Origin of the sequence: Enterobacter sp. HMSC16D10 (assembly GCF_001807145.1) — a bacterium.
GTDB lineage: Bacteria > Pseudomonadota > Gammaproteobacteria > Enterobacterales > Enterobacteriaceae > Enterobacter > Enterobacter roggenkampii.
In genome coordinates this window covers 1-56,151 of sequence record NZ_KV787894.1, presented here as the reverse complement: position 1 = coordinate 56,151, position 56,151 = coordinate 1, and the positions used below count along the sequence as shown (strand labels likewise).

Annotated in this window: 61 protein-coding genes and 3 pseudogenes (1 of these 64 only partly in view); 47 read left to right on the top strand and 17 right to left on the bottom strand. The window is 52.9% G+C overall.

Features of this window, described 5'->3' with window-relative positions:
- From lpxK to HMPREF3143_RS16600, 5 genes are all read left to right on the top strand, one after another.
- Positions 1-471 carry the 3' portion of a tetraacyldisaccharide 4'-kinase gene (gene lpxK, locus HMPREF3143_RS16620; protein WP_008499962.1) on the top strand. The gene continues 507 nt to the left of window position 1, outside the view, so 471 of the gene's 978 nt are visible here — the last part of the coding sequence; the start codon falls outside the window, past its left edge; it ends in the stop codon at positions 469-471.
- Between the two features lie 44 nt (positions 472-515).
- Entirely contained in the window at positions 516-1,745 is a 1,230-nt protein-coding gene (locus HMPREF3143_RS16615; RefSeq protein WP_070533745.1) for a winged helix-turn-helix domain-containing protein, read from the top strand.
- Positions 1,746-1,790: 45 nt separating this feature from the next.
- Positions 1,791-1,973, top strand: a complete 183-nt coding sequence (ycaR, locus tag HMPREF3143_RS16610) for a protein YcaR (RefSeq protein WP_006174474.1) — start codon at positions 1,791-1,793, stop codon at positions 1,971-1,973.
- Positions 1,970-2,716 (top strand): 3-deoxy-manno-octulosonate cytidylyltransferase, encoded by a 747-nt coding sequence (gene kdsB, locus HMPREF3143_RS16605; RefSeq protein ID WP_023327027.1) that lies wholly within the window; start codon positions 1,970-1,972, stop codon positions 2,714-2,716. Before ycaR ends, kdsB begins: the two co-directional genes overlap by 4 nt.
- A 142-nt stretch (positions 2,717-2,858) precedes the next feature.
- A complete protein-coding gene (locus HMPREF3143_RS16600; RefSeq protein WP_070533743.1) occupies positions 2,859-3,752 on the top strand; it encodes a YcbJ family phosphotransferase in 894 nt (297 codons plus the stop codon).
- Here the strand turns inward: HMPREF3143_RS16600 and elyC are convergent.
- Positions 3,729-4,508: an envelope biogenesis factor ElyC gene (gene elyC, locus HMPREF3143_RS16595; RefSeq protein WP_023327028.1), complete on the bottom strand. Its 780-nt coding sequence runs from the start codon at positions 4,506-4,508 to the stop codon at positions 3,729-3,731. The two genes, HMPREF3143_RS16600 and elyC, sit on opposite strands and share 24 nt — an antisense overlap.
- 124 nt (positions 4,509-4,632) lie before the next feature.
- Between elyC and cmoM the strand changes: the two are divergent.
- The 7 genes and pseudogenes from cmoM (at position 4,633) to HMPREF3143_RS16560 (ending at position 15,270) form a co-directional block, all read left to right on the top strand.
- A pseudogene (cmoM, locus tag HMPREF3143_RS16590) lies at positions 4,633-5,423 on the top strand (tRNA uridine 5-oxyacetic acid(34) methyltransferase CmoM).
- Entirely contained in the window at positions 5,416-6,738 is a 1,323-nt protein-coding gene (gene mukF / locus HMPREF3143_RS16585; protein ID WP_008499955.1) for a chromosome partition protein MukF, read from the top strand. The pseudogene cmoM and the gene mukF overlap by 8 nt, the downstream one beginning before the upstream one ends.
- On the top strand, positions 6,719-7,423 hold the full coding sequence (gene mukE / locus HMPREF3143_RS16580; protein ID WP_070533742.1) for a chromosome partition protein MukE: 705 nt from the start codon (positions 6,719-6,721) through the stop codon (positions 7,421-7,423). The genes mukF and mukE overlap by 20 nt, the downstream gene beginning before the upstream one ends.
- Positions 7,423-11,874 carry a chromosome partition protein MukB gene (gene mukB / locus HMPREF3143_RS16575; RefSeq protein WP_023292876.1) on the top strand — a complete coding sequence of 1,484 codons (4,452 nt, stop codon included), beginning with the start codon at positions 7,423-7,425 and terminating at the stop codon, positions 11,872-11,874. The genes mukE and mukB overlap by 1 nt, the downstream gene beginning before the upstream one ends.
- A 178-nt stretch (positions 11,875-12,052) precedes the next feature.
- Positions 12,053-13,876 (top strand): L,D-transpeptidase, encoded by a 1,824-nt coding sequence (ldtD, locus tag HMPREF3143_RS16570; RefSeq protein WP_023292875.1) that lies wholly within the window; start codon positions 12,053-12,055, stop codon positions 13,874-13,876.
- Positions 13,877-14,050: 174 nt separating this feature from the next.
- Entirely contained in the window at positions 14,051-14,602 is a 552-nt protein-coding gene (locus HMPREF3143_RS16565) for a peptidoglycan L,D-endopeptidase MepK (RefSeq protein ID WP_008499951.1), read from the top strand.
- 20 nt (positions 14,603-14,622) lie between these two features.
- On the top strand, positions 14,623-15,270 hold the full coding sequence (locus HMPREF3143_RS16560; protein WP_008499950.1) for an MBL fold metallo-hydrolase: 648 nt from the start codon (positions 14,623-14,625) through the stop codon (positions 15,268-15,270).
- A 48-nt stretch (positions 15,271-15,318) separates the two neighbouring features.
- Here the strand turns inward: HMPREF3143_RS16560 and aspC are convergent, their stop codons facing one another.
- The 15 genes and pseudogenes from aspC to HMPREF3143_RS16485 form a co-directional block, all read right to left on the bottom strand.
- Positions 15,319-16,509 (bottom strand): aspartate transaminase, encoded by a 1,191-nt coding sequence (aspC, locus tag HMPREF3143_RS16555; RefSeq protein WP_008499949.1) that lies wholly within the window; start codon positions 16,507-16,509, stop codon positions 15,319-15,321.
- Positions 16,510-16,693: 184 nt separating this feature from the next.
- Positions 16,694-17,811: pseudogene (locus tag HMPREF3143_RS16550) on the bottom strand (porin).
- Between the two features lie 606 nt (positions 17,812-18,417).
- Positions 18,418-19,818 (bottom strand): asparagine--tRNA ligase, encoded by a 1,401-nt coding sequence (gene asnS, locus HMPREF3143_RS16545; protein ID WP_021240867.1) that lies wholly within the window; start codon positions 19,816-19,818, stop codon positions 18,418-18,420.
- A 166-nt stretch (positions 19,819-19,984) separates the two neighbouring features.
- On the bottom strand, positions 19,985-21,187 hold the full coding sequence (pncB, locus tag HMPREF3143_RS16540) for a nicotinate phosphoribosyltransferase (RefSeq protein WP_070533737.1): 1,203 nt from the start codon (positions 21,185-21,187) through the stop codon (positions 19,985-19,987).
- 184 nt (positions 21,188-21,371) lie between these two features.
- Positions 21,372-22,664 carry a tyrosine-type recombinase/integrase gene (locus HMPREF3143_RS16535; RefSeq protein WP_070533735.1) on the bottom strand — a complete coding sequence of 431 codons (1,293 nt, stop codon included), beginning with the start codon at positions 22,662-22,664 and terminating at the stop codon, positions 21,372-21,374.
- 44 nt (positions 22,665-22,708) lie between these two features.
- Positions 22,709-22,966: an excisionase family protein gene (locus HMPREF3143_RS16530; protein ID WP_013097283.1), complete on the bottom strand. Its 258-nt coding sequence runs from the start codon at positions 22,964-22,966 to the stop codon at positions 22,709-22,711.
- Positions 22,950-23,321, bottom strand: a complete 372-nt coding sequence (locus HMPREF3143_RS16525) for a hypothetical protein (protein WP_062939324.1) — start codon at positions 23,319-23,321, stop codon at positions 22,950-22,952. Before HMPREF3143_RS16525 ends, HMPREF3143_RS16530 begins: the two co-directional genes overlap by 17 nt.
- 2 nt (positions 23,322-23,323) lie before the next feature.
- Positions 23,324-24,067 (bottom strand): ORF6N domain-containing protein, encoded by a 744-nt coding sequence (locus tag HMPREF3143_RS16520; RefSeq protein ID WP_070533732.1) that lies wholly within the window; start codon positions 24,065-24,067, stop codon positions 23,324-23,326.
- A gap of 11 nt (positions 24,068-24,078) precedes the next feature.
- Positions 24,079-24,657 (bottom strand): hypothetical protein, encoded by a 579-nt coding sequence (locus tag HMPREF3143_RS16515; protein ID WP_070533730.1) that lies wholly within the window; start codon positions 24,655-24,657, stop codon positions 24,079-24,081.
- Complete coding sequence (locus HMPREF3143_RS16510; RefSeq protein ID WP_070533728.1) at positions 24,657-25,079, bottom strand: hypothetical protein; 423 nt, start codon at positions 25,077-25,079, stop codon at positions 24,657-24,659. Before HMPREF3143_RS16510 ends, HMPREF3143_RS16515 begins: the two co-directional genes overlap by 1 nt.
- A gap of 189 nt (positions 25,080-25,268) precedes the next feature.
- On the bottom strand, positions 25,269-25,676 hold the full coding sequence (locus tag HMPREF3143_RS16505) for a hypothetical protein (protein WP_070533725.1): 408 nt from the start codon (positions 25,674-25,676) through the stop codon (positions 25,269-25,271).
- The gene (locus HMPREF3143_RS16500) at positions 25,669-25,890 is read right to left on the bottom strand and encodes a hypothetical protein (RefSeq protein ID WP_070533723.1); all 222 of its coding nucleotides are present in this window, start codon (positions 25,888-25,890) and stop codon (positions 25,669-25,671) included. The genes HMPREF3143_RS16505 and HMPREF3143_RS16500 overlap by 8 nt, the downstream gene beginning before the upstream one ends.
- A gap of 106 nt (positions 25,891-25,996) precedes the next feature.
- Positions 25,997-26,383, bottom strand: coding sequence for a S24 family peptidase (locus HMPREF3143_RS16495; protein WP_070533718.1), 387 nt, complete (start codon positions 26,381-26,383; stop codon positions 25,997-25,999).
- A gap of 77 nt (positions 26,384-26,460) precedes the next feature.
- Positions 26,461-26,754 (bottom strand): hypothetical protein, encoded by a 294-nt coding sequence (locus HMPREF3143_RS16490; protein ID WP_070533716.1) that lies wholly within the window; start codon positions 26,752-26,754, stop codon positions 26,461-26,463.
- Positions 26,755-26,925: 171 nt separating this feature from the next.
- Positions 26,926-27,618: an XRE family transcriptional regulator gene (locus tag HMPREF3143_RS16485; protein ID WP_023296237.1), complete on the bottom strand. Its 693-nt coding sequence runs from the start codon at positions 27,616-27,618 to the stop codon at positions 26,926-26,928.
- A gap of 126 nt (positions 27,619-27,744) precedes the next feature.
- On the opposite strand from HMPREF3143_RS16485, the gene HMPREF3143_RS16480 reads away from it, so the two are divergent.
- The 5 genes from HMPREF3143_RS16480 (at position 27,745) to HMPREF3143_RS16465 (ending at position 32,012) form a co-directional block, all read left to right on the top strand.
- The gene (locus HMPREF3143_RS16480; protein ID WP_023296238.1) at positions 27,745-27,987 is read left to right on the top strand and encodes a transcriptional regulator; all 243 of its coding nucleotides are present in this window, start codon (positions 27,745-27,747) and stop codon (positions 27,985-27,987) included.
- 78 nt (positions 27,988-28,065) lie between these two features.
- Entirely contained in the window at positions 28,066-28,875 is an 810-nt protein-coding gene (locus HMPREF3143_RS25055; protein ID WP_084832192.1) for a helix-turn-helix domain-containing protein, read from the top strand.
- 15 nt (positions 28,876-28,890) lie between these two features.
- The gene (locus HMPREF3143_RS16475; protein WP_070533712.1) at positions 28,891-29,772 is read left to right on the top strand and encodes an ATP-binding protein; all 882 of its coding nucleotides are present in this window, start codon (positions 28,891-28,893) and stop codon (positions 29,770-29,772) included.
- A complete protein-coding gene (locus tag HMPREF3143_RS16470) occupies positions 29,769-31,148 on the top strand; it encodes a replicative DNA helicase (protein WP_070533710.1) in 1,380 nt (459 codons plus the stop codon). Before HMPREF3143_RS16475 ends, HMPREF3143_RS16470 begins: the two co-directional genes overlap by 4 nt.
- A gap of 27 nt (positions 31,149-31,175) precedes the next feature.
- A complete protein-coding gene (locus tag HMPREF3143_RS16465; protein ID WP_070533708.1) occupies positions 31,176-32,012 on the top strand; it encodes an antitermination protein in 837 nt (278 codons plus the stop codon).
- 111 nt (positions 32,013-32,123) lie between these two features.
- Here HMPREF3143_RS16465 and HMPREF3143_RS16460 read toward each other — a convergent pair whose 3' ends face one another.
- A complete protein-coding gene (locus tag HMPREF3143_RS16460; RefSeq protein ID WP_070533706.1) occupies positions 32,124-33,044 on the bottom strand; it encodes a hypothetical protein in 921 nt (306 codons plus the stop codon).
- Positions 33,045-33,188: 144 nt separating this feature from the next.
- On the opposite strand from HMPREF3143_RS16460, the gene HMPREF3143_RS16455 reads away from it, so the two are divergent.
- From HMPREF3143_RS16455 to HMPREF3143_RS16315, 30 genes and pseudogenes are all read left to right on the top strand, one after another.
- Positions 33,189-33,575, top strand: coding sequence for a phage holin family protein (locus HMPREF3143_RS16455; RefSeq protein WP_001283165.1), 387 nt, complete (start codon positions 33,189-33,191; stop codon positions 33,573-33,575).
- Positions 33,562-33,843 carry a phage holin family protein gene (locus HMPREF3143_RS16450; protein ID WP_065187067.1) on the top strand — a complete coding sequence of 94 codons (282 nt, stop codon included), beginning with the start codon at positions 33,562-33,564 and terminating at the stop codon, positions 33,841-33,843. Before HMPREF3143_RS16455 ends, HMPREF3143_RS16450 begins: the two co-directional genes overlap by 14 nt.
- Entirely contained in the window at positions 33,843-34,385 is a 543-nt protein-coding gene (locus tag HMPREF3143_RS16445) for a glycoside hydrolase family 108 protein (protein WP_070533702.1), read from the top strand. Before HMPREF3143_RS16450 ends, HMPREF3143_RS16445 begins: the two co-directional genes overlap by 1 nt.
- Complete coding sequence (locus HMPREF3143_RS16440; protein WP_070533700.1) at positions 34,382-34,657, top strand: DUF2681 domain-containing protein; 276 nt, start codon at positions 34,382-34,384, stop codon at positions 34,655-34,657. Before HMPREF3143_RS16445 ends, HMPREF3143_RS16440 begins: the two co-directional genes overlap by 4 nt.
- The gene (locus HMPREF3143_RS26010; RefSeq protein ID WP_070533698.1) at positions 34,647-34,802 is read left to right on the top strand and encodes a hypothetical protein; all 156 of its coding nucleotides are present in this window, start codon (positions 34,647-34,649) and stop codon (positions 34,800-34,802) included. The genes HMPREF3143_RS16440 and HMPREF3143_RS26010 overlap by 11 nt, the downstream gene beginning before the upstream one ends.
- A 227-nt stretch (positions 34,803-35,029) precedes the next feature.
- Positions 35,030-35,296 (top strand): hypothetical protein, encoded by a 267-nt coding sequence (locus tag HMPREF3143_RS16430; RefSeq protein WP_058671258.1) that lies wholly within the window; start codon positions 35,030-35,032, stop codon positions 35,294-35,296.
- A 161-nt stretch (positions 35,297-35,457) separates the two neighbouring features.
- On the top strand, positions 35,458-36,915 hold the full coding sequence (locus tag HMPREF3143_RS16425; protein ID WP_070533696.1) for a glycosyltransferase family 2 protein: 1,458 nt from the start codon (positions 35,458-35,460) through the stop codon (positions 36,913-36,915).
- A complete protein-coding gene (locus HMPREF3143_RS16420) occupies positions 36,897-37,094 on the top strand; it encodes a hypothetical protein (protein ID WP_047363387.1) in 198 nt (65 codons plus the stop codon). Before HMPREF3143_RS16425 ends, HMPREF3143_RS16420 begins: the two co-directional genes overlap by 19 nt.
- 630 nt (positions 37,095-37,724) lie before the next feature.
- Complete coding sequence (locus HMPREF3143_RS16415; protein WP_045337495.1) at positions 37,725-38,315, top strand: hypothetical protein; 591 nt, start codon at positions 37,725-37,727, stop codon at positions 38,313-38,315.
- The gene (locus HMPREF3143_RS25050) at positions 38,315-38,665 is read left to right on the top strand and encodes an HNH endonuclease (RefSeq protein WP_080327452.1); all 351 of its coding nucleotides are present in this window, start codon (positions 38,315-38,317) and stop codon (positions 38,663-38,665) included. Before HMPREF3143_RS16415 ends, HMPREF3143_RS25050 begins: the two co-directional genes overlap by 1 nt.
- Positions 38,666-38,822: 157 nt before the next feature.
- Positions 38,823-39,296 (top strand): phage terminase small subunit P27 family, encoded by a 474-nt coding sequence (locus HMPREF3143_RS16405; protein ID WP_070533694.1) that lies wholly within the window; start codon positions 38,823-38,825, stop codon positions 39,294-39,296.
- Positions 39,296-41,032, top strand: coding sequence for a terminase large subunit (locus tag HMPREF3143_RS16400; protein ID WP_016063095.1), 1,737 nt, complete (start codon positions 39,296-39,298; stop codon positions 41,030-41,032). Before HMPREF3143_RS16405 ends, HMPREF3143_RS16400 begins: the two co-directional genes overlap by 1 nt.
- On the top strand, positions 41,032-42,336 hold the full coding sequence (locus HMPREF3143_RS16395) for a phage portal protein (RefSeq protein WP_070533692.1): 1,305 nt from the start codon (positions 41,032-41,034) through the stop codon (positions 42,334-42,336). Before HMPREF3143_RS16400 ends, HMPREF3143_RS16395 begins: the two co-directional genes overlap by 1 nt.
- Before the next feature lie 13 nt (positions 42,337-42,349).
- Complete coding sequence (locus HMPREF3143_RS16390; protein WP_070533690.1) at positions 42,350-43,198, top strand: head maturation protease, ClpP-related; 849 nt, start codon at positions 42,350-42,352, stop codon at positions 43,196-43,198.
- Between the two features lie 9 nt (positions 43,199-43,207).
- The gene (locus HMPREF3143_RS16385) at positions 43,208-44,419 is read left to right on the top strand and encodes a phage major capsid protein (protein ID WP_045326826.1); all 1,212 of its coding nucleotides are present in this window, start codon (positions 43,208-43,210) and stop codon (positions 44,417-44,419) included.
- A 42-nt stretch (positions 44,420-44,461) separates the two neighbouring features.
- A complete protein-coding gene (locus HMPREF3143_RS16380) occupies positions 44,462-44,788 on the top strand; it encodes a head-tail connector protein (protein ID WP_070533688.1) in 327 nt (108 codons plus the stop codon).
- Between the two features lie 9 nt (positions 44,789-44,797).
- Entirely contained in the window at positions 44,798-45,136 is a 339-nt protein-coding gene (locus HMPREF3143_RS16375; protein ID WP_070533687.1) for a phage head closure protein, read from the top strand.
- On the top strand, positions 45,133-45,582 hold the full coding sequence (locus HMPREF3143_RS16370) for an HK97-gp10 family putative phage morphogenesis protein (RefSeq protein ID WP_070533686.1): 450 nt from the start codon (positions 45,133-45,135) through the stop codon (positions 45,580-45,582). The genes HMPREF3143_RS16375 and HMPREF3143_RS16370 overlap by 4 nt, the downstream gene beginning before the upstream one ends.
- A complete protein-coding gene (locus tag HMPREF3143_RS16365; RefSeq protein ID WP_070533684.1) occupies positions 45,579-45,926 on the top strand; it encodes a tail completion protein gp17 in 348 nt (115 codons plus the stop codon). Before HMPREF3143_RS16370 ends, HMPREF3143_RS16365 begins: the two co-directional genes overlap by 4 nt.
- 59 nt (positions 45,927-45,985) lie before the next feature.
- Positions 45,986-46,405 (top strand): annotated as a pseudogene (locus tag HMPREF3143_RS16360) (phage tail tube protein); the annotation flags it as partial.
- Between the two features lie 32 nt (positions 46,406-46,437).
- Positions 46,438-46,821, top strand: a complete 384-nt coding sequence (locus HMPREF3143_RS16355) for a phage tail assembly chaperone (protein ID WP_016240212.1) — start codon at positions 46,438-46,440, stop codon at positions 46,819-46,821.
- Positions 46,822-46,829: 8 nt separating this feature from the next.
- Positions 46,830-47,108: a phage tail assembly protein T gene (locus tag HMPREF3143_RS16350; RefSeq protein WP_006809154.1), complete on the top strand. Its 279-nt coding sequence runs from the start codon at positions 46,830-46,832 to the stop codon at positions 47,106-47,108.
- Positions 47,109-47,161: 53 nt separating this feature from the next.
- On the top strand, positions 47,162-47,455 hold the full coding sequence (locus HMPREF3143_RS25045) for a hypothetical protein (RefSeq protein WP_084832195.1): 294 nt from the start codon (positions 47,162-47,164) through the stop codon (positions 47,453-47,455).
- Between the two features lie 59 nt (positions 47,456-47,514).
- The gene (locus HMPREF3143_RS16345; protein WP_070533682.1) at positions 47,515-51,021 is read left to right on the top strand and encodes a phage tail tape measure protein; all 3,507 of its coding nucleotides are present in this window, start codon (positions 47,515-47,517) and stop codon (positions 51,019-51,021) included.
- A 2-nt stretch (positions 51,022-51,023) separates the two neighbouring features.
- The gene (locus HMPREF3143_RS16340) at positions 51,024-51,362 is read left to right on the top strand and encodes a phage tail protein (protein WP_000963855.1); all 339 of its coding nucleotides are present in this window, start codon (positions 51,024-51,026) and stop codon (positions 51,360-51,362) included.
- Complete coding sequence (locus tag HMPREF3143_RS16335; protein ID WP_045407314.1) at positions 51,359-52,117, top strand: phage minor tail protein L; 759 nt, start codon at positions 51,359-51,361, stop codon at positions 52,115-52,117. Before HMPREF3143_RS16340 ends, HMPREF3143_RS16335 begins: the two co-directional genes overlap by 4 nt.
- A 1-nt stretch (position 52,118) precedes the next feature.
- Positions 52,119-52,829 (top strand): C40 family peptidase, encoded by a 711-nt coding sequence (locus HMPREF3143_RS16330; RefSeq protein ID WP_070533680.1) that lies wholly within the window; start codon positions 52,119-52,121, stop codon positions 52,827-52,829.
- A 29-nt stretch (positions 52,830-52,858) separates the two neighbouring features.
- On the top strand, positions 52,859-53,191 hold the full coding sequence (locus HMPREF3143_RS16325) for a hypothetical protein (protein ID WP_223861874.1): 333 nt from the start codon (positions 52,859-52,861) through the stop codon (positions 53,189-53,191).
- A 54-nt stretch (positions 53,192-53,245) separates the two neighbouring features.
- Positions 53,246-53,845 (top strand): tail assembly protein, encoded by a 600-nt coding sequence (locus HMPREF3143_RS16320; protein WP_000005717.1) that lies wholly within the window; start codon positions 53,246-53,248, stop codon positions 53,843-53,845.
- A 52-nt stretch (positions 53,846-53,897) separates the two neighbouring features.
- On the top strand, positions 53,898-56,151 hold a 2,254-nt coding region (locus tag HMPREF3143_RS16315; RefSeq protein ID WP_070533679.1), incomplete at its 3' end, for a TipJ family phage tail tip protein.

The window sequence follows — 56,151 nt, the reverse complement described above, 5'->3', positions numbered from 1 at the left end:
GGGAACGGCTGGTGGTTACCTGCCGGACCCATGCGCGAACGCGCTTCGCGTCTGACGTCCGTTGATGCGGTGATCGTGAACGGTGGTGAGGCGAAAACGGGTGAAATCCCGATGCACCTGCAGCCGGGTCTGGCAATCAACCTGGTGACGGGTGAACGCCGGTCGGTTTCAGAGTTGCCTTCACTGGTAGCGATGGCGGGCATTGGTCATCCGCCGCGCTTCTTCGCGACGCTGGAACAGTGTGGTGCCCGGCTTGAAAAACGCGTTCCGCTGGCCGACCACCAGGCGCTGGTGGAAGGGCAGGTCGCTGCCCTGACCGTACCCGGGCAGTCGCTGATCATGACCGAAAAAGATGCGGTGAAATGCCGCGCCTTTGCGAAAGATAACTGGTGGTATCTGCCGGTTGACGCCGAACTCAGCGGTGAGCAGCCGGAACATTTGCTCAAGGAACTGATTGCGTTGGTGCACTAAAGGCTTACGCGGTTCTGGTGGCGCTTTGACTGACAGGAAAACGCATGTCTTTACCGCAACTCTCGCTCTCAGCCGCACGTAATCTCCACCTTGCCGCGCAGGGGCTGCTCAAAAAGCCCCGCCGTCGCGCGCAGCCTGCCGATATTCTCTCTACCGTACAGCGCATGTCGCTACTCCAGATCGACACCATTAATATTGTGGCACGTAGCCCTTACCTGGTGCTGTTCAGCCGCCTGGGGAGCTATCCTTCTCAGTGGCTGGATGAGGCGCTCAGCAAGGGGGAGTTGATGGAGTACTGGGCGCACGAAGCCTGCTTCCTTCCCCGCAGCGATTTTGCCCTTGTGCGTCACCGTATGCTTGCGCCGGAAAAGATGGGCTGGAAATACCGGCAGGCGTGGATGCAGGAACATGCGGCTGAAATAGAGCAGCTCATCGCGCATATTCAGGAAAACGGTCCTGTACGCTCCGCCGATTTTGAACACCCGCGCAAAGGTACAAGCGGCTGGTGGGAGTGGAAGCCGCACAAGCGTCATCTCGAAGGCCTGTTTACCTCAGGCAAAGTCATGGTGATTGAGCGGCGTAATTTTCAGCGCGTCTACGACCTCACGCATCGCGTGATGCCCCACTGGGACGACGAGCGCGACCTGCTTACCCAGGAGGCGGCCGAGGCCATTATGTTAGAAAACAGCGCCCGTAGTCTGGGGATTTTTCGCACGCAATGGCTGGCAGATTACTATCGCCTGCGCCAGCCCGCGCTGAAACCGCTGCTGGACATGTTGCAACGCGAACAGCGCGTCATTCCCGTTACCGTGGAAACGCTGGGCGAAATGTGGCTACATGCGGATCTCCTCCCGCTATTGCCTCAGGCCCTGGAGGGGAAACTGCAGGCGACCCACAGCGCGGTATTGTCGCCTTTCGACCCGGTCGTCTGGGACAGAAAACGCGCCGAGCAGCTCTTTGATTTCAGCTACCGGCTGGAATGTTATACCCCGGCCCCAAAGCGCCAGTATGGCTACTTTGTTTTACCGCTCCTGCATAAGGGGCAGCTGGTCGGGCGCATGGATGCCAAAATGCACCGCAAGACCGGCACGCTTGAAATCATTGCGCTTTATTTGCAAGAGGGCGTCAGGGTGACGGCGAGCCTGGAAAAAGGGTTAACGTCCGCCATTAGCGAATTCGCGCGCTGGCAGGGGGCCGACGACGTGACGCTGGGCCGGGTACCTGATGGATTGTTTACATCCTGTCGAAGTGGCTGGGAAACAGGCACGCCCTGAAAAAGGAATGTGTTAAGCTTTAGCGATTACCCATACGGAGGAACTATGGATCACCGTTTACTTGAAATTATTGCCTGCCCGGTATGCAACGGCAAACTCTACTACAGCCAGGACAAACAAGAGCTCATTTGCAAGCTGGACAGCCTGGCTTTCCCGCTGCGCGACGGTATTCCTGTATTGCTGGAAAACGAAGCCCGTTCCCTGGTGGCAGAAGAGAGCAAACCATGAGTTTTGTTGTCATTATTCCTGCGCGTTATGCCTCAACGCGTCTGCCGGGTAAGCCGCTCGTGGATATCACCGGCAAGCCGATGATTGTGCATGTCCTTGAGCGTGCGCGTGAATCCGGTGCTGACCGCGTGATTGTTGCCACCGATCATCCGGATGTCGCTCGTGCGGTTGAGGCGGCAGGCGGTGAGGTATGCATGACCCGCGCAGATCACCAGTCCGGCACCGAGCGTCTGGCGGAAGTGGTTGAGAAATGCGGTTTCAGTGATGATACGGTTATCGTAAACGTGCAGGGTGACGAGCCGATGATCCCCGCTGTCATTATCCGTCAGGTGGCCGAAAACCTGGCGCAGCGTCAGGTCGGAATGGCCACGCTGGCGGTACCCATTCATCATGCAGAAGAAGCTTTCAACCCGAATGCGGTGAAGGTCGTCATGGATGCGGAAGGCTATGCGCTCTATTTCTCCCGTGCCACGATCCCGTGGGATCGCGATCGCTTTGCGCTTTCTAAAGAGACCATCGGTGATACCTTCCTGCGTCATATTGGGATCTACGGCTATCGCGCCGGCTTTATTCGCCGTTATGTGGCCTGGGCCCCGAGTCCGCTGGAGCATATCGAAATGCTGGAGCAGCTCCGCGTGCTCTGGTACGGCGAGAAAATTCACGTTGCCGTTGCTGAGGAAGTCCCCGGCACGGGCGTAGACACCCCTGAAGATCTTGAGCGCGTTCGCGCCGAATTGCGTTAATCTTACCGGCATCTCTCCGTTGGGAGAGATGCACTCTCCGGTTTATTTTTCACTTTCTTTTTCCTGATTGATCTCTTCCGGGTGACATCTTCATTAAGGACGCTCATTATAAAAGCAGTAGTCTTAATGGGGGTAATCTCATATGGAACAGCTGCGTGCCGAACTTAGCCATCTGCTGGGTGAAAAGTTAAGCCGGGTCGAATGCGTGAGTGAAAAAGCCGATACCGCGCTCTGGTCGTTGTACGACAGTGAGGGTAACCCAATGCCGCTGATGGCACGGAGTTTCACGTCACCCGGCGTTGCCAGGCAGCTTGCATGGAAAATGTCGATGCTGGCGCGGGAGGGAACCGTGCGTATGCCGACGGTGTACGGCGTGATGACCCATGAGGAACACCCCGGCCCGGACGTACTGCTGATTGAACGTTTACGTGGTGTACCCGTTGAAGCGCCCGCGCGAACGCCGGAACGCTGGGAACAGCTAAAAGACCAGATTGTCGAGGCGCTGCTGGCGTGGCACCGTCAGGATAGCCGCGGACTTGTCGGGCCGGTCGACAGCACGCAGGAAAATCTCTGGCCGCTGTGGTATCGCCAGCGGGTTGAAGTGCTGTGGGGAACGCTTAACCAGTTCAACAATACCGGTTTAACCATGCAGGACAAACGTATTCTCTTTCGCACCCGGGAGTGTTTACCGGCGCTGTTCGAAGGTTTTAACGATAACTGCGTGCTGATCCACTGTAACTTCACCCTGCGGAGTATGCTAAAAGACCCCCGCAGCGATCAGCTTCTGGCGATGGTGGGGCCGGGGATCATGCTCTGGGCTCCGCGCGAATATGAGCTGTTCAGGCTCAGCGACAGCGGGGCGGCGGAAGGTTTACTGTGGCATTACCTTCAACGCGCCCCCGTTGCGGAAGCGTTTCTCTGGCGGCGCTGGCTCTACCTGCTCTGGGACGAAGTTGCGCAGCTGGTTAACACCGGACGCTTTAATCGCGCAAACTTCGATCTGGCGACCAAATCACTCTTGCCCTGGCTCGCCTGAGGAACCTTTCAGCCACTGCCAGAGGCGTCCAAGCGTCTCATAACCGACGCGATCGCTATGCATCAGCCACATAGGGGACGGGATTACCCGCTCCCACGGATTAAGCGGCGCGTCGATGGCCATCTGGTTCGCCGGTGCGGGAAGCGGGTGCAGGCCCTGTTTTTCAAAGAAAATCATCGCGCGTGGCAGGTGCGAGGCGGAGGTCACCAGTAAGAACGGGGCTTCACCAATCGCCTGCTTCACTGCGGCGGCCTCTTCCTCAGTATCTTTCGGGCTGTCCAGAGTGACAATGGAGGAGCGCGGTACGCCGAGTGATTCCGCGACCCGGGCACCCGCTTCCGCCGTACTCACCGGGTTCGTTTTGGCCGCCGCGCCGGTGAAGATCATTTTTGATCCCGGATTCGCCAGCCAGAGGCGAATGCCTTCGTTTAGCCGCGGCAGGCTGTTGTTGATCAGGTTTGAGCTGGGGGCCCAGTCAGGATCCCAGGTATATCCGCCGCCCAGCACAACAATGTACGCCACTTTCTGATTTCCCTGCCATGTCGGGTACCTGTTTTCGATGGGGCGTAACAGACCATCCGCGACCGGCTGCAGGCTCAGCAGCAGCAGGACCAACCAGCCGAACGTGATCAGCGTTTTGCCACTCTTCTGAAAGCGACTGAACCACACCAGCGCCAGCCCCAGCGCGATGATGATGAGCAGCAGCGGAAGGGGAAGCATCATCCCTCCAATGTATTTCTTAAGGGTAAAAAGCATCCTTTTTGGTTCCTTTTTTGACCATATAGCAGGTGATTGACGGTGATATTACACCAGAGAGGTTCATTCTCCGCGCGGGTGTGACAAAATAGCGGTTTTGCAGTTAGCGAGTGGAACTCTCCCAATGCGGGATCGCAATTTTGATGACATCGCGGAAAAGTTTTCGCGCAACATTTATGGCACCACGAAAGGGCAGCTCCGTCAGACGATCCTCTGGCAGGATCTGGACACCATTCTGGCTACCTTTGGTGGTCAAACGTTGCGCGTGCTGGATGCCGGAGGCGGTGAAGGACAGACGGCCATAAGAATGGCGGAACGCGGTCATCACGTCACGCTTTGCGATCTTTCTGCTGAAATGGTCGCCCGCGCGACGCGTGCGGCAGAAGAGAAAGGTGTGAGCGACAACATGCATTTTATACAATGCGCCGCTCAGGACATCGCACAGCATTTGGAAACCCAGGTTGATCTGATATTGTTTCATGCGGTGCTGGAGTGGGTTGCCGATCCGCTAAGCGTGTTACAAACCCTGTGGTCGATGTTGCGCCCGGGCGGCACGCTGTCGTTGATGTTCTACAATGCTAACGGCTTCCTGATGCACAACATGGTTGCGGGAAACTTCGACTATGTTCAGGTCGGGATGCCCAAAAAGAAAAAACGCACGCTTTCCCCGGACTATCCGCGCGATCCACAGCAGGTCTATGGCTGGCTGGAAGCGATTGGCTGGCAGATTGTCGGGAAGACGGGCGTCAGGGTGTTTCATGATTATCTGCGTGAAAAACACAAACAGCGTGACTGTTTTGACACCTTAACAGAATTGGAAACGCGGTATTGCCGCCAGGAGCCTTTTGTCAGCCTTGGCCGCTATATTCACGTCACCGCGCACAAGCCGCAGATGCAAGGATAACCTATGAGTGAATTTTCCCAGACAGTCCCCGAACTGGTTGCCTGGGCCAGGAAAAACGATTTCTCCATCTCGCTGCCGGTAGACAGACTCTCTTTCCTGCTGGCGGTCGCCACGCTGAACGGCGAGCGGCTGGATGGGGAAATGAGCGAGGGTGAACTGGTGGACGCGTTCCGCCATGTCAGTGATGCGTTTGAGCAAACCAGCGAAACCATTAGCGTGCGTGCCAACAACGCAATCAACGATATGGTGCGTCAACGTCTGCTGAACCGCTTTACCAGCGAGCAGGCGGAAGGAAACGCCATCTATCGCCTGACGCCACTGGGCATCGGCATCACCGATTACTACATACGCCAGCGCGAATTTTCCACGCTGCGTCTGTCCATGCAGCTGTCGATCGTGGCCGGTGAGCTTAAGCGCGCCGCCGATGCGGCAGATGAAGACGGTGACGAATTCCACTGGCACCGAAACGTCTATGCACCGCTGAAATACTCGGTGGCGGAAATCTTCGACAGTATCGATCTGACCCAGCGCCTGATGGACGAACAGCAGCAGCAGGTCAAAGACGATATCGCACAGCTGCTGAATAAAGACTGGCGTGCAGCCATCTCCAGCTGTGAACTTCTGCTGTCAGAAACCTCCGGTACGCTGCGTGAGCTGCAGGATACGCTGGAAGCCGCAGGGGATAAGCTGCAGGCGAACCTGCTGCGCATCCAGGACGCGACGCTGGCACACGACGATCTGCACTTTATCGACCGTCTGGTGTTCGACCTGCAGAGTAAACTGGACCGCATCATCAGCTGGGGCCAGCAGTCGATCGACCTGTGGATCGGCTACGACCGACACGTGCATAAATTTATCCGTACCGCGATCGATATGGATAAAAACCGCGTCTTTGCCCAGCGTCTGCGCCAGTCGGTGCAGACCTATTTCGATGCGCCGTGGGCGCTGACCTACGCCAATGCCGATCGTCTGCTGGATATGCGCGACGAAGAGATGGCATTGCGTGATGAAGAGGTAACCGGTGAACTGCCGCCGGATCTGGAATACGAAGAATTTAACGAAATTCGCGAGCAGCTTGCGGCGATGATCGAAGAACAGCTTGCGGTCTACAAAACCAGACAAGCTCCGCTGGATCTGGGGCTCGTGGTGCGCGACTATCTGGCGCAATATCCTCGCGCGCGCCACTTCGACGTTGCCCGCATTGTGGTAGACCAGGCTGTTCGCCTGGGTATCGCGCAAGCCGATTTCACCGGACTGCCGCCGAAGTGGCAGCCAATTAACGATTACGGAGCCAAGGTACAGGCGCATGTCATTGACAAATATTGAACAAGTGATGCCGGTTAAGCTGGCACAGGCGCTGGCGAATCCGTTATTTCCGGCGCTGGACAGCCAGCTGCGTGCCGGTCGTCACATTGGCTTAGACGAGCTGGATAATCACGCCTTTTTGATGGACTTCCAGGAGTACCTGGAAGAGTTTTACGCCCGCTACAACGTGGAGCTTATCCGCGCGCCGGAAGGGTTTTTCTACCTGCGCCCGCGCTCCACGACGCTGATTCCGCGTTCCGTGCTCTCCGAGCTGGATATGATGGTCGGCAAAATTCTCTGCTACCTCTACCTCAGCCCGGAACGTCTGGCGAATGAAGGGATCTTCACCCAGCAGGAACTTTACGACGAGCTGTTGACGCTGGCAGATGAGGGTAAGCTGCTCAAGCTGGTGAACAACCGCTCCACGGGGTCGGATCTCGATCGTCAGAAACTACAGGAAAAGGTTCGCTCTTCCCTGAACCGTCTGCGTCGTCTGGGGATAGTCTGGTTTATGGGTCACGACAGCAGCAAATTCCGCATTACGGAATCTGTCTTCCGCTTCGGCGCCGACGTGCGTGCGGGCGATGACGCGCGTGAAGCGCAGCTTCGCATGATCCGCGACGGTGAAGCGATGCCGGTGGAAAACCATTTGCAGCTCAATGATGAGCATGAAGAGAATCTGCCGGATAGCGGGGAGGAAGAGTAATGATTGAACGCGGTAAATTTCGCTCACTGACGCTGATTAACTGGAACGGCTTCTTTGCCCGAACGTTCGATCTGGATGAGCTGGTCACGACGCTCTCCGGCGGTAACGGGGCGGGTAAATCCACCACCATGGCGGCCTTTGTCACGGCGCTGATCCCTGACCTGACGCTGCTTCACTTCCGTAACACCACCGAAGCGGGGGCCACAAGCGGTTCCCGTGATAAAGGTCTGCACGGTAAGTTGAAAGCGGGCGTCTGTTATTCGGTTCTGGACGTCATTAACTCCCGCCATCAGCGCGTGGTGGTGGGCGTGCGCCTGCAGCAGGTTGCCGGTCGCGACCGTAAAGTCGACATTAAACCGTTCGCCATCCAGGGGCTGCCAACGTCTGTGCAGCCGACGGCGCTGCTGACGGAAACCCTGAACGAGCGCCAGGCGCGCGTGCTGACGCTGCAGGAGCTGAAAGATAAGCTCGAAGCGATCGAAGGCGTGCAGTTCAAACAGTTCAACTCGATTACAGACTACCACTCGCTGATGTTCGATCTCGGCGTGGTGGCGCGTCGTCTGCGTACCGCATCAGACCGTAGCAAATACTACCGCCTGATCGAAGCGTCCCTGTACGGCGGTATCTCCAGCGCCATTACCCGCTCCCTGCGCGACTACCTGCTGCCGGAAAACAGTGGGGTGCGTAAGGCCTTCCAGGACATGGAGGCGGCGCTGCGTGAAAACCGCATGACGCTGGAAGCGATTCGCGTGACCCAGTCTGACCGCGATCTGTTTAAACACCTGATCAGCGAAGCCACTAACTACGTGGCGGCGGACTACATGCGCCACGCCAACGAGCGCCGCGTCCACCTCGATCAGGCATTAGAATACCGCCGCGAGCTGTTTACCTCCCGCAAACAGCTGGTGGCCGAGCAGTACAAGCACGTCGAAATGGCACGCGAGCTCGGTGAGCACAACGGTGCTGAAGGTGACCTGGAAGCCGATTACCAGGCCGCCAGCGATCACCTGAACCTGGTGCAGACCGCGCTCCGTCAGCAGGAAAAAATCGAGCGCTATGAAGCGGACCTCGACGAGCTGCAAATTCGTCTTGAAGAGCAAAATGAAGTGGTGGCCGAAGCCGCCGAGATGCAGGAAGAGAACGAAGCCCGCGCCGAAGCGGCCGAGCTGGAAGTGGATGAGCTGAAAAGCCAGCTTGCCGATTATCAGCAGGCGCTGGACGTGCAGCAGACGCGTGCAATCCAGTACACCCAGGCACTGCAGGCCTTACAGCGCGCGAAAGAGCTGTGCCATCTGCCAGACCTGACGCCGGAAAGCGCCGACGAGTGGCTGGATACCTTCCAGGCCAAAGAGCAGGAAGCCACTGAGAAACTGCTGTCCCTCGAACAGAAAATGAGCGTCGCCCAAACGGCGCACAGCCAGTTTGAGCAGGCCTATCAGCTGGTTGTGGCGATTAACGGCCCGCTGGCGCGTAACGAAGCCTGGGACGTTGCCCGCGAGCTGCTGCGCGACGGCGTAAACCAGCGCCATCTGGCCGAGCAGGTTCAGCCGCTGCGTATGCGTCTGAACGAGCTGGAACAGCGCCTGCGCGAGCAGCAGGAGGCCGAGCGTCTGTTGGCCGAATTCTGCAAGCGTCAGGGCAAACATTACGATTTTGACGAGCTTGAGGCCCTGCATCAGGAGCTCGAGGCGCGTATCGCTGCGCTTTCAGACACGGTCTCCAGCGCCAGCGAACAGCGTATGACCCTGCGTCAGGAGCTGGAACAGCTTCAGTCCCGTTCGCAAGCACTTCTGCAGCGTGCCCCGGTCTGGCTGGCGGCCCAGAGCAGCCTTAACCAGCTCAGTGAGCAGTGCGGCGAGCAGTTCGAATCCAGCCAGGAAGTGACCGAATACCTGCAGCAGCTGCTGGAGCGCGAGCGCGAGGCGATTGTTGAGCGTGATGAAGTGGGCGCGCGCAAGCGTGACGTCGACGAAGAAATTGAGCGCTTAAGCCAGCCGGGCGGTGCGGAAGACCCGCGCCTCAATGCCCTGGCAGAGCGTTTTGGCGGCGTACTGCTGTCTGAGATTTACGACGACGTCGGCTTGGACGATGCGCCATACTTCTCGGCACTGTATGGCCCGTCGCGTAACGCGATCGTGGTGCCGGATCTGTCGCTGATTTCTGAGCAGCTTGCCGGTCTGGAAGATTGTCCGGAAGATCTCTACCTGATCGAAGGGGATCCGCAGTCGTTCGATGACAGCGTATTCAGCGTCGACGAGCTGGAAAAAGCGGTGGTGGTCAAAATCGCCGACCGTCAGTGGCGCTATTCCCGCTTCCCGGAACTGCCGCTGTTTGGCCGTGCCGCGCGCGAAAGCCGCATCGAAAGCCTGCACGCCGAGCGTGAAACGCTGTCTGAACGTTTTGCGACGCTGTCGTTTGACGTGCAGAAAACCCAGCGTCTGCATCAGGCGTTTAGCCGCTTTATCGGCAGCCATCTGGCCGTGGCCTTCGAAGCCGACCCGGAAGCGGAAATTCGCAAACTCAATACCCGCCGTGGCGAACTGGAACGGGCGATTGCCAGTCATGAAAGCGACAACCAGCAGAGTCGCGTCCAGTTCGAGCAGGCGAAAGAGGGCGTCGCGGCCCTTAACCGTATTCTGCCGCGCCTGAATCTGCTGGCAGACGACACGCTGGCCGACCGCGTGGATGAGATCCAGGAGCGTCTGGATGAAGCGCAGGAAGCCGCGCGCTTCGTGCAGCAGCACGGCAATCAGCTGGCGAAGCTGGAGCCGGTTGTCTCTGTCCTGCAGAGCGACCCGGAACAGTTCGAGCAGTTAAAAGAAGATTATGCCTGGTCACAGCAGGTGCAGCGCGAAGCGCGTCAGCAGGCGTTTGCCCTGACGGAAGTGGTGCAGCGTCGCGCCCATTTCGGCTACTCCGATTCGGCGGAAATGCTGAGCGGTAACAGCGATCTGAATGAAAAGCTGCGTCAGCGCCTTGAGCAGGCGGAAGCGGAGCGTACCCGCGCCCGCGAAGCGATGCGCAGCCACTCCGCTCAGTTGAACCAGTACAACCAGGTGCTGGCCTCGCTGAAAAGCTCCTTCGATACCAAGAAAGAGCTGTTAAACGACCTGCAGAAAGAGCTTCAGGATATCGGCGTCCGTGCCGACAGCGGGGCGGAAGAGCGCGCGCGCATTCGTCGTGACGAGCTGCATGCTCAGCTCAGCAACAACCGCGCGCGTCGCAATCAGCTGGAAAAAGCGCTCACCTTCTGCGAAGCAGAAATGGATAACCTGACCCGTCGCCTGCGCAAGCTGGAGCGCGACTACTTTGAGATGCGCGAGCAGGTCGTGACCGCGAAGGCGGGCTGGTGCGCGGTAATGCGCATGGTGAAAGACAATAACGTTGAGCGTCGTCTGCACCGTCGCGAGCTGGCGTATCTCTCTGCCGATGAGCTGCGTTCCATGTCGGATAAGGCGCTGGGTGCGCTGCGTCTGGCGGTGGCGGATAACGAACACCTGCGCGATGTCCTGCGTATGTCAGAAGATCCGAAACGCCCTGAACGTAAAATCCAGTTCTTCGTGGCGGTTTACCAGCACCTGCGCGAGCGTATTCGTCAGGACATTATCCGTACCGACGATCCGGTCGAAGCCATTGAGCAGATGGAAATCGAGCTGGGGCGCCTGACGGAAGAGCTGACTTCTCGCGAGCAGAAGCTGGCGATCAGCTCCCGCAGCGTGGCGAATATCATCCGCAAAACCATTCAGCGCGAGCAGAACCGTATCCGCCAGCTGAACCAGGGTCTGCAGAACGTGTCGTTTGGCCAGGTGAACAGCGTGCGCCTCAACGTCAACGTGCGTGAAGCCCACGCGACGCTGCTGGAAGTGCTGTCTGAGCAGCACGAGCAGCACCAGGATCTGTTCAACAGCAACCGTCTGACTTTCTCCGAAGCGCTGGCGAAACTGTATCAGCGCCTGAACCCGCAGATTGATATGGGACAGCGTACGCCGCAAACCATCGGGGAAGAGCTGCTGGATTACCGTAACTACCTGGAAATGGAGGTAGAGGTAAACCGTGGTTCAGACGGCTGGCTGCGTGCGGAATCCGGGGCGCTCTCTACCGGTGAAGCGATCGGTACCGGGATGTCAATTCTGGTGATGGTGGTACAGAGCTGGGAAGACGAAGCGCGCCGCCTGCGCGGCAAAGATATCTCCCCATGCCGACTGCTGTTCCTGGATGAGGCGGCGCGTCTTGATGCGCGCTCCATTGCCACGCTGTTTGAGCTTTGCGAACGTCTCGATATGCAGCTCATCATTGCGGCACCGGAGAACATCAGCCCTGAAAAAGGGACAACCTACAAGCTGGTGCGTAAAGTGTTCCAGAACAGCGAGCACGTTCACGTTGTCGGGCTGCGCGGCTTTGCGCCGCAGCCGCCGGAGTCACTGCCGGAAACCACGGCGGACGCTTCCTGAAGTGTCTTCTGACCCGAAGCGGCGCTCTGGCGCCGCTTTTTTTTTAAACTTAACTTGTGCTTAGGGCTGCGTTATCTTTAAACTTCTTTACATAAGGTAAGGCAACAGCTTAGCCGTCTACCTATAATGAAAGAAAGCCCCAACGTGATGGGCATGTCGTGAAAACAGGGGGCAAGGGATGTTGCTTAAGAAAAAATGTGGTCGTCAGCTGTCGGCGCTAAGTTTATGTCTGGCAGTGATGTTTGCTCCACTGTTAACCGCCCAGGCCGACGAGCCTGAAATTGTGCCGACTGACAGCTCGGCAACGACAGGCACGCAGCCTACGTCGTTGTCCCAGCCGCTGGAGCAATCTCCGGCGACAGCGATCATGGCCGGTATTAAGCCGCTGCCGGAAGGCATCGACGCCGAATCGCTCAGCCAGCAGCTGCAGTCGGGGCTGCCGTCAGGCTACACGCCTGTCTATCTCAATCAGCTCACGCTGCTTTATGCCGCCCGCGATATGAAACCGATGTGGGAAAACCGCGATGCCGTGCGTGCCTTTCAGCAACAGCTGGCGGAGGTCGCAATTGCAGGGTTTCAGCCGCAGTTTACAAAGTGGGTTGAGCTGTTAACCGATCCTGCCGTAACAGGGCAGGCGCGAGATGTGGTGCTTTCCGATGCCATGATGGGTTACCTGCAGTTCGTGGCGGGTATTCCGGTCAATGGCAACCGCTGGCTGTACAGCGATAAGCCGTACAAGCTCGTGACGCCAGCGCTGTCGGTGATTAACCAGTGGCAGTTAGCCCTCGATAATGGCGAACTGCCGCGCTTTATTGCCAGCCTCGCACCGGCGCATCCACAATACGCCACGCTTCACCAGTCTCTCCTCGCGCTGGTGGGCGACTCGCGCCCATGGCCGCAGATGCGCGGCACCGCGACGCTGCGTCCGGGGCAGTGGAGCAGCGATGTGCCTGCTCTGCGCGAGATCCTGACGCGCTCGGGTCTTCTTGAAGGCGGGCCACATATCGCCCTGCCAGGCGACGATCCGCAAAATGCGGCGGTCAGCCCGTCAGCGCCCGTGAAAGAGAAAAAAGCGATTGCCGTCAGCAATAAACCCGCAGCATACGATCGCGAGCTGGTTGCGGCAGTGAAGCAATTCCAGGCCGCTCAGGGGCTGGGAGCCGATGGCGTCATTGGCCAGACGACGCGAGACTGGCTGAACGTATCGCCTGCGCAGCGGGCAGGGGTGCTGGCGCTCAATATCCAGCGTTTGCGCCTGCTGCCGGGAACCCTCTCTACCGGCATTATGGTTAACATTCCGGCGTATTCCCTGGTCTATTACCAGGACGGTAGCGAAAAACTGGCGTCGCGCGTGATTGTCGGGCGTCCGGACCGCAAAACACCGATGATGAGCAGCGCGCTCAATAACGTAGTCGTTAACCCGCCGTGGAACGTGCCACCGACGCTGGCGCGTAAAGACATTCTGCCGAAGGTCTGGAACGATCCGGGTTATCTGGAACGTCATGGCTATACGGTGATGCGTGGATGGAACAGTAAAGAGGCTATCGATCCTTATATGGTCGACTGGTCGACAATCACGGCGTCAAACCTGCCGTTCCGTTTCCAGCAGGCACCGGGGGCGCATAACTCTTTAGGGCGTTACAAATTCAATATGCCGAGTTCTGACGCTATCTATCTGCACGATACGCCGAACCACAACCTGTTCCAGAAAGATACGCGCGCGCTGAGTTCTGGCTGCGTGCGTGTGAACAAAGCCTCGGAGCTGGCCAATATGCTGCTGCAGGATGCGGGCTGGAACGATACGCGCATTTCGGATGCCCTGAAACAAGGGGATACGCGTTACGTTAATATTCGGCACAATATTCCGGTCAATCTTTACTATCTGACGGCGTTTGTGGGCGAAGACGGGCGGACTCAGTACCGTACAGATATTTACAATTATGATCTCACCGCGCGATCCGGCGCACAAATTTTGCCAAAAGCGGAACAATTAATCAGGTAAATGAAGCAGTTCGGGAAAAATGATTGTCGTAAGTTAGGGTGAATAAGGGGCTATATCGCTGCAAGCCGCGTATTCACTGGGGTTGGGCGCCTTGACGTACCCGGTTTTGCCAGTTAAGGTGCCCTTCGTGCGCTATGCATATTACGATTTCTTTTACCTGTAGACCTGATTATCATGGACAAATTTGACGCTAATCGCCGCAAACTGCTGGCGTTAGGTGGTGTTGCGCTTGGCGCAGCGGCCATCTTGCCGACGCCAGCATTTGCCACCCTCTCGACACCTCGTCCGCGAGTTTTAACGCTCAACAATCTTCATACCGGTGAGTCGCTAAAAGCGGAGTTCTTCGATGGCAGAGGCTATATTCAGGATGAATTAGCAAGACTTAACCATTTTTTCCGTGATTTCCGCGCGAATAAAATAAAAGCCATCGATCCAGGACTGTTTGATCAGCTTTACCGCCTTCAGGGCCTGCTGGGCACCAGCAAGCCGGTGCAGCTTATTTCTGGTTATCGCTCTGTTGATACCAATAATGAACTGCGCGCCCACAGTCGCGGGGTAGCGAAAAAAAGCTATCACACGAAGGGACAGGCAATGGATTTCCATATTGAGGGCGTTTCGTTAGCCAATATTCGCAAAGCTGCGTTATCTATGCGCGCAGGTGGTGTAGGATATTACCCCAGCAGCAACTTTGTGCATATTGATACCGGTCCGGTTCGGCACTGGTAATAACGAAACACAGGAGCAGTATGAACTATCGTATTATTCCGGTTACCGCGTTCTCCCAGAATTGCTCACTCATCTGGTGCGAACAGACTAAACTGGCCGCGCTTGTCGATCCCGGCGGTGACGCTGAGAAGATCAAGCAGGAAGTCGCCGACAGCGGCGTGACGCTTATGCAGATTTTACTGACGCATGGTCACCTCGACCATGTGGGCGCAGCGGCTGAACTGGCTGAACACTACGGCGTGCCGATTGTCGGTCCGGAAAAAGAAGATGAGTTCTGGCTACAGGGGTTACCCGCCCAAAGCCGCATGTTTGGCCTGGATGAGTGTCAGCCCCTGACGCCCGATCGCTGGCTGAACGAAGGAGAGCGCGTTAGCATAGGGAATGTGACTTTACAGGTGTTGCATTGTCCTGGGCATACGCCAGGCCATATCGTCTTCTTTGATGACCAGTCTCGTCTGCTGATTTCCGGCGATGTGATTTTCAAAGGTGGCGTAGGACGCAGCGATTTTCCGCGCGGCGATCACGGGCAGCTGATTCAGTCGATTAAACAGAAGTTATTGCCGCTGGGTGATGATGTGACGTTTATCCCTGGGCACGGTCCGATGTCGACGCTGGGCTATGAACGGCTCCATAATCCGTTCCTTCAGGATGAAATGCCTGTCTGGTAACCCGCATAAAAAAAGCCTGCATCATGCAGGCTTTTTTATGGGCGCAAATTACAGTACGGCGACAATCGCTTCGCACAGCGGCGCCATGTTGTCAGGCGTCATGCCTGCAACGTTCACGCGGCCAGACGCTACGGCGTACACGCCGAACTCTTCACGCAGACGCAGAACCTGCTCTTTGGTCAGGCCGCTGAACGAGAACATGCCGTTCTGTTTGATGATAAAGCTGAAGTCGCGGTCCGCGCCTTTCTCCGCCAGGGTGTTCACAAACAGCAGGCGCATGCGCTGAATACGCTGGCGCATATCGTTCAGCTCTTGTTCCCAGATGGCGCGCAGCGCATCGTTGCTCAGGATAGTCGCAACGACAGATGCACCGTGTGCCGGCGGGTTAGAGTAGTTAGCGCGGATAACGGATTTCATCTGGCTGAACGCGCGATCGACGGTCTCATCGTTAGCCGCAACCAGCGTACAGGCACCCACGCGCTCATTGTACAGACCAAAGTTCTTGGAGTACGAGCTAGCGACAATCAGCTCCTGATGCACGGCGGCGAACGCGCGCAGGCCTTCGGCATCTTCTTCCAGGCCACGGGCGAAGCCCTGGTAGGCAAAGTCAAACAGCGGCAGCCAGCCTTTTTCTACGGACAGCTTCGCCAGGTGTTCCCACTGCTCAAGCGTTGGATCGATACCGGTTGGGTTGTGGCAGCAGCCGTGGAACAGCACCACGTCACCCGCCTGCGCTTCGCTCAGGCTTGCCAGCAGGCCGTCAAAGTCCAGAGAGTGGTTTGCTGCGTCGTAGTAGGCGTATTCACGCACTTCCAGACCCGCAGAATTAAATACGCTCTTGTGGTTCGGCCAGCTTGGATTGCTTACCCAGACACGCTTCACAGAGGTGTTTTTCGCAAGGAAATCCGCCGCCACGCGCAGCGCGCCGGTACCGCCCGGGGTCTGTGCCGTACGGGCACGTTTGTCACTCACAATTGCACTGCCTTTACCGAACAGCAGCTCCTGGGTGCAGCGACCAAATTCAGGGATACCATCAATACCGAGGTAGTTTTTGGTGGTTTCGTTTTCCAGCAGATACTGCTCAGCTTTCTTAACGCTGGTCAGTACCGGAGTTTTGCCGGTTTCATCTTTATATACACCAATACCCAGGTTGATTTTGCCAGGGCGGTCGTCGGCACGAAACAGATCGGCCAGGCCCAGAATCGGGTCGGCAGGAGCGGCGGTAATGTTCTCAAACATGACGAAGTTCCATTGTGATTACAGAAGTGAAATCCGCTATCAGGTTAACGGTAGATTTACAAAATGCCAACCGTTTGCGACGAAAAGCGTGCGGCTTTTCAAAAGTCGCCATTATTTTCTGTCAGGCATAAAAAAACAGGGCCGAAGCCCTGTTCATTAAGCATATAACAAAGTGGTGTTCTGATTAGAACTGGTAAGTCCCACCCACAGCTGCCATATCGTCGTTGCCGTTCAGGCCGCCAACGGTTTGCGCGTAGTCTGTGTCTTTGTCCAGCAGGTTGATGTAGTAGTCAGCCCACACGTTGAAGTTTTTGTTGAAGTAGTAAGTTGCGCCAACCTGGATGAATTTAGCCAGATCTGCATCGCCACCTTTGAAGGTGCCTTTAGAGTTGGTCACGCCAGCCAGGTCTTTACCTTTGGTCTGCACGTAGGAGATTGCTGGACGCAGGCCAAAATCGAACTGGTACTGAGCAACAACTTCGAAGTTCTGCGTTTTGTTAGCAAAACCAGCATCGCCATCAGACCCGGTACGGGTGGTGTTACGGGTTTCAGCATAGGTGGTTGCCAGGTAGATGTTGTTGGCATCGTATTTCAGACCCAGACCCCATGCTTCAGCTTTGTCGCCTTCGCCGTCAGCTTTCTGATCCAGAGTACGGTTAGCGTTGCTATAAGATGCGATTGCACCGAAGCCTTCGCCGAAATCGTAACCCAGAGAGTAGCCTACGCCGTCACCGTTAGAGGTTTTAACGTCAGCACGGTCGTTTTTGCCCTGGTACTGAACGCCCAGGCTCAGGCCGTCAACCAGACCGAAGAAGTTGCTGTTACGGTAGGTCAGCAGACCGGTGCTGCGGCTGGTCATAAAGTTATCAACATAGTTACCGCCCCAGGTCATACCAGAGAAGGACGGCGCCATATCGGTGTAAGATTCTACGTCGTAAACGATACCGTAGTTACGACCGTAGTCGATGCTGCCAGCGTCGCCCGCTTTCAGACCAGCGAAAGCCAGACGGTTTTTGTTTTTCTGTGCAGAGTTTTCTGCATCGCTAGCCACGAAACGGTATTCCCACTGGCCATAACCTGTCAGTTGGTCGTTGATCTGAGTTTCGCCTTTGAAACCGATCTGCGCGTAAGTAGCGTCGCTATTGTTTGTGCTATCACCGGAAGTCACGAAGTCGTGCTCGGCGTTAACTTTACCGTAGAAGTCCAGCTTGTTGCCGTTCTTGTTATAGATTTCTGCAGCGTTGGCTGCACCGGCTACCAGCAGGGTGGGATTACCACTGCCAGAATATTGCGCTTCATCATTATTTATTACCCTCATTGGTTTTTTTATGACACTCGCCACTGCCGTCAATAAATTCTGTCAATAAATATTTCCGGAACTATTGATGAGAGTTTGGTGTCTTTATGTATCTGACAGGCATCTTTCCATTCGCCGAAGCGTTTCGCTAGCCTGAAAGTGCTACAATTCTCAAGATTGAGTAACCAAAAGAAAATATATGTAACTAAATGTGTATTTTTGGGAACTTTGTGAACCACCTCAAACTTCAGAACCCCTTGGTGAATGAAGCGACAGTATCTATCCTATATATATGAATTCCTTATGATTAATTTGGATAAAGGCAATTCATATAAACAGACGATAAACGACTCGTTTTTTCTTATGACGCCGAAAAGCCTTCTGGATGGCTGTAAAATTGGTTGAAATTTGTGCTATTGCTTGAGGATGTAATAAGCGCAATAAGAATGGGGTTTATTTTTTGTGGCTGGATATTTCGCGGAAACAAAACGTAACAGGTAGTGGTTGTGACGGGGTGAAGGTTTGAAGATGCTGACTTTACGCTGACGAAAACTGACAATACAGGATAAAATAATGGCCAGCACAGGCTGGCCATTTTAGTCTTTTACCGATTAGAAGCTGGCGTTACGTGGCGTACGTGGGAACGGAATCACGTCACGAACGTTCTGCACACCGGTCACGTAGGCAATCAGACGCTCAAAGCCCAGACCAAAACCGGCGTGCGGTACGGTACCGTAACGACGCAGGTCGCGGTACCAGCTGTAGTCCGCAGGGTTAAGACCCATCTCTTCCATACGCGCGTCCAGCACGTCCAGACGCTCTTCACGCTGAGAGCCACCGATGATTTCACCGATGCCCGGCGCCAGGACGTCCATCGCTGCCACGGTTTTACCGTCTTCGTTAAGGCGCATATAGAAGGCCTTAATGTCTTTCGGGTAGTTTTTAACGACAACCGGCGCTTTGAAATGCTTCTCGGCCAGATAGCGCTCGTGCTCAGACGCCAGGTCTACGCCCCAGTAAACCGGGTTCTCGAACTTCTCACCGCATTTCTCGAGGATCGCCACCGCGTCGGTGTAGTCCACCTGCGCAAAATCGGCAGAGACGAAGCGCTCCAGACGGGCTACCGCGTCGCTGTCTACGCGCTCGGCGAAGAATTTCATGTCGTCCGGACGCTCTTCCAGCACCGCTTTGAAGACATATTTCAGCATCGCTTCCGCCAGACCCGCGACATCGTCCAGGTTGGCGAACGCCACTTCAGGCTCCAGCATCCAGAATTCCGCCAGGTGACGGCTGGTGTTGGAGTTTTCGGCACGGAAGGTAGGGCCAAAGGTGTAGATTTTAGACAGCGCGCAGGCGTACGTTTCGCCGTTGAGCTGACCGGATACGGTCAGGAAGGCCTCTTTACCAAAGAAGTCTTTGTCATAGTCCACTTTACCTTCCGGGGTGCGCGGCAGGTTTTCGAGATCCAGCGTTGAGACGCGGAACATCTCACCGGCGCCTTCCGTATCGGACGCGGTGATCAGCGGGGTAGACACCCAGAAATAACCCTGCTCATCGAAGAAACGATGCAGCGCCTGCGCCAGCGTATGACGTACGCGAGCAACCGCACCAATCAGGTTGGTACGTGGACGAAGGTGCGCCACTTCACGCAGATACTCAATGCTGTGACGTTTAGCCGCCATCGGATAGGTATCCGGATCTTCAACCCAGCCGGTGACTTCAATGGCAGAAGCCTGAATTTCGAAACTCTGACCCTGGCCCGGGGATGCCACGACCACGCCGGTGACAATAACGGAACAGCCCGTCGTCAGGTGCAGAACGTCATCATTGTAATTGGGCAGAGAATTATTAATGACGGCCTGTACAGGATCAAAGCAGGAACCGTCATAGACGGCAAGGAAGGAGATGCCAGCTTTAGAATCTCGGCGGGTACGCACCCATCCGCGCACGGTGACTTCTGAGTCAACGGCGACACGGCCCTGGAGTACGTCGGCTACAGGCACAACGCTCATAATATTCTCTCTGTTAATAGTCGGAAAAAATAAACACTTGTCCACCCTTATGGGGGGATATCTATGTTACCTGCCATCCGCTATCAGACAAGTAAATTTCGCGGTCAAAAGGGAAGAATTGAGAAATAAATAAGAAGAGGGGAGCCATGAAGGCTCCCTTAAGCGCTTAACTGGCTTTTTTGATCTGGGGAAGATCGAAGGCTTTGCGCAACGCGCGGACAAACGCCTTGTCATGGCAGATGGTTTTGCCCGGGCTGTCGGAGAGTTTCGCCACCGGTTTGCCGTTACATTCCACCAGCTTTATCACAATATTCAGAGGCTTTACCTGAGGAATGTCGCAGGTTAACCGGGTACCGATCCCGAAGCTCAGGTTCACTCTGGCGTTGAAATGGCGATAGAGTTCGACGGCTTTCACCAGATCGAGATTATCGGAGAAGACCAGCACCTTGCTCATCGGGTCAATGCCCAGTTTCTCGTAATGGGCAATCGCCTTCTCACCCCACTCAACCGGATCTCCGGAATCGTGGCGCAACCCCTGATAACGCTCCGCAAATTCAGGTCCAAAGTCGCGCAGGAAGGCATCCATCGTAATACAGTCCGTGAGGGCAATTCCGAGTTGATTCGGATACTCCGCAAGCCATGCGGCCAGCGCTGCGCGCTGGCTGTTGGCGAGGTCAGGGCTGATCTGCTGATGCGCCTGGAACCACTCGTGCGCCTGGGTACCCATTGGCGTCAGATTGAGGCGACGGGCGAGATCGTAGTTACTGGTGCCCACGAACCACGGCTCCTGCTGCAGACGTTTAACGATGGCCTCCTGTACGTCGCGCGAAAAACGGCGGCGGGTGCCAAAGTCCATCAGGCGGAAGCGGGACATGTCCAGCCCTGCGGTCAGCGTGGAGAAGTCAGAGAGTTTCTTTTCCAGCGAGGCCACCGCCTGCGCTACGCCCGTTTCCGGGGAACGGTAGCGGTGAGCCAGTTCACTGATTACCGCCAGAAGCGGCACTTCCCACATGATCACTTCCCGCCACGGACCTGCAAGGCGAATATCCAGCTTGCCGTTATCGTTAACCACGGTGACCTGCTCCGGCTTATAGCGGAAGTCGCGCAGCCAGTTCAGGTAGTCGGCTTTGAAGAAAGGCAGGCCAGAAAGCCACTGATATTCCTCGTCCTGCAGCGTCAGATGCTGCATAGCATTGACCTGTTCACGAATGGCGTCTGCGTAGATACCGAGCAAGTCGTCGCCACGGCAGCGGAATTCCGCCGCGACATGAACGTCATAGTAATGGTGGAAAACGGCTTGCTGCATGTGCAGTTTATACGCGTCGGTATCCAGCAACGTATGCAGAACTGGAGAAGCGAATTGAGTCATAGGTGCGCAGTAGCATCCTCTCACAGGAGCGTTTAGTACAATAAACAACTCCGGAGTATACCTTGTTTAGTGATTTATTGAACCCCGATCACAACATAAGCGCGTTTTATGGTCGAGGGCATTTTGTGCCCCGTGTTATACAAATGTAGCAGTAACGATGCTAACCACTTGAATTTAAGGTTTTCTACTGCGCTACTACCATGCTTTGGGGCAGTGATGGGGCAGTGTGTGAAAGCGCCTGGTTGAGCAGAGCAACCTGCTCTCCACTCTTTTCTGACATCCACTTTCCATACACCTTGTAAACCATCTGTGCATCGGTATGCCCCATCTGAGTTGCTATAAAGTTCGGGTTAGCACCAGCTGATAATGACCAGCACGCATAGGTATGCCGTGACTGATAAGCGTTGCGGTAACGAATACCGGCGCGCTTGATTATCGGAGCCCAAATTTTATTAATCGAATTAACCGCGTAGTGATATCCTGTGCGAGACCCACGTTTGACGCATTGAGGGCTGAAAACGAAAGTGCATGGATGTATGACTGACTGGCCATATTCACGCAAATTCACTTCAACCTCATGCTGCCGGCCAAGGCGCGTCAGTTGGGCCTGATTCCTGAGGGCATCAATAGCTGGTTGTATGAGATAAATCACCCTGTCAGTGCCTGCCTCGGTTTTTGGCAGGGTGAACTCATACGTTTGGGTAAGGTTGCGCTTAACCGTAATGGTTCCCGCGGTGAGATCGATGTCTTCCCATGCAAGACCACATAATTCCCCATGCCTCATTCCGGTATAAACGGCGACGGTCCAGAGATTTCGCATCTGCTGGTGGCCGCACGCCTGAATGAACCTGATGAACTCGTCGGTCGTGAGTGGATCTGGTTCGTCTTTTGCCTTCCTGAGCCGGTTAATTCCGCTAAACGGGTTTTCCTTTGCGTAGCCGTTATCAGCTCCAAACTGGAAGATCTCGGCCATCAGCATCATGTAATTATTCACCGTGGAAGACTTCCGGCCTTTTACCTGTGTCCGGTGATCCTTCTTCATTACATGGAAGCCCGTCAGCAACTCCTTCCTGACATACAGCAAATCTTCAGTGGTAACCGCAGAAACCATTTTATTTTCGCCGATGCGCGGAAGCATGTTTTTTATGATGGATTCGTACCTACTCATGGTATTAGAGCTGATCTCCATTCTCTTCAGCTCTGACCATCTTTCGGTAAGCTCCAGCACAGTAATTTCCTTTCTATCCTGACCGAACCGGGCAAGGTTCAGTGAGTTTGGGAATTTTTCTGCATAGTTAAAATTCCCCATCCTTATCGCAAAACAAACCGAAGAACGCAGCTCACCAGCTATCTTGCGATTTTTTGCAGTGTCAGGGACACCGAGGTTTTCCCTGACACGTTTACCTTTATACAGAAACCAGATGCGGAGCGAACCGCCGTGGTTTTCGACGCCTGTCGGGTATGATGCATTAGCCATTGATCCCTCCTGACGTCCAGGAGCGTTGACGAGTGTACTGCTTTTCATGCTGTCTTCGCACCTGGTTGATTTTTTTTCTGCGCCTCGATCCACTGATCAACGGCTTTCCTGTTATACATGCATTCGCTCGAAGGCTTGGGATTACCATCTGGTGAAATGTGCAGGTACTCGCGGCCCAGCATCCAGGATTCTTTTCTGGCGCGGGTGATGGTTCCGGGCTTGAGCCCGGTAACCGCAATCAGAACCTTTTCGCTAACCCAGTCATTCGGCACCAGAAGAACGATTTCAGCACTGGTTTGCATGGATCTCCTCCATTTTCTCTTTAGCCAGACGCACGCAACGCGCAAAAGAGGAGGGCGTTACGATTTCGCGCAGAGCCTGAACCAGGAAGTCGTTGTGCTGCTGGTGCAGATCTATGTTGCGTTCTTTTTCCTCATGACGCAGGACTGCCAGACGGGCTGTGATGATGCGACGCTTCCCTTTGATCAGCCGCAGAGCGTTCTCTGCCTTTTTGCGCCATGTACTCCATTCACTGCTGCTGTTCGATTTCGCCAGTTGCTCTTCAATACTGAGCTGCGCTTCTTCTGCGTTAACAAGCTGCTGCAGGCAATCGCTGATAGTGTTCAGGTTGTCTGTCTCCACGAAGAATTTGTGCATTCTTAACCCTCCCATCCAATCGCCTGGAACAGGCCCATTTTAGGGTGATACCAGCGGGTGCCGCGCGGTTCAGCTTCTGACATCATCTGGAGAAACGCGGCCATAAACGGCTCCAGTTCGACGATAGCCCTACGTGACAACAGCCCGTCTGGAGTCATAAATTCGTGCGTGTCTGTCGGGATGCGGTAGGCATTGACCAAATTCCGGCACTTGGCGTCACTCATTCCGCTTTTGGCTACAACCTGGCGGTAACCGACATAACCGGCGCGCATGGTCCCGCGTTTGATGTTCTCCACAGCTTCTGTGACCGTTTCGATCTGCTCTTCAACATGATTCAGGCGCTTCTGCTGGCGAACGGCATCGGCGGCCATTGCGGCGATCATCTCGATTTCCGTCAGCGGCGCGCGAATGCGGAAATAGCTGTTAACCAGTTCTCGCTGAACCTGCCAGGCAAGATCATCGTTAAATGGCTTTGTCAACATCAGGTAGCCTGATTCGAAAAGCACAATCCCTGACGGTGCAAATTTAGAGAATGTCCCTTCCGGGAGGTCCGTACGTATTACGTCCGCACCTAATTCGGCATAATCCACACCGTTGATGAAATGCTCACGGTTTCGGTTGAATGCTGCACGAGCGGTTCCCTCCGGTCGCTGGTGGACTTCATCAATCATCGCCAGCGTCACAACGCGCTGACCGCGATACTCGACTGCCGGCAGCTGTTTGTTGTTGATCGTTACAGTGTTCACTTTCGTCCTCCTCAGTGCATAACCGGCATGTCAGGCATACCTTCTTTCTGAATCTGTTCAATGAAGCTGTCATGCAGGAGATTAAAACCTTCCCGCCCCATTTTTGAGAGTCGAAGCCCGTTCTCAGCGTCCGTATCTAGCATGTCCCGGTACATGCGCAGCGCCATCTGCTGGCCGAGTTCCTCACCGTATTTCTCAATAGCTAACCCTTCCACATGGCTTGCGAGTGCGAACCGCTCTGGCGCAGGATAAACACTGATTGAACCGTGCTGTCCGGAGTAGATAACTGCGGTGTCAAAACCTCCAGAATCGTTGGCAACCTCAACTGTGCCGTTCTTTGCCTGCTCCTCGGTAATGAAGACCGCAACAAGCATCCACCGCCAAATGATGATTTCTTTCTCGATGCCCGGGGTAAACCAGCCGCTTTCAATCGCTTCCATCACGCAAGCCAGCAGATCTAATCCATCCGGAATTCGTTTGTCATAGATGCCATTGTCGAGCTGGCGAACCGCGACGGAATAACCAATGACGCGGTTACCAAAACGGATGCCTGTTGATGTCGGCTCCGGAGTAAAGGCTGAAGCAATCATCAATACACTCCTTTAGGCTTGATGGCTTGAAGTGCATCGACCTCTTTAATGAACCGGTCATGCATCGCGTCCCATTTCTCACACCATTTCTCCATTTCTCGCTTGCGCGCCAGGATACGACGCAGACGGCGAACACAACGCTGGTGGGCCATGAAATACTCGTGGGTTACGCCGCCCCGCTGCCAACAGTTAAGTTCTGGCTTAAGAGGATGAACTGCCTGCACATCTGGGTGACGCTGCTCGAATCCTGAGCGCTCAAATGCTTCTGAAGTCATGAAGAACGCCAGATACCGGATCGCTGTGTCGCGGGTGAAGCATTTTTTAATGCGTCCGTGGCGTACTGCCACGAACAGCGGGCCAACTGGCGTATCGTGTTTCTGCAATGCCAGATCAATTGTGCTTACGGTGCGTTTATCGTTCATTTCCGGTCCTTAACTTTGCTGTATCGCTCGTGACTCATTACTTCCCAGTTCTTGCCGCCATCTCGGGATAGCAGCCGCCAGCGGTGATTAACCTTGAGGCTCAGGTTTCCGGAGCCATGCATACGGCAGGGATGTATGCGCCTTGCCCTGAACTGGCTTAAAACGTGTGCTGCTTTGAGGTGAACCCACTCAGGAATTCGTATCGCTGTAAGTGCCATCAGATCCCCCCATTTCATGACCGTCCGTTTTCGGAGCCTCAACTTTTTGGTTTTTGACGAACTCAACCAGCTCAGAAATGAGCTCGTCGATTAACTCCTTCCCGCTATCCGTAAGGAATTCTCCGCTGCCATTAACATCAACAGCGCTGCTGTAAATTCCCCTGATGGCTTTTACACCATCGACATTTCCGTACTCACTGAACGCAAGCCTTTCGAATTTTCGTAATAATCCATCGAGAAGAATCTCTGTTAACTCGACCGTGTTAATACCGCCTTTATTGAGCTTAATAACAAGGCAGTTACTGCCCGTTTTACGCTGGTGGCGTAATAACGCTGCCTTTAAAATTCGGCGGCGATATGTCTCGATTAATTTATCCATTTCGCTGTTCCTTCTCCAAACTCATAACTATTTCCTCTTCTTTTTCGGTCCATCCATGAATCTCAGCGTCGAGGTCATAAACCAGAGCGCATATTGTTTTGAGTTGAAATCTGTCTAGCTTTTCGTGATATTCAAATAATGTTTGCGACAAGCCGGACAACTTCTCCGCTTTGATATTCACTTCCTGAATATCCTGTCTTTTTAAAACACCCATAATTAACGACCATATTCTTTTTTAAGATAAAGACGAGCGATTACCTCGTAACCGCAGGCCGCATAAAGGCATGCTGTTCTATATGCCGATTTATCAATGATGAAAGTCATACGAAGCGCCTTACAGCCAAAGAAGCGACTACCCGACCGTGAATTTTGATTTCTTTCTGTTCATCGGTATTAAGGGTGAAAGTTTCGTAATGATGATTATCAGAGATGATTTTTAATGAGCCATCAGCTAATGGCTCAATTCTCTTAATGAAAAGGCATGTGCGACCAAAAGCATCCATTGTGTAAACATAAATGCCAGAGGTAAGCGCACGTCCACCGCAATCAACGAAAGCCACAACCTCGCATGGTTCGATGGTCGGTTGCATTGAATCACCTTCCATCCGGCAGCTTTGAACACGGTTGCCAAAGTCATTAATGTTGTCAGATCCGAACAGCATTTGAGGCGTTTTAACTGGCTGATTAATTGCGACGGAATTTTGCATTTTCATTTCCTCAGGGTGAGTTTTTCCCCACCCTAAAAGGTGTTAATTGTGATTAATTGAGTTAATTAATTGGTTAGTTAGCTAACAGAGAACATTTTTTTTATGTCGGGATGATCATCAATGATTTTTTTAGCATCAGCACATGCTTCATCGTATGACTTAAAGAAATCGACCAGGACGAAATAATTATCGATACGTTCGTAAACGGCGAACTCCATCTCACCAACAAATGTCGTATTAAATTGGTAATTAAATCCTTTCTCGCAAGGCTGCACAGCATAGCGATAAGACCAATGCGAATTCGCTGCTTTAAGCTTGGCGTGGATATCAAATGCCTGGCTCGGTGGTTTTGGTTGGGAGGTTGTTTTCATCTCATTGGCTCCGTTGTTTGCCGATGAAATGAGAATACTTAAGTATTAATTGAAGGTCAATGGTATTAATACAAAAAGAATAATAGCTTTCTTATGTATTTGTTATTGAAGATTATTTTAGTAATAAAAAAGCCGACACTATGGTCGGCTTGGTGCTTTTTTGGTAGCGGATCAGAAGATTGTTGATACCCAAAACAGCCTTCCTAAAACCTCAAGACTATCCATGTCTACTTCTTCGTCAGGGTATTCATCAGAGTTATAGCTTCTGATTGTCACCTTATCTGGCCCAGATCTGTAGAGGATTTTTAACCTTTTCCATCCACCTTGGTTGATGCCGTAAATTTTACCATCAACGATACGCTTGTCATGGCAGTTTATGGCAACAGTAGAGCCATCAGCGATCACTGGCTCCATGCTATTCCCGTGTGCAGCAAAGCATAGAACGCCATCACCATCACTATTAGCTCCCACCTTTCGCAATGTTGCTTTGGAAAACCTAAGTTTTTTGCCATTGTAATCATCATTAAGAGCGCTGCCATCTCCACATGCGAACTCGATATCCTTCAAGTAAGGCACCTCAACCTCATCATCCTCAAGCGGCGTTTGCTTATCCCATGGATCTATACCAAACATCCTTTGTTCTGGAGTTTTTGCGGGCCCCATGGTGCCTTCACCAGTGCTTAACCATATTGGATCTACATCCAACGCTTTGGCTATATCCACGATTTTTCCGCTGGACTGAGCTTTTCCTGAGGTTAGTTTTTGTATGGCCCCCTGGCTTACCCCAACCCTATGCGCTAATTGACTTTGAGTAGCCCCGGCATGAGCCATCGCCAGCCTTAGTCTTTCTGCAAGTGTGTTCATCTAAGTATCTCCGATTTCTGTGCATATTTAATACCACAGGATTAACCATGGCAAGCGGATAATACTTGATTAATTATTCCTTTGGTATTATTTTATATCTTTAATATTAATACTAAGGACTTTGTTATGACTGATGAGGTTTTTGAATCCCCAATGGCGAAAGCCGTGTACGTTGCTGGTGGGCAAAGTTCGCTTGCTAAAAAGGTTGGCGTTACGCAAGGAGCGGTCTGGAAGTGGGTCAGGGGGATCAAGAAAGTTTCTCCTGTCCATGCAGTGGCAGTCTCAAACGCAGTTAATGGAGTTGTTAAGCCTCATGAACTGCGTCCTGATTTGCCGACTCTTTTCCCGCACCCGGGCAATGAGGTGTGACATGTCACGGCATTATTTCGTCAGCGAACCTTTACTGGTGGCTGAATTCAGTAACGAAAATGAGTTGGCGGGTGTCGCATGAGCATGGAACTGATGGTTAAAGCAATGAAGGTCAAGGTGGGAAATCCACTGCGTAAGCTCGTGCTACTGAAGCTTGCAGATAACGCTAGTGACCATGGCGAGTGCTGGCCAAGCTATCAACATATCGCTGATCAGTGCGAAATCAGTAAGCGATCTGTGATGATTCACATTGATGCTTTATGTGAATGCGGCTTGGTAAAAAAAGAACTTCGCCCAGGTCCAAAAGGTAACTCAAGTAATGTATATCGCCTTGATTTCAGTAGTGCAGGAGATTCACTAGGGGGTAGTGCAAATCGTTCACTACCTGGTGCAGAAGATTCACCCCGTAGTGCAGGAGATTCACTAGGGGGTAGTGCAGGAGCTGCACCCAGAATCAGTCACTCTTTTGAACCAGTCAATGAATCAGTCATAGAACCTAAATATAACGGTTCATCTGATAACCATTCTGAAAATCGCTCTTCCAAAGAGAACTATTCCAAAGAGTTCGAGCAGGCATGGCAGGCATACCCTAAACGTGCTGGCGGTAATTCTAAAGCTGCCGCCTGGAAAGCCTGGAAAGCTCGAATCAAAGACGGTGTTAACACTGAGGCAATGCTGGCTGGTGTAAACCGTTATGCAGGTTATGTCCGTGCTACAGGTAGCGCCGGAACGCAGTACGTGAAACAGGCGGCGACGTTCTTTGGTCCCGATCGGCATTTCGAAGAGTCATGGCAGGCGCCATCTGGTTCGGTAAGCGATAGACCTGGTGGACTGCCGGTTTCGGGGTTTAGTGAACAAGACTATGGCCAATCAGACTGCAACTGGTAAGCAGGAGAAATCAAAATGCTGAGTATCAAACAACGCGAAGAAAGGGAAGCTCTTGTGGCAAAGCGCGAAGGGCTTCGTGAAGAGCTGGCGTTTGCTGTGGAACACAAAAAACCGTGGCAGTGGGGAAGCTGGGAGTCAGGGAACGTCCACGCCGCCGCCTGTGAAAAACATGGTGATTATCAGCGTATTTCCCTCACTGGAAAAGCCTATCGAGGCGTTGAAAATGTTAAGCACTCCCAATGCCCGGAGTGTGTGAAAGCGGAACTCGCTGGCATTGAATCCAGTCTGCGTACATTGCGAGTAGCCGACCTGATAGACAATGCCGGGATTGCACGACGGTTCGAAGCATGTGAATTCGATAACTACCAGGCCATCAATCAGGATGCCGCCAAAAATCTCGCGGCTTGTCAGCGTTATGCCAGCAGCTGGCCTGAGCGACTTAATGCCGGTACCGGGCTTGTTATGACCGGCAATTGCGGCACCGGCAAAAACCACCTGGCAGTGGCTATGGTAAAGAGCATCATCCGCGATCACCTTGCGAATGTGGAAATCACCGATGTCATGCGCCTCACCCGAGCGGTAAAAAGCACATGGCGCCACAATGCCGAAATGACCGAGGAAGAGGTCATTGAACGCTTTGCTTCACTGGATCTTCTGATTATCGACGAAGTTGGTGTTCAGTTCGGCAGCCCGACTGAAATGACCATCCTGCAGGAAATTATCAATGCCCGGTACGAAAGCATTTTGCCAACCATCCTGATCAGCAATCTCACATTTGACCAGCTGAAAGAGACTATTGGTGAGCGAATCGTGGACCGGGTTACAGATGGTGGCCGCAACCGTCTGGCATTTGGCTGGGGAAGTTTCCGTGCCATCGCGTCAGGAGTTGTAGCATGACTCCTGTCTGGAAAAATGAAGATCTGGAAGGTGCGGTGATCGGCGCAATTTTTCTGCGTGGAGCCGACCCTGAGGTACTGGATATTCTTTCCAGGGTGCCGGCCACCGCTTTCTCGGTACCGCAGTATCGGGAAATATATACTGGGATCTGCCGTCAGGCGCGTGGAGCTGGCGTTATTGACCCTGTACTGCTCTGCGAAAACATGCCAAAGCACAGCGCAATCATTATGGATTCGAGCCGTATCGCATGGGCCAAGTCGGCGCTTGTGTCCTACGTTGCCACGCTGGAGCGTAATGCAGCTGTTCGTGATGCCGAAGCTGTGATTGAAAGGGCGCTGGCTGATCTCCGGAGTGCTCACAACGGTGATGCGGCTTTATCGGCATTCAGGGCTGCACAGAACAGCATTGCCGCAATTTCTCTCGAAGAAAAGACCGTTCAGCCAGTTCATATCGACGACATTCTTCCTGCTGTAGTTGATCGGGTAGATGCACGCAACCGTGGCCTCGAAGAAGCCAGAAGCCTCATGACGGGTATTGAAGAGCTTGATGCAAAGACTGGCGGCATTGAACCAACAGACCTCGTGTTTATCGCTGCGCGACCGTCGATGGGTAAAACTGAATTTGCGCTGGATATCATCGACAAAGTTTCTGAGCAGGGCCGCGGTGTGCTGTTCTTCAGCATGGAAATGCCAAATATCCAGATCGGTGAGCGAATGGTATCTGCTGCGGGTGGTATGTCTGTTTCACGCCTGAAAAAGGCTGCTGATTTTGAGGATGAGGACTGGGCCAGGCTGACAAACGGTGTAGAACGGCTGACTGGTCGTAGCATCTGGATGGTTGATTCCACCGATCTGACAGTAGATCAGATTCAACAGATAGCTACCCGCCTGCAACTGGCGCATCCGGAAATAGCGCTGGTGGTGGTGGATTATCTGGCACTCATCAAAATCGAAAGCACTGCACGATATGACCTTGCCGTCGGCGAGGTGTCAAAAGGACTCAAACGTCTGGCTAAATCTAATAAAACGCCGGTGCTTGCCCTGAGCCAGCTTTCTCGTGGCGTTGAGTCGCGGCCCAATAAGCGACCAATGAACTCAGACCTCAAAAACTCGGGTGAGATCGAGGCAGATGCTGATCTAATCATGATGCTTTACCGCGACGAAGTTTATAACCCTGAGTCTCCAGCGAAAGGGATCGCGGAAATTAACGTGACCAAACAGCGAAACGGTGAACTAGGCACGATTTACCGTCGATTCTATAACGGGCACTTCCTGCCAATTGACCAGGAGTTAGCAAAGCAGCGTTCGGCGCCACAGCAGAAAACTCAAACCAGACGATACGCAAAAGATAGGCAATCCAGCAATGCAGACTATTAAAACCATTAAAACAGCGGGGGCAAGCGCATGAAACTGGAAGCATCACTCAAACATTTTAGCCCTCAGGGGATGCACATCAGCGGCGACGTGAAGGGAACCTCTCCTGATCGTCTCACCGGCACCGATGTTATGGTGGCCATTGGTACCACCAGCAGCCGCGCGCGCTTCGGTATGGCGGCGTTCTTCGGTAAAGCGGGAATCAGCAAAACGGATGAACAGCTCGCAGTTCAGGCGCTGGCGCGATATGCGATGGATATCGCACCGAAGAATGTTCGCAAAGCAGCTGGTGGTCAGTTCGGATGGTGTATGCAGATATTGGCACAATTTGCCTTTGCTGATTACTCACGTTCTGCGGCTACCAGCGTGACGTGTCACAGTTGCAGTGGTACCGGACGAACAACCCGCGAGCAGATTATCCGCAAGGTTTCGTACCCATGGGGTAAAGCTCCATACTGGGCCTGCCGCTCTCGTGCTGTTCGACCGTCTGACTGGGAGCAGTGGACGGAGGTAACAGAGGTTGTACCGGCGGTCTGTGATGCTTGCGATGGCAAGGGAACGATCAGCGCCCGTTGTCGTTGCGGCGGTAAAGGCGAGGTTCTAGACCGCAAGGCCACAAGCGAGCGCGGCGCTCCGGTGTTTAAAACCTGCGAGCGCTGTAGCGGAAATGGATTTTCTGCGGTGCCGTCTACCGCAGCCTATAAAGTGATACTGAAGCGCGTTCCGGATCTGCACGTCAGAACATGGACTCGCAACTGGAAACCGTTTCTTGAGGCGCTGATAAGCATTTGCCAGCAAGAGGAGGGGAAGGCGGCAAGGGAATTTCAGGCTGTAACCAGTAGCTGTGAAGAAAGCAGTAAAGTTTAGTTTTTTCACTACATAAAGCTTGATTTTGTCCGAAGTTGTCATGTATGCTTCTAATCATGCGGAGTAACGCCTAAAAGATTTCAACATGAAGCCCCTCTCGGGGCTTTTTCATTACTTAAGCCAACCTAAAAAGCCCATAAAGTTTTTAAGCTCGATTTCTTCTGCTGTCGAAGAGTATTTTATTTTATTTGCTATAGGTAGTAGGTTCTTTTTAGTTAAGAACTTACCAGCTTGATGTTTTAGATTTTTTAATTGTTTGATTCGTTCTTCAATTGTGGCCGCGATTCTGGCAGTTTCAGCAATCTCAGGGCTTGGTGCTGTCGATAGGTCAATGGTGCGAATTTTTTTGATGTCTTCACTTATAGATACAAATAAATTTCGAAGGTTATTTTCGGGTAGTAGCACATGGGTAAATGATACTTTCCCCATGTCGTACTCGCTTGTTGCCTCTCCAGAATCCCGCATATGCTTATTCATTGCAAAAAGAATGGTTCTTGTCTTCTTATCAGTTTCAACTTCTGAAAGAGTCACAAAGCCACTCTGATTTTTTTCTAATAGACGGATTTCTGCAGCACCAAGCCTGCCAGAAAAATTGGAGTTTTTACTTTTTTCAATAGCAAACGACAGATAATCGATAGTGGGCTTGACGCTTCGTAGCGCTTCAATATTTTTTTTCCATGCATCACACTTATCTTTTGCGGTGCAAATAATTTCTCGGTTTGTTTCGATCTCCATGAATTTATTGAAACTGAGAACATTTTCACCAAACTCAACTCCAAATTCGTTTTTTCCACATTTGTTGCCGATGTTGGTTTCTATGCCTCTTGAGGTTTTGACGATGTAACCCATTTGGTGTGGCTGGTTGCATCCAGTTAAACCACAGTGGATTTCTTCCTTAAATTTATAGTAACCAATAATCTCCTCAAACTGATGATCGCCTTTTGCTATTTTGGCAACAAAATTTGGTCTTGAAGTGATTAGCTCCCAGTCGTCAACTTTTTCGCTGCCATTTTCTGTTCGAAGAAAAATCATGAATCGCTCCATTCGATAGTGGACCGTTTATTTTATCGCCATGCAATTGAGATCACCATATCTTAGTTTCACTTTTGAAATTGATTCGTTTGGCGGCCTTACTTCCCCTCATATTGAGAGGATTCACTGCATTGAGGGGGACCGATGTCCGATCCAATTTCCGGCACTGGCTTAGCCGGTGGTGCTCTGACGGGCGCCAGTATCTATGGCCTGCTTACAGGTACCGATTATGGTGTGGTGTTTGGCGCATTTGCAGGAGCCGTATTCTACATCGCTACAGCGGCTGATCTGAGTGCAACCCGCAGACTGGCGTATTTCATAGTGTCGTACATTGCCGGGATCTTATGTTCCGGTCTGGTAGGCTCAAAGCTGTCTGCCTGGACTGGTTATAGTGATAAACCGCTGGATGCCATCGGTGCCGTAATCATTTCTGCATTAGCCGTTAAAATCCTGACGTTCCTGAACAACCAGGATGTCGGCTCGCTGGTGGCGCTGATAACGCGCCGGGGAGGTTCAGGTGGTACTAAATGATCCAACTGCAACATTAAACGCTCTGCTCTGTGCTGGGGTGGTGATTACTCTGATGTTTTATCGTCGGGGTGATTCCCGGCACCGTCCGTGGGTTTCGCGTTTAGCCTGGCTAATTACTGTCACGTACAGTGCTGTGCCCCTGGCCTACTTGTGCGGGATTTATCCTCATTCGTCATGGGCCACTATTGGGGCCAACATCATTTTCCTTTCCGTGCTGGTGGCCGTCAGAGGCAACGTTGCGCGCCTGGTTGATCATCTGAGGCACTAATGACCAAAGACGAAATTTTTAATGCCATCCTCGGCAAAGAGGGCGGGTACGTTAATCATCCCGACGACAAAGGCGGCCCAACAAACTGGGGGATCACGCAAGCGGTAGCTCGCGCTCACGGTTACAACGGTGATATGCGCAACCTTACCCGCCAGCAGGCGCTGGATATCCTGACTGCTGACTACTGGACAGGGCCACGATTCGACCTTGTTTCTGAGGTATCACCAGCCATCGCTGCCGAACTCTGCGACACAGGCGTAAACATGGGCCCATCGGTGCAGACCAAATGGTTTCAGCGTTGGCTGAACGTGTTCAACATTCAGGGCACGCTCTATCCCGATCTGATTGCAGATGGTTTTATTGGTCCGCGAACTATCAGCGCGTTAAAAAGCTATCTTTCCCGGCGCGGAAAAGAGGGTGAGCTGGTAATGCTTCGGGCCCTGAATTGTAGCCAGGGTCAGCGTTATCTCGAGCTGGCAGAACAGCGCAGCGCGAACGAGGCGTTTGTTTATGGCTGGGTAAAGGAGCGGGTGGTTATATGACGCTTGAGATGATTACCGGACTCGTTGTCGCGGTTTTTGCTGCTATTGCCGCCGCGTTTGGCCTGGGTCATTCACGCGGCACCAGCAAAGCGGAAGCGAAAGCAGACCTGCAGCGCACCGAAGAAAAGGCCGCAGCCACTGAAGCAGTAGCCGAACGCCGGGTAGAGACAACGAAAGAGGCCAGCAATGTACAGCAGACTGTTAACCGCATGCCTGATGACGATGTTGATCGCGAGCTGCGTAACACGTGGAAGCGTCCCGATGGTGGTTGATACCGCCTGTGACTGGGTAAAGCCAATCTACCTGACTGATCACGACATCGACGTTATGGACCGCCAGACGAAGAAAGACATACTGGCGCATAACAAAGCGTGGCAGGCGAACTGCCAGAAACCAAAAGAAGTGAGGTCCAAGTGATCGCAACCATCGGAACCATTCTTGTTTGGGCTCTAATCGTTATTGCTGGGGCTGCTGGACTGCTATTCGCTTTCATCGGGTTTATGTTTTTTATCAGTTGGCCGAAGGGGCGCTGACCTTTAAGGCGTTACAGCATGCATTCCCCGAGTGCCTGCGATAATGGAAAAAACATTTTTGACATAACCCATTTGGTGGGAGGATAGCATTCCACACAAACAGGAGGTTTTATGTTGAAAGGTATTAGTGCTTTAGATAAATGGCTTGCTCGCTCCACATGGCATACAGGGCATCCTATCGATATGGGAATATTTTATAGTGCTGTAAAAGAAATTATTTCCCAAAACCCAAATGTCCTACTGCACGAATCCGAGATTGCCGCTTACATCAAAAGCTCACAGTCCGGGAAACTCGAAGCGAGTGAGCTTGAGCGCTTGGCAAAAGAGTATTCGCAAAAAGCAGAGTTAATTTCTGATTATGTAATTCTCGCTAAGTAATCCGTTTAAAAATTAAGTAGCCACTGGTATTCGCCGGTGGCTTTTTTTTATGCGCATCGCACGCGCACATCAAAGAAAGTCTTTCAGCTGTGAGCCTGGGCAAACCGTTAACTTTCGGCGGCTTTGCCGTGCGACAGGCTCACGTCTAAAAGGAAAATCAAATGCAGGTCACTATTGATGGTGTCCCGTATGCACCCGCCTGCGCAAATTCATCGCGGATTGGCATTGCAATAACGACACACCAACGCCCCGACGTTCTGAAACGAGCTCTCGAACAGCACATGACGCACCTGCCAGCCGGCGCGCTGGTGGTTGTTATCGATGATGGTTCGAAACCTGCCGCTGTAGTGCCCGACGGCGTGCGGCTGCTTCGCCATGAAACATCACTCGGCATTGTTGCTTCGAAGAACGCCAGCCTGTCAGCCCTGATGGATGCAGGGTGCGAGCATCTGTTTTTATGGGATGATGACGCCTGGCCCATCGCCGATAACTGGCACCTGCCATATATCGAATCTCCAGAGCCGCACCTGGCTTATCAGTTTCTCGATCTGGCAGGTCCGCGAAAGATTAACGATATGACCGTTTTGTACCGGGATGATAAGCATATTGCTTACACCGGGCAGCGCGGTGTGATGCTGTACTACCACCGCAGTGCCATCGAGAAGGTTGGCGGATTCGATCCGGTATACGGTCGAGGCATGTACGAACATCCTGACTTGGCCCTTCGGATTCACAATGCTGGTTTAACGTCTTGGGCGTTTGCTGATGTGGTTGGCTCTGAAAAGCTGATTCACTCAATGGACGAGTACGAAGAAGGCGCGCGCAGCATACCGAGACCAGAACGTGAAGCGCTCGATAAAAAGAACGCCGTGATTTACGGGCAGCGCCGGGATTCAGGATATACAGGCCATGCCGAATATCGATCTCAGCGCGACGTGGTAATCACAACGTTGCTTACCAGCCAGCCAGACCCGCAGCGCGGTACGAAAATGGCGGCCGCACCTGACATGCTGGCTAAATGGGCCTCATCACTTCGGAATTGTGGTCGTATCGCGCTGGTGGATGAACTGCAGACGGCGCCGGCAGACGTCGAGTTGTATCGCGTTCCTGATGTAAAGATGAATGTCTACTTTCGGCGTTGGCTGCATATCTGGCAGCACCTGCGCGATCACCCTGAATACCGGTTCGTCTGGTGTACCGATGGTACCGATGTCGAAATGCTCCGCGCACCGTGGGAAGAAATGCAGCCCGGTACTGTTTACGTCGGTTCTGAACCGAAGACCTACGCCGACACCTGGGCAAAGCAGAATCATCCTGAGCGCATCTATCAGGAGTTCATTGAAGCGCACCGCAACGCTGTGATGCTAAACGCTGGTCTGCTGGGTGGCACCCGCGCTGATGTTATGGCGTTCGCTCACGGCATCATCCGTCTTTACTACCGGATCGAGAGTTATCGTTTCTGGAAGAAAGAACAGGCTGGCGCCGCGGTGGGTGACATGCTGGCGTTCGGTATTGTCGCTCATTCATTCGCAGGAAAGGTTATTACCGGACCTCATGTGCACACTGTTTTCAAAACTGATGGGATCGGTAAGGAGGCCGCATGGTGGAAACACAAATGAAAGGCATTTTGATAGAAAGCGATCCGAGATTAATGAACGGTCTGGATGCAGTTGATACGAATTGCATTGCAAAACTGAGACGCATCCAGACTGTTAAGTTTTGGAAGGAAAAAAAATCTGAAACCAGCAACGTTAATCTTTTTCCGGGAGAGTTTGTGCATGCCGAGCATGAAAAATAAGTGTTTTCATAGCTTGTCTTCCCTCTCGTAGGTTCATTGTTTTCAATGATGGCTTTAGGAGATCGTTAACCTCAGACAAAGCATTAGTAAATCCTGACCGGGTAGGAATGGAGGTTTGAACAGATACGTCATTCAATACAAGAGTGGCCATTGCTTCCATAACATTTATGTTGAGTAATGACGAAACATCTTGAGCCGTTAATGGTTGAAAAATGAAATTATGACCATCTGTTTTGATTAACACCTTCGATTTATCAGGACGCATTTCTTCATTCACAAAAGGCATTATTCGCCACCCACAGTACCAATTACGACAAACGCCAGGTCTGGAGTTGTAGATTGCGCAGCCTTTCACTGAAGATAGGTGGGGGCACGGTACATCTGCTTTTTTCGTTAGCTCAGGTTCTTCAATACGAAGAGAAATGCAACACACTGAGCATTCACTACAGGTTCGTTCAGGGATTAAGTGTTTATCAAGTGACATGACCACCTCGTAATTCACTTTAAAAATTGTAGTTAGCCTAAATTTCTAGGCGTGATAACACCATACAATATCTGTGGTCATGAAAAAATTACACCCTGATATTCTGACAGTAGCCGCCATCGTGCGGCTTTTTTATTGGAGGTTCGCTGGTGGCTGAAGACATAAAGTTTGTGGTGGTCGGCCATCACATCCGCGTAGGGCAAGCGCAACGGCTTGCTGCGCTGCTGGATGCTCATCTACTGGTGGATGATAGTAACCATGGTGCGAACTGGAATCATCGGCGCGCTATCGAGTGGGCAGCCGAGCAGCCTTGCCGTGTAGTGGTGTTGGAAGACGACGCGCTGCCGGTACATGGATTCACCGATAAGGTCACTGACTGGCTGGCTCGTTTTCCTGACGACATGCTGAGCTTTTATCTCGGCACCGGCCGACCGCCGCAGTATCAGAAAGAGATAGCCGACTGGCTGATTGTTGCAGATAAGTCACGCGCAGACTTCATCACGCTTCAGCGTCTGATACACGGGGTCTGCTACAGCATCCCGCCTCAAAGCGTCAGCCGTGTGCTGTCTCAATGGGACCGCAGCAAGCCTGCTGATTATGCCGTGGGTGATGCCTATGGCGGCGCTGTGGTCTATCCATGCTACTCGCTGGTAGATCATGCCGACGGCGAATCGGTTGAGCGTCACCCTGACTCAGCGCCACGAACAGAACGCCGCCGGGCGTGGAGGTTAGCCTGATGCCTGCGTTAATACCGAGAGCATGCCGCAAGCGTGGCTGCCCTGGCACAACCACTGACCGCTCAGGCTATTGTCCCAAGCACCTTAACGAAGGCTGGCAGCAGCATCAGCGAGGACAGAGCAGGCATCAGCGAGGTTATGGCAGCAAGTGGGACAGGCTGCGCCCAATCGTTCTCGACAGAGACAAACACCTTTGTCAGGAATGTCTGCGAAATGGACGGTATACACCCGCTAAGACGGTGGACCACATCACCGCCAAAGCAAATGGGGGGACCGATGACCTGTCCAACCTCGAAAGCCTCTGCAAGCCTTGCCACAGGGCGAAGACAGCGGTCGAAAGACTCAAATGACATCAATTCTCATTTGAATCGACAGAGAGGGAGGGCGGGTTGAAAGTTCAGGAACGACGCGCCAAAGGACCGCCGCCTAACCTCTTTTCACATCGCCGCAGGTTAGAAAACTTTTTTATGGGGTCCCCCACTCGATGATTAATAGGAGTTTTCGATTATGTCTGGACCACCGAAAACCCCGACCCATCTACGTTTGGTGAGGGGTAACCCATCTAAACGCCCGATCAATGAGAACGAACCAAAACCCCCTTCAGGGGTACCCCCAACGCCGAAGCATTTCGACAAGCAGGGGAAATACTGGTTTAAACGGATGGCCGACGAGCTTGATGCTATCGGTGTGATGTCTCAGCTTGATGCCAGAGCCCTTGAGCTGCTGGTTGAGGCCTATACCGAATACCGGCATCACTGCGACACGCTTGAAGTTGAGGGCTACACCTACCGGACCAAAACGCAGAGCGGGGATGTGCTGATCAAGGCTCACCCGGCGGCCATCATGAAAGCTGATGCCTGGAAACGTCTGCGCGCCATGCTCGGTGAGTTTGGCATGACGCCAGCAAGCCGTTCTAAGGTGAATGCCAAAGGTCCTGATGTGGTTGATCCGCTGACCGAGTTTATGAAAGCGAGGGATTAATGGCTAAGGTTGCAGAAGGCATCCGCTACGCCGAGAGGGTGGTGGCGGGGGAAATTATTGCCTGTGAGTATGTGCGCCTTGCCTGTCAGCGTTTTCTTGACGATCTGGCACATGGCGAAGAGCGCGGTATTTTCTTCAGTGAACCGCGCGCGCAGCACATTCTGAATTTCTATAATTTTGTACCTCACGTAAAAGGCGCACTGGCAGGACAGCCTATTGAGCTGATGGACTGGCACGTTTTCATCCTGATTAATATTTTTGGTTTCGTTATCCCGCTGGTTAACGAAGAAACGGGAGAAACCGTCCTGCGTAACGACGGTAGCGGTCGTCCAGTAATGGTTCGGCGCTTTCGTACAGCAGATGTTGAGGTGGCCCGTAAAAATGCCAAATCAACTCTTTGCTCCGGCGTGGGGCTTTATATGGCTGGTGCCGACGGCGAGGGCGGTGCGGAGGTTTATTCCGCTGCAACCACCCGTGACCAGGCACGAATTGTTTTTGAAGACGCGAAAAATATGGTCAAGAAGGCGAAAGCCACGCTTGGGCGGATCTTCGAATTCAACAAGCTCGCTATCTACCAGGAGCAAACGGCCTCCAAGTTCGAGCCATTATCATCAGATGCGAACAACCTCGATGGTCTGAACATCCACTGCGCTATCGTCGACGAGCTGCATGCTCACAAAACCCGTGACGTCTGGGACGTTCTGGAGACGGCAACCGGCGCGCGTCTGCAATCGCTGCTTTTCGGTATCACCACCGCCGGTTTCAACAAAGAAGGCATCTGCTACGAATTGCGTGATTACGCCATCAAGGTGCTGCGTGGGCTGGTAAAAGACGATACGTTTTTTGCCATCATCTACACCTTAGATGAAGGTGACGATCCCTTTGATGAAAAAGTCTGGCAGAAGGCGAATCCGGGGCTGGGTATCTGTAAGCGCTGGGATGACCTGCGCCGCCTGGCTAAAAAGGCGAAAGAGCAGGTTTCGGCCAGAATTAACTTTTTCACCAAGCACATGAATATCTGGGTTACCGCTGAGTCAGCCTGGATGGACATGATGAAATGGGAGAAATGCGAGTTTATCGCCCCGCAGCACGAACTTAAAACCTATCCCTCCTGGGTGGGCGTTGACCTGTCAAACAAAATTGATATCTGTGCGGCCGCGAAAGTCTGGCGGGCGCCAGATGGCCACGTTCATGCGGATTTCAAATTCTGGCTACCGGAAGGACGCCTTGAGAAATGTTCACGCCAGATGGCAGAGCTCTATCGTAAGTGGGCCGGGATGGACAAGCTGATCCTTACCGACGGTGATGTAATCGACCATGCTCAGATTAAGGAAGAGCTACAGCTGTGGGTTGCTGGCGAGAGCCTGAAAGAAATTGGCTTCGACCCGTGGAGTGCGACGCAGTTCAGCCTTGCGCTGGCAGAAGAAGGGCTGCCGCTGGTGGAAGTGCCGCAGACGGTTCGCAATTTCTCTGAGGCGATGAAAGAGGTCGAAGCGCTGGTGTACGGTGGCCGCTTCCATCACAGCGATCACCCGGTGATGAACTGGATGATGTCCAACGTAACCGTCAAACCGGACCGGAACGAGAACATATTCCCGAATAAGTCCACACCTGAGGCCAAGATTGATGGCCCTGCGGCCTTGTTCACAGCAATGAGCCGCGTTCTGGTTAACGGTGGCAACGACCAGCAGGATCTCTCCGGATTCTTCAATAATCCCATCATGGTAGGTTTCTGATGAAAAAAAACAAACAGCCAGGCAGGGTGAAAAGCGCTCTGCTTAACTGGCTTGGTGTGCCTATCAGCCTGACTACCGGCACGTTCTGGGAGGAATGGTTTGGCACCAGCAGCAGCGGAAAGGTAGTCACGGCCGATAAAGCCATCCAGCTATCGGCTGTGTGGGCATGTGTTAGACTGTTAAGCGAGTCTATTTCAACCCTTCCGCTTAAAATATACGTTCGACAGCCTGACGGTTCGCGTAAAGCGGCAACCGATCATCCGGCCTATTCGATACTGTGCCGCCGACCCAATTCAGAAATGACACCATCACGCTTTATGTTGATGGTGGTCGCCAGTATTTGCCTGCGCGGGAACGCCTTCATTGAGAAGAAATTCATCGCAAACCGCCTAGTTTCGCTGGTGCCTTTACTGCCGCAGAACATGGTGGTTAAACGCCTCACTACCGGGGCGCTGGAATACAAATACACCGAAAACGGTAGCGAACGCGTTATTCCCGTCAAAAACATCATGCATATTCGCGGGTTCGGTCTGGATGGCGTTTGCGGCATGATGCCGATGAAGACTGGACGGGATGTGATCGGTTCTGCGATGGCGGTAGAAGAGTCTGCGGCAAAAATATTCGAGCAAGGGTTACAGAGTTCTGGCTTCCTGACAGCGGAGCAAGCATTAAACGATGAGCAGAGGGAAAGGCTCCGGGAATACATGGCAAAGTTCACCGGTTCAAAGAATGCCGGAAAAATAATGGTGCTGGAGGGAGGGCTCAAGTACCAGGGCGTTACCATGAATCCTGAAGACGCCCAGATGCTGGAAAGCCGCTCATTCAGTATTGAGGAAATCTGCCGCTGGTTTCGGGTGCCTCCTTTCATGGTTGGCCACACCACGAAACAAAGCAGCTGGGCATCCAGCCTGGAAGGGATGAACCTGCAGTTTCTGACTCATACCCTTCGACCGCTGCTGGTGAATATTGAGCAGGAAATTGGCCGGTGCTTACTCGACAGCGATGACGAAGTGTTTGCAGAATTCTCTGTTGAAGGTCTACTGCGAGCCGATAGTGCCGGTCGCGCGGCATACTATACCAGCGCGCTTCAAAATGGCTGGATGTCCCGTAATGACGTTCGTCGTCTTGAAAACATGCCGCCGATTGAAGGGGGCGATATTTACACCGTTCAGCTCAACCTGACGCAACTGAAAAATCTCGAAAGCAGCAACCCTGCTGTTCAGGCCCTTGCTCTGCGAGAGCTGCATAACCACGTTTTCCCCGACATTTCCTTTGAGCAATCTCCGCTGAAACAGGCCGCTTAGGAGCACTTTCCTGATGAGCAAAAAACAACTTCCGGTAGCACCGGCGGGTCGCCCCTGCGCGCGCGTTACCTGTGAAACATTACCGTCCGCACTGGACCGCTGGGACGGCGGGATCAAAGCAGCGGCCACCGACGATAACAGCATTTCTGTTTTTGATGTTATCGGGCAGGACTACTGGGGCGAAGGGGTAACAGCTAAACGTATTGCTGGTGCGCTTCGGGCTATGAACGGCGCCGACGTCACGGTGAATATCAACTCACCGGGCGGCGACATGTTCGAAGGTCTGGCTATTTATAACCTGCTCCGCGAATACGAAGGCCGTGTAACGGTGAAGGTGCTGGGCATTGCCGCCAGCGCCGCCTCGATAATTGCGATGGCCGGGGATGATATTCAGATTGGCCGCGGTGCCTTCCTTATGATCCACAACTGCTGGGTATACGCGATGGGAAACCGCCATGATTTTGCAGAACTGGCACAGTCACTGGAACCCTTCGATACCGCTATGGCTGACATCTACGCGGCGCGCTCCGGCCTTGATATGGCTGCTGTGCAGAAGCTGATGGACGCGGAAAGCTATATCGGTGGCAGTGATGCTGTGTCGAAGGGACTGGCAGACAGCTTGCTTTCTGCTGATGCGGTCAGCGACGGCGACGAATCGCCTGCAGCCGCGCTTCGCAAACTTGATGCATTGCTGGCCAAGACCAACACCCCGCGCTCTGAGCGCAGAAAACTCATTAAAGCCTTATCCGGTGGCATGCCTGGCGCTGTCACCACCAACGACGGTACGCCGGGCGCTGCCGAAGACATCAAACCTGAAACTATCAATTCACTTGAAAACGCCCTGGCGGCGCTAGTCAAATAAGGACCCTTTATGTCTGAAGTAAACGATATTCTGAAAAAAGTCACTGCCAGCATTGAAGAGGCAACCGGCAAGTTCAACGCGAAAGCAGAAGACGCACTCAAAGAGGCGCAGAAGTCAGGCAGGCTGTCAGAAGAAACAAAGGCTGCCGTTGATAAAATGGCTTCTGAGTTTAATGCGCTTCGTGAAGCTGAAAAAACGCTGAAGGCCGCTATGGGCGAACTGGAGCAACATGTTGCCCAGATGCCGCTGGCAAACGCGAAACAGGTTGTCGAATCCGTTGGCCACCAGGTGATTTCCGCTGAAGCCCTCAAAACCTTTGCGTCCAGCGTGGAAGGCGGTAAACGCATCAGCATCCCGGTTAAGGCCGCCCTGACTTCGGTGGATGTGCCTGATGGTGTTGTGGAGCCACAGCGCCTGCCGGGAATTGATACGGCACCGAAACAGCGCCTGTTCATTCGCGATCTGATTGCTCCAGGACGCACATCCTCCTCAGCTATTTTCTGGGTGCAGCAGACAGGCTTTACCAATAACGCGAAAGTGGTTCCTGAAAATACGCAGAAACCATACAGCGAAATTGAGTTCACGCCGAAAATCACTGGCGTCAGCACCATTGCTCACCTGTTCAAAGCCTCAAAGCAGATCCTGGATGACTTCGCACAGTTGCAGTCCACCGTTGATGCCGAAATGCGCTACGGGCTGAAGTATGCAGAAGAGCAGGAAATTCTCTTCGGTGATGGTACCGGCGTTCATCTGCATGGCATCGTTCCTCAGGCATCCGCTTTTAATCCGGCGTTCACTGTCGAACAGCAGAGCGGGATTGATGATCTGCGTCTGGCAATGTTGCAGGCACAGCTGGCGCGCTTCCCTGCATCCGGTCACGTTCTTCACTTCATTGACTGGGCGCGGATCGAGCTGACAAAAGACAGTCTGGGCCGTTACATCCTGGCTAACCCGGCGGCACTGACTGGCCCGACACTGTGGGGTCTGCCGGTTGTTGCAACGGAAGCGGCAGCCTTCCAGGGTAAATTCCTGACCGGTGCATTCAACGCTGGCGCGCAAATCTTCGACCGCGAAGATGCGAATGTGGTGATCTCCACGGAGAACGCCGACGACTTCGAGAAAAACATGATCACCATCCGTTGCGAAGAACGTCTGGCGCTGGCTGTGAAACGCCCTGAGGCGTTCGTGTACGGTTCATTCAGCACCGGCGCGGGGAGCTGATAAATATTGCGGCCTTCGGGCCGCTTTTTTTGGGGCAAACAGATGCTTGATCAGAATGTGGTGAAACAGCATTGCCGCATTGATACCGACTTTACGGGTGATGATGCTCTGCTGGAGATTTACACAGGTGCGGCGGCGCGTTACGTCCAGACATGGACAAGGCGAACGCTCTATGAAAATCAAAGCTCCCCTGGCTACGCAGATGACCCGGATGCGATTCTACTGAATGATGATGTTAAGGCGGCAATGCTACTGTTGATTGGTCACTGGTATGCAAACCGAGAGGCTGTGAACATCGGAAATATTACATCAGCGGTGCCTTTCGCCGTAGAAGCTCTACTGCAGCCATACCGAATTTACGGGGTTTAGGAGGACTTTATGCAGGCCGGAAGACTGAGAGACATGGTGGTGGTTCAGAACATCACAACATCCAGAGATCCTTCTGGCCAGCCTGTTGAAACATGGCATGACGGCGCAGAAACCTGGGCAGAAGTAAAGGGCATTAGTGGGCGCGAGTTGGTAGCCGCTGGTGCTGAAACAGCAGTCGCCACTATAAGGGTATGGACACGATTTCGTAGCGATATAACTGCTGCGTCCAGACTCAGGGTTATGACTGGCGCGTTCAAGGGGGCCATTTTGAATATCATTGGTCCGCCAATCCCTGACTCTCGCGGTGTTCAGCTCGAAATTCTTTGCAAACAGGGTACCGAAAAATGATTGAGACGAGCCTCGATTTTTCCGGTCTGAATGACATCGCAAAGGATCTGGAGGCGCTTAGCCGCGCTGAAAACAACAAGGTTCTGCGTGATGCCACGCGCGCCGGAGCCGAAGTGCTTAAGCAAGAAGTGATCGCCCGCGCTCCCGTGCGTACCGGGAAACTGAAAAAAAACGTGGTGGTGGTGACCCAAAAAAGCCGCCGCCACGGGGACATTTCTTCCGGTGTCCACATTCGTGGTGTCAACCCGCGTACCGGAAACAGCGATAACACGATGAAGGCGAATAACCCGAGAAATGCCTTTTACTGGCGGTTCGTCGAAATGGGTACGGTGAATATGCCGCCACATCCGTTTGTGCGACCCGCTTACGATACGCGCGAGGAAGAGGCCGCCAGCGTCGCCATTGCTAGGATGAATCAGGCTATTGATGAGGTGTTAAGCAAGTGAATGAAGATGATATCTACGCTTTGCTTTCTCCCCTGGCAGAAGGGCGGGTATATCCCTACGTTGCGCCATTAGGTAGCGACGGAAAACCGTCTGTCTCGCCACCCTGGATTATCTTTTCCATCGTCGATGATGTTTCCGCTGACGTGCTGTGTGGCCAGGCAGAGAGCAGGGTTTCCGTTCAGGTCGATGTGTATTCCACTTCGATCGCTGAATCACGCTCCCTGAGAGATTTGGCGCTCGCTTCGCTTAAGCCGTTAAACCCTACAGAGGTGGTAAAAATCCCCGGGTACGAGCCAGATTATCGGCTCTACCGTGCCACCCTGGATTTTAAAGTTACCCCCTGACAATTAATTCACCCAACGAACCCGCCTGATGGCGGGTTTTCTTTTTCCAGGAGACAGCTATGTCTGCACTTTATGAAAAATCGCAGCTGACGAAGATCCTTATTTCCTCTCTGCCAGCCACCAAAGAAACGATGGATTCCGCAACCTTCCTCGATCTGAGTTGCACCATCAAAGAAATTCAGTTCACCGGTGGTCAGAAGCAGGATATCGACGTAACGACGCTTTGCTCGACCGAGCAGGAGAACATTAACGGTCTGCCTTCTCCGTCAGAAATCTCTCTGTCCGGAAACTTCTACAAGAATCCGGCGCAGGACGCCTTGCGTGATGCGTATGACAACGATACTACCTACGCGTTCCAGGTTATCTTCCCGTCCGGCAAGGGCTTTAAGTTCCTGGCTGAAATCCGCCAGCACACCTGGTCTTCCGGTACCAACGGCGTAGTGGCGGCAACGTTCTCCCTGCGCCTGAAAGGTAAGCCTGAAAGCATCGAGTCTGGCTCCTGAGAGGTCGCATGAAGAATATTAAAAATCTCGCCCTGGCTAAGATGTCGGGTTTTCGTCATAAGACGGTCGCCGTTCCTGAGTGGGAAGGCGTCAAAGTGGTTCTCCGTGAGCCGTCAGGTGAAGCCTGGCTGCGCTGGCAGGAGGTGGTGAAAGGGGGTGCCGACGATGAAAATGTGTCGGTATCGGAAAAGGCGCACCGTAATCTTTGCGCTGACGTGGTGCTCTTCATTGACGTCCTGTGCGACACCGATAAGCAACCGGTATTCAGCGTAGACGAAGAAGAGCAGGTGCGTGAAATCTACGGCCCCGTCCATTCACGCCTGCTCAAACAGGCTCTTGACCTGATCAACAATGCGGACGAAGCGCGGGAAAAGTCTCAACCCCCGGCGTAAAGTTTCTGATGTCGCTTGCGCTCCGGATGGGGCGCACGCTCTCAGAGCTTCGGCAGAATATGACGGCAAGCGAGCTTCTGATGTGGATTGAGTACGACAGGCAAAGTCCGGTTGGCGATATTCGTGGTGACATTCAGGCAGCTCAGCTCGTCTCTGCCATCTACGGCTCGCAGGGGGCAAAAGTACCGCTGGACGATGCGATCCTGCGCTGGGGTGGTGATGAGCAATCAGAACCGAAGGACCCGTTTGCAGGACTTGAGGCTGCACTTACAGCTGCAACTCAGTGACAAATGAACTACAAAATAATAGGATTATTTTTTTTAATGATTTGGTGAAGGCAATGAAAAAACTAGTCTTATTTGTATTATTTTTTGGTTTCAGTTGTGTTTCAAATGGAACTCAAACACTGGCTCCATTAGAACCAAATGAGTTGCAAAGCTATACGTCTACGATTTGCTCTGATCATGCAAATCCTGAATTGTGTAAAAAGGCTTTTTTTAAATTCATGGGCTATATAAAAACAAACGATGATTACTACTATTTCTGTCAAAAGCAAAAAGAGGCAGGGATGACGATTAATAAAGATTCATGCAATAAATCGGAAGCTCTGAGAGAATTTTTAGACAAGCCATGAGGTTTATATCACAACAAAAAGCCCGTTGATGGGCTTTTTTTTTCGCCTGGAGAAAATTGATGGCAACATTACGTGAGTTAATAATCAAAATTTCCGCTAACTCGCAGTCATTCCAGTCGGAAATTTCCCGCGCCTCACGCATGGGGCAGGATTATTACCGAACCATGCAAAATGGCGGTCGGCAGGCTGCCGCTGCCGCCCGAGAGAGCGAAAGGGCGTTATCTGATCTGACCGCTGGGTTTGCATCGGCAGGAAGAGCCGCTGCTGCTGCTACGGCCGCTTTTGCGACTGGTAAGCTCGTGCAGATTGCTGATGAGTGGAATTCAGTAAACGCCCGTCTTAAGCAGGCATCATCTTCAGCTGATGATTTTGCTGCCTCTCAGCGCCAGTTAATGGAAATCAGCCAAAGAACTGGCACCGCGTTTTCAGACAACGCAAACCTTTTTTCACGCGCAGCTGCTTCAATGCGTGAGTTTGGGTATAGCTCTGACGAAGTTCTGAAAATTACCGAAGCTGTTTCTACCGGCCTTAAACTTTCGGGGGCTAATACTCAGGAAGCGAGTTCTGTTATCACTCAATTCAGCCAGGCTCTGGCGCAGGGCGTTCTTCGCGGTGAAGAATTCAACGCCGTTAACGAAGCAGGTGATCGTGTTATCCGCGCACTTGCCGCCGGAATGGGCGTGGCCCGCAAAGACCTGAAGAGCATGGCTGACCAGGGGCAACTTACGATTGATAAGGTTGTTCCTGCATTAATGAGCCAGTTGGGCTCATTACAGGGTGAGTTTGCCAGCATGCCGCAAACAGTTTCCGGATCCCTTCAAAAAGTAACTAACTCATTCATGGCCTGGGTGGGTGGTGTAAACCAGGCAACCGGTGCTACTGATGCGTTGTCTGGTGGGCTGGACGGTATCGCACAGACGCTTGATTCTTTTACATCATCAGCAGTTAGCGGTGCTCTCAGTGAAGTTGCTGACAATATGTCCACCATAACAACAGTTGCTGGAGCGCTAGTTGGCGTTGGGTTAGCAAAATACCTCAGCGGAGTTGTAACCAGTGCCACGAGTGCAACAGGTGCGTTAATTTCAGCTGCGAAATCAGAGGTTGCTCTTGCAGTCGCGCAGGATAAAGCGGCGCAGTCTGCTGTTGCGGCTTCCAGGGCTGAAGTTTATCGGGCTCAGCAAGCAGTACAGAGTTCAAGAAGTGCAGATGTTCAGGCGGCTCAGCAAGAAAAAGTCGCGGCGGCTGAAGCAAAAGTCACTGCGGCACATACCAGACTTACGACCGCTCTTGCCAGCGGTACAGCTACGGAAAAGGTGCGAGCCAGAACAGCACTTGAACGCGCGCAGGCAGGGCTGGTAGCAGCTAAAAATGCCGACGCTCAGGCTGTAGCTGAAAGGCGTCTGGCTGCCGCTCAGGCTGCTTTAAACCGTAACATCTCAAATCGTGTTTCGACCCAAAGTAATCTCAATAGTGTGACATCTGTCGGCACTCGGCTCATGAGTGGTGCACTTGGTCTCATCGGTGGAGTTCCTGGTTTAGTTATGTTGGGTGCTGGAGCCTGGTATGCGATGTATCAAAACCAGGAGCAGGCCCGTCGTTCGGCGCAGGAATACGCCACCACGATTGATGAAGTCAGTAAAAAGTCGAAGGCAATGTCTTTGCCTGAAGCTTCAGACAATGCTGAGAAAACGCGCGCAGCATTGAATGAGCAGAACAGGCTGATAGATGAACAAAAGAGCAAGATAGAAAATCTGAAAGAGCAGATGGCTGGTTATCAGTCAGTGATCAGTAATCCCGGTCCAACGACCAGTGGTGGTTTCATGATTAACCACCTGACATCTTTGGATACCGTGACCCGTGGACTGACTACAGTCACTGAACAGTTATCTGTTGAGCAGGAAAGGCTTGCCCAGATGCAGGAGAAATCTGCGTCTATCCAACAGGTTCTTGAAGGTCTTGAGCATCGGCGTGTGACGCTAATTCGGGAGGAGGCAGCGAATCAGAACCGGGCTTATCAATCACTTCTGTTGATGAATGGGCAGCACGATGAACTTAATCGATTACTCGGCCTGGGTAACCAGCTCCTTATGGCGCGCCAGGGGCTGGCTAACGTCCCGCTCAGACTTCCGCAGGCCGATCTCGACAAAAAGCAAACCGATGCCCTCGAAAAGAGCCGCCGGGATCTGGAGTTGTCACGCCTGAAGGGTGAAGCAAAAGAGCGCCTGCGTCTGAGTTATGCAGCCGATGACCTGGGGTTAACCAGTGATCCGCAATTCCAGACAGGCCGTCAGGAGTTGATTAATAACGGCCTTGCTGAATGGCGGAATAATGAGGCCAACAAACCTAAGGCGAAGGGCGGTAAAACCGAAGGCGAGAAAACCGAGGATGTGTATAAGCGCCTTATCAAGCAGCAAAAAGAGCAGATTGCCCTGCAAGGCCAGAATACTGAACTGGCGAAGGTTAAATACCAGGTCAGCCAGGGCGAACTTGCTTCTCTGACAGAAGCCCAGAAAAAGACGGTATTGCAGAATGCTGCGCTGATTGACCAGGTTAAATTACGTGAGCAACTGCGAAATTACGAAGCCAACCTTGCCGACAGTAACGCCAGCGCCCGCGCAGCCAATGAAGCGCAACTGCTGGGATACGGGCAGGGCTCCCGGTTCCGTGAAAGACTTCAGGAGCAGTTCAATCTGCGTAAGGAGTTTGAGCAAAAGAATACCGATCTTCTCCGCCAGCGTCAGGCTGGTGAAATCGACGAGACGTTCTATCAGCAGGGGCTGGCACTTAATAAGCGCTACCTCGAAGAGCGCCTGCGCGACCAGGAGGGATATTACGCAGCTTCTGATGCGCAGCGTGACAACTGGATGACGGGCTTGTCTGAAGGCTATGCAAACTGGGTGGATGAGGCGACGGATTATTCCTCTATGGCGGCAGATGGCATGAAGCAGGCTATGGGCGGGGCGGTTACCACCATTACTGACATGCTTAACGGTAACGTCGACAGCTGGAAAGACTGGGGCGTTAGTGTACTGAAGATCATCCAGAATGTTCTGGTCAATATGGCTGTTGCCAACGGCGTCAGTTCGATTGGTTCTCTCTTCAGTTTCGGCGCATCTTCGGCAGCGACCGCCAGTAGCGGTACCGCTATTCAGAATGCTGGTGCTAACTTCACCTTTAATGCCAAAGGTAATGTTTATGACTCCCCCTCTCTGAGCGCTTTCAGTAATGGGATCGTCAGAAACCCCACCATGTTCGCTTTCGCAAAAGGCGGGGCCGGAATCATGGGCGAGGCTGGGCCGGAGGCGATCATGCCGCTTACCCGCGCGCCGGATGGTTCTCTCGGCGTTCGTGCGGTCGGAGGTGGCGGCGGTCAGTCTGTATCTTCGGCGCCACAGGTTTATATCACCATCGATGGCAACGGAAACACTCAAACTCAGGCCTCACCAGGCCTTGAGCAATTTGGTGCCGAGGTCGGGGAATTTGTTGATCGACGTTATAAGCAGAATGTGATGCGTGACATTCGTCCCGGCGGCGACATCTGGAACGCAATGAAAGGAACCCGATAATTATGGCCATTGAAACTTTCACCTGGTGCCCACGGATTAACGCGGAGGCTGATACAAGTTTCCGCGTCAGAAAAGCCCAGTTTGGCGATGGATATGAGCAGGTTTCAGGAGATGGATTGAACACCAGAACCCAGCAATGGACGCTCAACTTCACTGGTAACGAAACCTACATTTCTGCCATTAAATCTTTTCTCGACAGGCATGAAGGAACGAAAGCCTTTCAATGGAAGCCACCGCTCGAACCTTTGGGTTTGTATCGTTGCGAAACGTATAAACCCACCGGGCTTGGCGCGGGGAAATTCAACCTTGAAGCAACATTCATCCAGGCATTTAAACCATGAGCTTAAACGCAGATTATCAGAAGCTGGAATCCGGAAACGATGTTCGTCTGATTGAGGTGGACGGTTCTTCCTTTGGGCTAACGGACGTTCTCCGCTTTCACAATTACAGCATTCCCCACACAGAAGCGGAAATCATCGCCGCTGGTGGGGATGAGTCCAAGCTTCCGGCGAAACCAATCTGGTGGCAGGGAAATGAATATGCTGCCTGGCCATATCAACTGGAAGGTCTGGAGAAATCAACCAGTGGGAGCAATGCAACGCCATCCCTGACGGTTGCGAACATCGAAAGCTCCATTTCAGCCCTGTGTCTTGCGTATGACGATCTGCTGCAGGCGAAAGTCACTATTCACGACACAAAAGAGAAATATCTCGATGCCAGAAATTTCGCAGACGGCAACCCCACAGCAGACCCGACTCAGGAAAAGCTGCAGGTCTGGTATATCGACGGGAAAACGGGCGAGCTTGCCGGTGAAACCGTTGAATTTGTTCTGTCCAGCCCGATGGATCTGCAGGGGCAAATGATCCCGACGCGACAGCTTCATTCCCTGTGTACCTGGTGCATCCGGAATAAATATCGTACCGGCGACGGCTGCGACTATGCCGGCACCCGCTATTTCGACAAAAACAACAACCCGGTAAGCGATCCGTCGCTGGATGAATGCAACGGCACGCTGACGGCCTGCAAACTCCGATTCGGCGAAAATAACGAACTCTCGTTTGGTGGCTTCCCGGGCACGTCTTTGATCAGGAGTTGATATGCGTCAGAAAACCATCGATGCGATTATGGCGCATGCTGCAGCTGAATATCCTCATGAGTGTTGCGGCGTGGTGGCGCAGAAAAGCCGCGTTGAACGTTATTTCCCGTGCCGGAATCTTGCCGCGGCGCCGGAGGACAATTTTGTCCTTTGCCCAGAAGACTACGCAGCTGCTGAGGACTGGGGAACGGTGATCGCCATCGTTCACAGTCACCCTGACGCCACAACGCAACCGAGCGAACTGGATAAAGCGCAATGCGACGCAACGCTTTTACCCTGGCATATTGTGAGCTGGCCGGAGGGGGATTTACGCACCATCCAGCCGCGCGGAGAACTGCCGCTGCTGGAGCGTCCGTTTGTGCTTGGACACTTCGACTGCTGGGGGCTGGTAATGAGCTATTTCCGGCAAACGCATGGTATCGAGCTCCACGATTACCGGGTGGATTATCCCTGGTGGGAAAACGACTATCCGGACAACTTCTATCAGGATTGCTGGTATGAGTGCGGATTCCGTGAATTCGACGGGCCACCTAAACCTGGCGATATGGTGATCATGCAGGTTCAGGCCGATAAGTGGAATCACGCGGGAATTCTGCTGGAGGGAAATATGCTGCTGCACCACCTGTACGGACATCTGAGCCAGCGCGTGCCGTATGGTGGCTACTGGCAGGAAAGGACGATGAAGATTCTACGTCACAGATCTCTATGCTAACCTTTACGAAATTTCAAAGGAGCATGAAAATGAAAAAGCTATTCTTGGTGCTAGTTATTGGTTTGGCTGGCTGCTCTGTAAACTCCCTCGAATCCCAAAAGCCTATTCTTTCTGAGCACACTTCAAAGAGTGCAGATCAGGTTAACAGATGCCTGGCCCCTAAATGGGTGGAGCTTCGATCTTCAAGCTCCAGCATACCAACTGAGTCAGGTTACAAAATAACAGCATCAGACGATATTTTCGGCGCCCTTTCAGTGGTGAATATCGATAAATCAGAAGCAGGCGGAAGCGATGTTAAAGTTTACGCCGTCGCAAAAGGATGGAACGATCACTGGGCTACGGCTGCCAGATCATGCCTTTAAAAGTTAAAAATAAGCTAAGCCACCTTCGGGTGGCTTTTTTTATGGAGAAAGAAAATGTCAGAGGTCATGACCCGAATTGAGCTTGGCGGTGTTTTGGGTAAAACCTACGGAAAGGTTCACCATCGATTAATACGCACAACCGCTGAGGCGATCAACTCTCTTACAAAAACTATAAACGGGCTGGAGAAATTCCTGATCACCAGCAAAGCAAGGGGCCTGACTTACGCCGTTTTTAAAGATAAAAAAAATATCGGAAAGGATGATTTTGGTTTTCCGGTAACCGGTGAAGTTATTCGAATTGTCCCGGTGGTAATCGGAAGTAAAAAAGCCGGGGTATTACAGACAATTCTTGGCGCCGTGCTCGTCGTTGTTGGGGTAGCTATTGGCTATTTCTCAGGCGGCACTCTATCAGCGGTGGGGTACGGGGCTGCGAAATTCGGTGCAGCCATGATGCTGGGAGGTGTTGTCCAAATGCTATCTCCTCAACCTGCAGGTCTGGCAAGCAAACAAAGCGCAGATAACCGCGCATCCTACGCATTCGGTGGTGTAACAAACACCGCGGCGCAAGGCTATCCAGTACCGCTCCTATATGGCCGCCGGCGGATAGGCGGAGCGATTATTTCTGCCGGAATTTATGTCGAAGATCAGCAGTAGATAACTAACCTTTTTTCTGGCCACCTTCGGGTGGCTTTTTTATGGGCGCAATATGGCTACAGATAAAGTGTTAAAGGGCCGCAAGGGCGGCAGCTCCAGTTCACGAACCCCTACCGAACAGCCTGATGATCTGCAATCTGTAGCGAAGGCAAAAATCCTCGTTGCGCTTGGCGAAGGGGAGTTTGCAGGTCAGCTAACCGGCAAAGATATCTACCTGGACGGAACGGCCCTGGAGAATGCTGACGGCTCCCAAAACTTCAGCGGCGTAACGTGGGAGTTTCGCGCGGGAACGCAGGCGCAAAAATATATTCAGGGTATTCCCGGTACCGAAAACGAAATCAGCGTAGGAACTGAGGTATCAAGCGCTACAGCATGGACGCGCACCTTTACCAATACGCAGCTTTCAGCAGTTCGCCTACGTCTGAAATGGCCCTCGCTTTTCAAACAGGAGGACGACGGCGATCTGGTGGGTTACTCGGTCAATTATGCGATTGACCTGCAGACGGACGGCGGCGCATGGCAGACGGTACTCAATACCAGCGTGACCGGAAAAACGACGTCTGGTTATGAGCGCAGCCATCGCATTGATTTACCGCAGGCGGGCAGCACCTGGACAATCCGCCTGCGTAAGATTACCTCTGACGCCAACAGCGCGAAGATCGGCGACACGATGACGCTGCAGAGCTTCACTGAGGTGATTGACGCCAAGTTACGATATCCAAACACAGCGTTACTCTACATTGAGTTCAATTCCAGCCAGTTTAACGGCTCTATCCCGCAGATCTCCTGCGAGCCTCGTGGGCGTGTTATTCGCGTGCCAGATAACTATGACCCCGAAACACGAACGTACAGCGGGACATGGACCGGGGCTTTTAAATGGGCATGGACGGATAACCCTGCGTGGATTTTTTACGATCTGGTTGTTTCTGACCGGTTCGGCCTCGGTCACCGTTTGACTGCTGCGAATATCGATAAATGGACGCTGTATCAGGTTGCCCAGTATTGCGATCAGATGGTACCAGACGGCAAGGGGGGCAACGGTACCGAACCACGTTATACCTGTAACGTGTACATCCAGGACCGAAACGACGCCTACACAGTCCTGCGTGATTTTGCTGCTATCTTCCGTGGTATGACCTACTGGGGCGGGGATCAGATTGTTGCCCTGGCTGACATGCCGCGCGATGTTGATTACAGCTACACGCGCGCTAACGTTGTTGGCGGACGCCTCACCTATTCGAGCAGCACCACGAAAAGCCGCTACACCACAGCGCTGGTTTCATGGTCAGACCCGGGTAACGCTTATGCCGATGCGATGGAGCCGGTTTTTGAGCAGGCGCTGGTGGCGCGATACGGCTTCAATCAGCTGGAAATGACAGCCATCGGCTGCACCAGGGAGTCAGAAGCGAACCGAAAGGGGCGCTGGGGTATTCTCACCAACAACAAGGATCGCGTTGTTTCGTTTGATGTCGGGCTGGACGGCAACATTCCGCAGCCGGGCTACATCATCGCCGTGGCAGACGAGCTGCTATCCGGAAAGGTTATGGGCGGCCGCATCAGCGCCGTTAACGGTCGCGTTATCAAACTTGACCGCGTGGCAGATGCAGCAGCGGGTGATCGCCTTATTCTAAACTTACCATCCGGAGTGTCGCAGAGCAGGACCATTCAGGCCGTAAACGGGGAATCAGTCACAGTCACCACGGCATACAGTGAGACGCCACAGGCCGAAGCTGTTTGGGTGGTTGAATCTGACGAGCTCTATGCGCAGCAGTATCGTGTTATCAGCGTTTCCGAAAAAGATGATGGCACCTTCTCGATTACCGCAGCATGGCACGATCCGGATAAATATGCCCGTATCGATACTGGCGCAATTATCGACCAGCGGCCAATAAGTGTAATACCTCCTGGTAACCAGTCCCCGCCAGCTAACATCGTGATCAGCTCGTTTTCTGTTGTTCAGCAGAATATCAGCGTCGAAACGATGCGCGTGAGCTGGGACCAGGCGCAGAACGCTATCGCCTATGAGGGGCAGTGGCGTCGTAACGACGGAAACTGGGTGAACATGCCTCGCAGCTCCACCACGTCATTTGACGTCCCGGGGATTTATGCCGGGCGCTACCTGGTGCGCGTGCGCGCAATTAATGCCGCTGAAATTTCCTCAGGATGGGGATATTCAGAAGAGAAGACACTGACCGGCAAAGTAGGCAATCCTCCTAAGCCAGTAGGATTCACGGCCACGGGCATTAACTGGGGGATTCGTCTTAACTGGGGCTTCCCGGCAAACACCGGCGATACGCTAAAAACGG

Coding starts and splice junctions, on each gene's coding strand:
- HMPREF3143_RS16480 (WP_023296238.1), top strand. CDS start 27,745: ATGACTGATGAGGTTTTTGAATCCCCAATGGCGAAAGCCGTGTACGTT.
- pncB (WP_070533737.1), bottom strand. CDS start 21,187: ATGACTCAATTCGCTTCTCCAGTTCTGCATACGTTGCTGGATACCGAC.
- kdsB (WP_023327027.1), top strand. CDS start 1,970: ATGAGTTTTGTTGTCATTATTCCTGCGCGTTATGCCTCAACGCGTCTG.
- HMPREF3143_RS16380 (WP_070533688.1), top strand. CDS start 44,462: ATGCTTGATCAGAATGTGGTGAAACAGCATTGCCGCATTGATACCGAC.
- HMPREF3143_RS16530 (WP_013097283.1), bottom strand. CDS start 22,966: ATGCAAACCAGTGCTGAAATCGTTCTTCTGGTGCCGAATGACTGGGTT.
- HMPREF3143_RS16390 (WP_070533690.1), top strand. CDS start 42,350: ATGAGCAAAAAACAACTTCCGGTAGCACCGGCGGGTCGCCCCTGCGCG.
- HMPREF3143_RS16460 (WP_070533706.1), bottom strand. CDS start 33,044: ATGATTTTTCTTCGAACAGAAAATGGCAGCGAAAAAGTTGACGACTGG.
- HMPREF3143_RS16600 (WP_070533743.1), top strand. CDS start 2,859: ATGGAACAGCTGCGTGCCGAACTTAGCCATCTGCTGGGTGAAAAGTTA.
- HMPREF3143_RS16560 (WP_008499950.1), top strand. CDS start 14,623: ATGAACTATCGTATTATTCCGGTTACCGCGTTCTCCCAGAATTGCTCA.
- HMPREF3143_RS16515 (WP_070533730.1), bottom strand. CDS start 24,657: ATGATTGCTTCAGCCTTTACTCCGGAGCCGACATCAACAGGCATCCGT.
- asnS (WP_021240867.1), bottom strand. CDS start 19,818: ATGAGCGTTGTGCCTGTAGCCGACGTACTCCAGGGCCGTGTCGCCGTT.
- HMPREF3143_RS16330 (WP_070533680.1), top strand. CDS start 52,119: ATGCGTCAGAAAACCATCGATGCGATTATGGCGCATGCTGCAGCTGAA.
- aspC (WP_008499949.1), bottom strand. CDS start 16,509: ATGTTTGAGAACATTACCGCCGCTCCTGCCGACCCGATTCTGGGCCTG.
- HMPREF3143_RS16510 (WP_070533728.1), bottom strand. CDS start 25,079: ATGAACGATAAACGCACCGTAAGCACAATTGATCTGGCATTGCAGAAA.
- HMPREF3143_RS16340 (WP_000963855.1), top strand. CDS start 51,024: ATGGCCATTGAAACTTTCACCTGGTGCCCACGGATTAACGCGGAGGCT.
- mukF (WP_008499955.1), top strand. CDS start 5,416: ATGAGTGAATTTTCCCAGACAGTCCCCGAACTGGTTGCCTGGGCCAGG.
- HMPREF3143_RS16525 (WP_062939324.1), bottom strand. CDS start 23,321: ATGCACAAATTCTTCGTGGAGACAGACAACCTGAACACTATCAGCGAT.
- HMPREF3143_RS16495 (WP_070533718.1), bottom strand. CDS start 26,383: ATGCAAAATTCCGTCGCAATTAATCAGCCAGTTAAAACGCCTCAAATG.
- HMPREF3143_RS16445 (WP_070533702.1), top strand. CDS start 33,843: ATGACCAAAGACGAAATTTTTAATGCCATCCTCGGCAAAGAGGGCGGG.
- HMPREF3143_RS26010 (WP_070533698.1), top strand. CDS start 34,647: ATGGTGGTTGATACCGCCTGTGACTGGGTAAAGCCAATCTACCTGACT.
- HMPREF3143_RS16425 (WP_070533696.1), top strand. CDS start 35,458: ATGCAGGTCACTATTGATGGTGTCCCGTATGCACCCGCCTGCGCAAAT.
- HMPREF3143_RS16335 (WP_045407314.1), top strand. CDS start 51,359: ATGAGCTTAAACGCAGATTATCAGAAGCTGGAATCCGGAAACGATGTT.
- mukE (WP_070533742.1), top strand. CDS start 6,719: ATGTCATTGACAAATATTGAACAAGTGATGCCGGTTAAGCTGGCACAG.
- HMPREF3143_RS16475 (WP_070533712.1), top strand. CDS start 28,891: ATGCTGAGTATCAAACAACGCGAAGAAAGGGAAGCTCTTGTGGCAAAG.
- ycaR (WP_006174474.1), top strand. CDS start 1,791: ATGGATCACCGTTTACTTGAAATTATTGCCTGCCCGGTATGCAACGGC.
- HMPREF3143_RS16485 (WP_023296237.1), bottom strand. CDS start 27,618: ATGAACACACTTGCAGAAAGACTAAGGCTGGCGATGGCTCATGCCGGG.
- HMPREF3143_RS16455 (WP_001283165.1), top strand. CDS start 33,189: ATGTCCGATCCAATTTCCGGCACTGGCTTAGCCGGTGGTGCTCTGACG.
- HMPREF3143_RS25055 (WP_084832192.1), top strand. CDS start 28,066: ATGAGCATGGAACTGATGGTTAAAGCAATGAAGGTCAAGGTGGGAAAT.
- HMPREF3143_RS16405 (WP_070533694.1), top strand. CDS start 38,823: ATGTCTGGACCACCGAAAACCCCGACCCATCTACGTTTGGTGAGGGGT.
- HMPREF3143_RS16565 (WP_008499951.1), top strand. CDS start 14,051: ATGGACAAATTTGACGCTAATCGCCGCAAACTGCTGGCGTTAGGTGGT.
- HMPREF3143_RS16430 (WP_058671258.1), top strand. CDS start 35,030: ATGTTGAAAGGTATTAGTGCTTTAGATAAATGGCTTGCTCGCTCCACA.
- HMPREF3143_RS16490 (WP_070533716.1), bottom strand. CDS start 26,754: ATGAAAACAACCTCCCAACCAAAACCACCGAGCCAGGCATTTGATATC.
- HMPREF3143_RS16440 (WP_070533700.1), top strand. CDS start 34,382: ATGACGCTTGAGATGATTACCGGACTCGTTGTCGCGGTTTTTGCTGCT.
- HMPREF3143_RS16465 (WP_070533708.1), top strand. CDS start 31,176: ATGAAACTGGAAGCATCACTCAAACATTTTAGCCCTCAGGGGATGCAC.
- ldtD (WP_023292875.1), top strand. CDS start 12,053: ATGTTGCTTAAGAAAAAATGTGGTCGTCAGCTGTCGGCGCTAAGTTTA.
- HMPREF3143_RS16470 (WP_070533710.1), top strand. CDS start 29,769: ATGACTCCTGTCTGGAAAAATGAAGATCTGGAAGGTGCGGTGATCGGC.
- HMPREF3143_RS16355 (WP_016240212.1), top strand. CDS start 46,438: ATGAAGAATATTAAAAATCTCGCCCTGGCTAAGATGTCGGGTTTTCGT.
- HMPREF3143_RS25045 (WP_084832195.1), top strand. CDS start 47,162: ATGAAAAAACTAGTCTTATTTGTATTATTTTTTGGTTTCAGTTGTGTT.
- HMPREF3143_RS16385 (WP_045326826.1), top strand. CDS start 43,208: ATGTCTGAAGTAAACGATATTCTGAAAAAAGTCACTGCCAGCATTGAA.
- HMPREF3143_RS16345 (WP_070533682.1), top strand. CDS start 47,515: ATGGCAACATTACGTGAGTTAATAATCAAAATTTCCGCTAACTCGCAG.
- HMPREF3143_RS16505 (WP_070533725.1), bottom strand. CDS start 25,676: ATGGATAAATTAATCGAGACATATCGCCGCCGAATTTTAAAGGCAGCG.
- HMPREF3143_RS16500 (WP_070533723.1), bottom strand. CDS start 25,890: ATGGGTGTTTTAAAAAGACAGGATATTCAGGAAGTGAATATCAAAGCG.
- HMPREF3143_RS16535 (WP_070533735.1), bottom strand. CDS start 22,664: ATGGCTAATGCATCATACCCGACAGGCGTCGAAAACCACGGCGGTTCG.
- HMPREF3143_RS16370 (WP_070533686.1), top strand. CDS start 45,133: ATGATTGAGACGAGCCTCGATTTTTCCGGTCTGAATGACATCGCAAAG.
- mukB (WP_023292876.1), top strand. CDS start 7,423: ATGATTGAACGCGGTAAATTTCGCTCACTGACGCTGATTAACTGGAAC.
- HMPREF3143_RS16420 (WP_047363387.1), top strand. CDS start 36,897: ATGGTGGAAACACAAATGAAAGGCATTTTGATAGAAAGCGATCCGAGA.
- HMPREF3143_RS16375 (WP_070533687.1), top strand. CDS start 44,798: ATGCAGGCCGGAAGACTGAGAGACATGGTGGTGGTTCAGAACATCACA.
- HMPREF3143_RS16325 (WP_223861874.1), top strand. CDS start 52,859: ATGAAAAAGCTATTCTTGGTGCTAGTTATTGGTTTGGCTGGCTGCTCT.
- HMPREF3143_RS16615 (WP_070533745.1), top strand. CDS start 516: ATGTCTTTACCGCAACTCTCGCTCTCAGCCGCACGTAATCTCCACCTT.
- HMPREF3143_RS25050 (WP_080327452.1), top strand. CDS start 38,315: ATGCCTGCGTTAATACCGAGAGCATGCCGCAAGCGTGGCTGCCCTGGC.
- HMPREF3143_RS16395 (WP_070533692.1), top strand. CDS start 41,032: ATGAAAAAAAACAAACAGCCAGGCAGGGTGAAAAGCGCTCTGCTTAAC.
- HMPREF3143_RS16400 (WP_016063095.1), top strand. CDS start 39,296: ATGGCTAAGGTTGCAGAAGGCATCCGCTACGCCGAGAGGGTGGTGGCG.
- HMPREF3143_RS16350 (WP_006809154.1), top strand. CDS start 46,830: ATGTCGCTTGCGCTCCGGATGGGGCGCACGCTCTCAGAGCTTCGGCAG.
- HMPREF3143_RS16320 (WP_000005717.1), top strand. CDS start 53,246: ATGTCAGAGGTCATGACCCGAATTGAGCTTGGCGGTGTTTTGGGTAAA.
- elyC (WP_023327028.1), bottom strand. CDS start 4,508: ATGCTTTTTACCCTTAAGAAATACATTGGAGGGATGATGCTTCCCCTT.